General features: G+C 62.2%; 50 protein-coding genes and 2 pseudogenes (1 of these 52 running past the window's edge). 24 read left to right on the top strand and 28 right to left on the bottom strand.

Annotation, left to right across the window (positions count from 1 at the left end; translation table 11 throughout):
* Window positions 1-1784: molybdopterin-containing oxidoreductase family protein (locus MRBLMA1_RS05775; RefSeq protein WP_363735594.1), on the top strand; the 1784-nt coding region annotated here is incomplete at its 5' end.
* Between the two features lie 560 nt (window positions 1785-2344).
* Here MRBLMA1_RS05775 and MRBLMA1_RS05780 read toward each other — a convergent pair.
* The 4 genes from MRBLMA1_RS05780 to MRBLMA1_RS05795 all read right to left on the bottom strand — a co-directional run bounded on the left by MRBLMA1_RS05780 (window position 2345) and on the right by MRBLMA1_RS05795 (window position 5427).
* On the bottom strand, window positions 2345-3097 hold the full coding sequence (locus MRBLMA1_RS05780; protein WP_363735595.1) for an LrgB family protein: 753 nt from the start codon (window positions 3095-3097) through the stop codon (window positions 2345-2347).
* Window positions 3054-3446, bottom strand: coding sequence for a CidA/LrgA family protein (locus tag MRBLMA1_RS05785; protein ID WP_363735596.1), 393 nt, complete (start codon window positions 3444-3446; stop codon window positions 3054-3056). Before MRBLMA1_RS05785 ends, MRBLMA1_RS05780 begins: the two co-directional genes overlap by 44 nt.
* A 125-nt stretch (window positions 3447-3571) precedes the next feature.
* Window positions 3572-4120, bottom strand: coding sequence for an ester cyclase (locus tag MRBLMA1_RS05790; protein ID WP_363735597.1), 549 nt, complete (start codon window positions 4118-4120; stop codon window positions 3572-3574).
* A gap of 128 nt (window positions 4121-4248) precedes the next feature.
* Entirely contained in the window at window positions 4249-5427 is a 1179-nt protein-coding gene (locus MRBLMA1_RS05795; RefSeq protein WP_363735694.1) for an IclR family transcriptional regulator domain-containing protein, read from the bottom strand.
* Between the two features lie 369 nt (window positions 5428-5796).
* Between MRBLMA1_RS05795 and MRBLMA1_RS05800 the strand changes: the two genes are divergently transcribed.
* On the top strand, window positions 5797-6594 hold the full coding sequence (locus MRBLMA1_RS05800) for a cyclase family protein (protein ID WP_363735598.1): 798 nt from the start codon (window positions 5797-5799) through the stop codon (window positions 6592-6594).
* Window positions 6595-6748: 154 nt separating this feature from the next.
* Here the strand turns inward: MRBLMA1_RS05800 and MRBLMA1_RS05805 are convergent, their stop codons facing one another.
* From MRBLMA1_RS05805 to MRBLMA1_RS05815, 3 genes are all read right to left on the bottom strand, one after another.
* A complete protein-coding gene (locus MRBLMA1_RS05805) occupies window positions 6749-6943 on the bottom strand; it encodes a tautomerase family protein (RefSeq protein WP_133651602.1) in 195 nt (64 codons plus the stop codon).
* Between the two features lie 120 nt (window positions 6944-7063).
* Window positions 7064-7486: a GlcG/HbpS family heme-binding protein gene (locus tag MRBLMA1_RS05810; RefSeq protein ID WP_133651603.1), complete on the bottom strand. Its 423-nt coding sequence runs from the start codon at window positions 7484-7486 to the stop codon at window positions 7064-7066.
* Window positions 7487-7528: 42 nt separating this feature from the next.
* Complete coding sequence (locus tag MRBLMA1_RS05815; protein ID WP_363735599.1) at window positions 7529-8953, bottom strand: purine-cytosine permease family protein; 1425 nt, start codon at window positions 8951-8953, stop codon at window positions 7529-7531.
* Between the two features lie 510 nt (window positions 8954-9463).
* On the opposite strand from MRBLMA1_RS05815, the gene MRBLMA1_RS05820 reads away from it, so the two are divergent.
* From MRBLMA1_RS05820 to MRBLMA1_RS05860, 9 genes and pseudogenes are all read left to right on the top strand, one after another.
* Complete coding sequence (locus MRBLMA1_RS05820) at window positions 9464-10351, top strand: tRNA U-34 5-methylaminomethyl-2-thiouridine biosynthesis protein (RefSeq protein WP_133651605.1); 888 nt, start codon at window positions 9464-9466, stop codon at window positions 10349-10351.
* Between the two features lie 26 nt (window positions 10352-10377).
* On the top strand, window positions 10378-11187 hold the full coding sequence (locus tag MRBLMA1_RS05825; RefSeq protein ID WP_363735600.1) for a tRNA U-34 5-methylaminomethyl-2-thiouridine biosynthesis protein: 810 nt from the start codon (window positions 10378-10380) through the stop codon (window positions 11185-11187).
* 38 nt (window positions 11188-11225) lie between these two features.
* On the top strand, window positions 11226-12683 hold the full coding sequence (locus MRBLMA1_RS05830; protein ID WP_363735601.1) for a 2-hydroxymuconic semialdehyde dehydrogenase: 1458 nt from the start codon (window positions 11226-11228) through the stop codon (window positions 12681-12683).
* A complete protein-coding gene (mhpD, locus tag MRBLMA1_RS05835; RefSeq protein ID WP_363735602.1) occupies window positions 12680-13471 on the top strand; it encodes a 2-keto-4-pentenoate hydratase in 792 nt (263 codons plus the stop codon). The genes MRBLMA1_RS05830 and mhpD overlap by 4 nt, the downstream gene beginning before the upstream one ends.
* An 87-nt stretch (window positions 13472-13558) precedes the next feature.
* Window positions 13559-14320 carry a 2-keto-4-pentenoate hydratase gene (locus MRBLMA1_RS05840; protein WP_363735603.1) on the top strand — a complete coding sequence of 254 codons (762 nt, stop codon included), beginning with the start codon at window positions 13559-13561 and terminating at the stop codon, window positions 14318-14320.
* Entirely contained in the window at window positions 14317-14781 is a 465-nt protein-coding gene (locus MRBLMA1_RS05845; protein ID WP_133651608.1) for a RidA family protein, read from the top strand. The genes MRBLMA1_RS05840 and MRBLMA1_RS05845 overlap by 4 nt, the downstream gene beginning before the upstream one ends.
* A gap of 93 nt (window positions 14782-14874) precedes the next feature.
* Complete coding sequence (locus MRBLMA1_RS05850) at window positions 14875-15234, top strand: nuclear transport factor 2 family protein (protein ID WP_133651609.1); 360 nt, start codon at window positions 14875-14877, stop codon at window positions 15232-15234.
* A gap of 245 nt (window positions 15235-15479) precedes the next feature.
* Window positions 15480-16271 (top strand): IclR family transcriptional regulator, encoded by a 792-nt coding sequence (locus tag MRBLMA1_RS05855; protein ID WP_363735604.1) that lies wholly within the window; start codon window positions 15480-15482, stop codon window positions 16269-16271.
* 24 nt (window positions 16272-16295) lie between these two features.
* A pseudogene (locus MRBLMA1_RS05860) lies at window positions 16296-16421 on the top strand (IS5/IS1182 family transposase); the annotation flags it as partial.
* Here the strand turns inward: MRBLMA1_RS05860 and bla are convergent.
* Window positions 16421-17326, bottom strand: a complete 906-nt coding sequence (gene bla, locus MRBLMA1_RS05865) for a subclass B3 metallo-beta-lactamase (RefSeq protein ID WP_414714755.1) — start codon at window positions 17324-17326, stop codon at window positions 16421-16423. The pseudogene MRBLMA1_RS05860 and the gene bla overlap by 1 nt on opposite strands.
* A 97-nt stretch (window positions 17327-17423) precedes the next feature.
* Here bla and MRBLMA1_RS05870 point away from each other — a divergent pair, with 97 nt between their 5' ends.
* The gene (locus tag MRBLMA1_RS05870; protein ID WP_363735605.1) at window positions 17424-18335 is read left to right on the top strand and encodes a LysR family transcriptional regulator; all 912 of its coding nucleotides are present in this window, start codon (window positions 17424-17426) and stop codon (window positions 18333-18335) included.
* 143 nt (window positions 18336-18478) lie between these two features.
* On the top strand, window positions 18479-19408 hold the full coding sequence (locus tag MRBLMA1_RS05875) for a LysR family transcriptional regulator (protein WP_133651613.1): 930 nt from the start codon (window positions 18479-18481) through the stop codon (window positions 19406-19408).
* 47 nt (window positions 19409-19455) lie between these two features.
* Here the strand turns inward: MRBLMA1_RS05875 and MRBLMA1_RS05880 are convergent, their stop codons facing one another.
* From MRBLMA1_RS05880 to MRBLMA1_RS05915, 8 genes are all read right to left on the bottom strand, one after another.
* Complete coding sequence (locus MRBLMA1_RS05880; RefSeq protein WP_363735606.1) at window positions 19456-20151, bottom strand: YoaK family protein; 696 nt, start codon at window positions 20149-20151, stop codon at window positions 19456-19458.
* Window positions 20152-20250: 99 nt separating this feature from the next.
* Entirely contained in the window at window positions 20251-21612 is a 1362-nt protein-coding gene (locus tag MRBLMA1_RS05885) for an alginate export family protein (protein WP_363735607.1), read from the bottom strand.
* Window positions 21605-22033: a DoxX family protein gene (locus MRBLMA1_RS05890; RefSeq protein WP_363735608.1), complete on the bottom strand. Its 429-nt coding sequence runs from the start codon at window positions 22031-22033 to the stop codon at window positions 21605-21607. The genes MRBLMA1_RS05885 and MRBLMA1_RS05890 overlap by 8 nt, the downstream gene beginning before the upstream one ends.
* Window positions 22030-22938, bottom strand: a complete 909-nt coding sequence (locus MRBLMA1_RS05895; RefSeq protein ID WP_363735609.1) for a VOC family protein — start codon at window positions 22936-22938, stop codon at window positions 22030-22032. Before MRBLMA1_RS05895 ends, MRBLMA1_RS05890 begins: the two co-directional genes overlap by 4 nt.
* 161 nt (window positions 22939-23099) lie before the next feature.
* Window positions 23100-25028, bottom strand: coding sequence for an amidohydrolase (locus tag MRBLMA1_RS05900; protein WP_363735610.1), 1929 nt, complete (start codon window positions 25026-25028; stop codon window positions 23100-23102).
* Window positions 25025-25273, bottom strand: a complete 249-nt coding sequence (locus tag MRBLMA1_RS05905; protein ID WP_363735611.1) for a DUF1427 family protein — start codon at window positions 25271-25273, stop codon at window positions 25025-25027. Before MRBLMA1_RS05905 ends, MRBLMA1_RS05900 begins: the two co-directional genes overlap by 4 nt.
* A 24-nt stretch (window positions 25274-25297) precedes the next feature.
* Window positions 25298-26137 carry an alpha/beta fold hydrolase gene (locus MRBLMA1_RS05910; RefSeq protein WP_133651620.1) on the bottom strand — a complete coding sequence of 280 codons (840 nt, stop codon included), beginning with the start codon at window positions 26135-26137 and terminating at the stop codon, window positions 25298-25300.
* 88 nt (window positions 26138-26225) lie between these two features.
* On the bottom strand, window positions 26226-26885 hold the full coding sequence (locus tag MRBLMA1_RS05915; protein ID WP_363735612.1) for an isochorismatase family protein: 660 nt from the start codon (window positions 26883-26885) through the stop codon (window positions 26226-26228).
* Between the two features lie 265 nt (window positions 26886-27150).
* Here MRBLMA1_RS05915 and MRBLMA1_RS05920 point away from each other — a divergent pair, with 265 nt between their 5' ends.
* The 4 genes from MRBLMA1_RS05920 (at window position 27151) to MRBLMA1_RS05935 (ending at window position 33488) form a co-directional block, all read left to right on the top strand.
* Window positions 27151-28920, top strand: coding sequence for a tetratricopeptide repeat-containing sulfotransferase family protein (locus MRBLMA1_RS05920; RefSeq protein WP_363735696.1), 1770 nt, complete (start codon window positions 27151-27153; stop codon window positions 28918-28920).
* Window positions 28921-29051: 131 nt separating this feature from the next.
* Window positions 29052-31460 carry a TonB-dependent receptor gene (locus tag MRBLMA1_RS05925; protein ID WP_363735613.1) on the top strand — a complete coding sequence of 803 codons (2409 nt, stop codon included), beginning with the start codon at window positions 29052-29054 and terminating at the stop codon, window positions 31458-31460.
* A gap of 97 nt (window positions 31461-31557) precedes the next feature.
* Window positions 31558-32121, top strand: coding sequence for a MarR family winged helix-turn-helix transcriptional regulator (locus MRBLMA1_RS05930; protein WP_363735614.1), 564 nt, complete (start codon window positions 31558-31560; stop codon window positions 32119-32121).
* Between the two features lie 329 nt (window positions 32122-32450).
* Complete coding sequence (locus MRBLMA1_RS05935; RefSeq protein ID WP_363735615.1) at window positions 32451-33488, top strand: cytochrome P450; 1038 nt, start codon at window positions 32451-32453, stop codon at window positions 33486-33488.
* 92 nt (window positions 33489-33580) lie between these two features.
* On the opposite strand, the gene MRBLMA1_RS05940 is transcribed toward MRBLMA1_RS05935, so the two are convergent.
* From MRBLMA1_RS05940 to putA, 3 genes are all read right to left on the bottom strand, one after another.
* Window positions 33581-34381, bottom strand: a complete 801-nt coding sequence (locus MRBLMA1_RS05940) for an AraC family transcriptional regulator (RefSeq protein WP_166666287.1) — start codon at window positions 34379-34381, stop codon at window positions 33581-33583.
* A 121-nt stretch (window positions 34382-34502) separates the two neighbouring features.
* Window positions 34503-37736, bottom strand: coding sequence for a molybdopterin-dependent oxidoreductase (locus MRBLMA1_RS05945; RefSeq protein ID WP_363735616.1), 3234 nt, complete (start codon window positions 37734-37736; stop codon window positions 34503-34505).
* Window positions 37737-38226: 490 nt separating this feature from the next.
* Window positions 38227-41832, bottom strand: coding sequence for a trifunctional transcriptional regulator/proline dehydrogenase/L-glutamate gamma-semialdehyde dehydrogenase (putA, locus tag MRBLMA1_RS05950; protein WP_363735617.1), 3606 nt, complete (start codon window positions 41830-41832; stop codon window positions 38227-38229).
* Between the two features lie 125 nt (window positions 41833-41957).
* On the opposite strand from putA, the gene MRBLMA1_RS05955 reads away from it, so the two are divergent.
* The 5 genes from MRBLMA1_RS05955 to MRBLMA1_RS05975 all read left to right on the top strand — a co-directional run bounded on the left by MRBLMA1_RS05955 (window position 41958) and on the right by MRBLMA1_RS05975 (window position 46109).
* Window positions 41958-42395 (top strand): Lrp/AsnC family transcriptional regulator, encoded by a 438-nt coding sequence (locus MRBLMA1_RS05955; RefSeq protein ID WP_363735697.1) that lies wholly within the window; start codon window positions 41958-41960, stop codon window positions 42393-42395.
* Between the two features lie 460 nt (window positions 42396-42855).
* Entirely contained in the window at window positions 42856-44109 is a 1254-nt protein-coding gene (locus tag MRBLMA1_RS05960; protein WP_363735618.1) for a pilus assembly protein TadG-related protein, read from the top strand.
* Window positions 44106-44579, top strand: coding sequence for a TadE/TadG family type IV pilus assembly protein (locus MRBLMA1_RS05965; protein ID WP_133651629.1), 474 nt, complete (start codon window positions 44106-44108; stop codon window positions 44577-44579). The genes MRBLMA1_RS05960 and MRBLMA1_RS05965 overlap by 4 nt, the downstream gene beginning before the upstream one ends.
* Window positions 44576-44956, top strand: coding sequence for a TadE/TadG family type IV pilus assembly protein (locus MRBLMA1_RS05970; RefSeq protein WP_133651630.1), 381 nt, complete (start codon window positions 44576-44578; stop codon window positions 44954-44956). Before MRBLMA1_RS05965 ends, MRBLMA1_RS05970 begins: the two co-directional genes overlap by 4 nt.
* 112 nt (window positions 44957-45068) lie before the next feature.
* A complete protein-coding gene (locus MRBLMA1_RS05975; protein WP_363735619.1) occupies window positions 45069-46109 on the top strand; it encodes a rod shape-determining protein in 1041 nt (346 codons plus the stop codon).
* A 205-nt stretch (window positions 46110-46314) separates the two neighbouring features.
* On the opposite strand, the gene MRBLMA1_RS05980 is transcribed toward MRBLMA1_RS05975, so the two are convergent.
* The 5 genes from MRBLMA1_RS05980 to alr form a co-directional block, all read right to left on the bottom strand.
* Entirely contained in the window at window positions 46315-46908 is a 594-nt protein-coding gene (locus tag MRBLMA1_RS05980) for a hypothetical protein (RefSeq protein ID WP_363735620.1), read from the bottom strand.
* A 706-nt stretch (window positions 46909-47614) separates the two neighbouring features.
* Window positions 47615-48622, bottom strand: a complete 1008-nt coding sequence (locus tag MRBLMA1_RS05985; RefSeq protein ID WP_363735698.1) for a class 1 fructose-bisphosphatase — start codon at window positions 48620-48622, stop codon at window positions 47615-47617.
* Between the two features lie 563 nt (window positions 48623-49185).
* Window positions 49186-49536 carry a RidA family protein gene (locus MRBLMA1_RS05990; protein WP_363735621.1) on the bottom strand — a complete coding sequence of 117 codons (351 nt, stop codon included), beginning with the start codon at window positions 49534-49536 and terminating at the stop codon, window positions 49186-49188.
* Between the two features lie 22 nt (window positions 49537-49558).
* Window positions 49559-50812: a D-amino acid dehydrogenase gene (locus MRBLMA1_RS05995; protein ID WP_363735622.1), complete on the bottom strand. Its 1254-nt coding sequence runs from the start codon at window positions 50810-50812 to the stop codon at window positions 49559-49561.
* Window positions 50809-51939, bottom strand: a complete 1131-nt coding sequence (gene alr / locus MRBLMA1_RS06000) for an alanine racemase (RefSeq protein WP_363735623.1) — start codon at window positions 51937-51939, stop codon at window positions 50809-50811. The genes MRBLMA1_RS05995 and alr overlap by 4 nt, the downstream gene beginning before the upstream one ends.
* Before the next feature lie 118 nt (window positions 51940-52057).
* Between alr and MRBLMA1_RS06005 the strand changes: the two genes are divergently transcribed.
* Window positions 52058-52528 (top strand): Lrp/AsnC family transcriptional regulator, encoded by a 471-nt coding sequence (locus MRBLMA1_RS06005; RefSeq protein ID WP_363735624.1) that lies wholly within the window; start codon window positions 52058-52060, stop codon window positions 52526-52528.
* Between the two features lie 67 nt (window positions 52529-52595).
* Here MRBLMA1_RS06005 and MRBLMA1_RS06010 read toward each other — a convergent pair whose 3' ends face one another.
* The 4 genes and pseudogenes from MRBLMA1_RS06010 to MRBLMA1_RS06025 form a co-directional block, all read right to left on the bottom strand.
* Window positions 52596-53357, bottom strand: a complete 762-nt coding sequence (locus MRBLMA1_RS06010; protein ID WP_363735625.1) for a TIGR02186 family protein — start codon at window positions 53355-53357, stop codon at window positions 52596-52598.
* Entirely contained in the window at window positions 53354-54268 is a 915-nt protein-coding gene (locus tag MRBLMA1_RS06015; protein WP_363735626.1) for a sulfite exporter TauE/SafE family protein, read from the bottom strand. Before MRBLMA1_RS06015 ends, MRBLMA1_RS06010 begins: the two co-directional genes overlap by 4 nt.
* Before the next feature lie 49 nt (window positions 54269-54317).
* Window positions 54318-55388 (bottom strand): hypothetical protein, encoded by a 1071-nt coding sequence (locus MRBLMA1_RS06020; protein ID WP_363735627.1) that lies wholly within the window; start codon window positions 55386-55388, stop codon window positions 54318-54320.
* A pseudogene (locus MRBLMA1_RS06025) lies at window positions 55385-56194 on the bottom strand (glycosyltransferase family 2 protein); the annotation flags it as partial. The pseudogene MRBLMA1_RS06025 and the gene MRBLMA1_RS06020, both read right to left, overlap by 4 nt.
* Before the next feature lie 441 nt (window positions 56195-56635).
* Between MRBLMA1_RS06025 and MRBLMA1_RS06030 the strand changes: the two are divergent.
* Window positions 56636-56717, top strand: the 5' portion of a protein-coding gene (locus tag MRBLMA1_RS06030; RefSeq protein WP_363735629.1) for a helix-turn-helix domain-containing protein. The gene runs 380 nt beyond the window's last position; 82 of the gene's 462 nt are visible here — the first part of the coding sequence; it begins with the start codon at window positions 56636-56638; its stop codon lies off the right edge, out of view.

The raw sequence follows: 56717 nt of genomic DNA on the forward strand, positions 1-56717 counted from the left end.
ATACGCTCGACCAGTCCGCCAAGATGATTACCTATGAGCGCATGGGTTTCTGGGCAGCCGGCCCGCAGCGCTTCGATACCGCCGATGTGATGATGGTCTTCGGCAGCAACCCGCTGATCTCGCACGCATCGCTCAACTTCCTGATGTCAGACCCGGTCCGCACGATGAAGGCGGCGCGGGCGCGGGGCATGAAGCTCATCGTCATCGATCCCCGGCTGACCGAAACCGCGCGCTATGCCGACATCCATCTTCAGCCAATCCCGGGCCACGACGCGACGATCGCCGCGGGCATGATCCGCATGATCCTGGCCGAAGGCTGGGAAGACAAGGAATTCTGCGAGCGCTATGTCGGCCCCGAGGGCATGGCCGCGCTGCGCGAGGCGGTCGAGCCATTTAACGAGGAGATGGTGACGCACCGCGCAGGGTTGCCCGAGGGCCAGCTGCGCGCCGCCACCGAGATGTTCGCGCGCGATTCAAAGCGCGGGCCGGTTTCGACGGGGACGGGCAACAATTTCGGGCCGAACTCGAACGTGGCCCAGCATCTGGCAGACGCCATGAACGTCGTGTGCGGACGCTTCCTGCGCGAAGGGGACACCACGCTCGTCGAGATGCTCAGCCCCGAGGCGCCGATCTATCCCGAGGTGATCCCGCCCTCGCGCACCTGGGAGCATGTCCCGCCGAGCCGCATCCGCGGCGTTGGAACGCTGCTCAACCGCGAGGAAATGAGCGGAACGCTTCCCGACGAGATCCTCACCCCAGGCAAGGGACAGATCCGCGGCCTGCTGATCCAGGGCGGCAACCCCGTCGTTGCCATTCCGGGCCAGAAGAAAGTCGTTGAGGCGATGAAGTCGCTGGAACTCTCGGTGATGATCGACCCGTTCATGCACCAGACCTCGCAATATTGCGATTACATATTGCCGCCGAAAATGCCCTACGAGCGCGCGGACCTGCCGCTGACCATTCCCACCATCGTCTTCACCACCATCAACTGGATCCAGTATACGCCGGCCGCCGTGCCGCCGCCCGCGGGGTCCGAGCTGGTCGAGGACTGGCAGGTCTATACCGGCATCGCCAAGCGGCTCGGGCTGGAGATCGAATACAATCACACGACCAAGATCGACCTCGACACGGTGACCACCGACGACCTGCTTGCCATTCGCGCCGCCGACGGCCGGGTGAAGCTCGACGAGATGAAGCAATATCCGAGCGGCAATTCCTTCCCGTTCGCGTCCGAGCGGGTGGCGGCGCCTCGCCCGGAAGGCACGGCCAAATTCGACGTGATGCCCGCCGACGTGAGAGGCGAGCTCGAAGAGGCGCTGGCCTATGCCATCACGCCCGACAATATTGTCAGCAAGGGCAGGAAGTTCACCCACCTCGTCAGCTCCCGCCGGATGCGCCACATGTTCAACAGCGTCGGCACGATCGGCATGCCGAGCGTCCGGGCGAGGGCGAAGTTCAATCCGGCCTATATCCATCCGGCCGACATGGCTGAGCTGGGCATAGAGAATGGCGATCACATCGAACTGGAATCCGATGTCGGCAAGATCACCGCGATCGCCGAGGCGGACGGGACGATGCGTCCGGGCGTGATCTCGATCCCGCACGGCTTTGGTCCGGCCACCGGTGAGATGGACGAGGATGGCGGGGTCTCCATCGGTGCCCTCATCGTCGCCGATGAATTCTATCAGCGCGTCAACGCCATCCCACGGATGACCGCCATCCCCGTGAATGTCCGGCGCCTGAGCAGCAGGATTGTCGGGCACCAAACCGCAGAAGTGGAGTGAGCCATATGCATGAAATGCCCCCGCAACGGGGATCGGTGAAGATCAGATTTTGAATGCGGGCCGGGTTCGCCAGGTGGCCGGGATAGCAGTGCGATGACCATGGTGCCCCCAGCGCGTCGGCACAGCGCACGTCTGGTCGCCTGACGGAAGGGCAGGGCTCGCCCTTGAGGTGCGGTATAATTTAGGCCGCTATCCGCTGACGCGGTCGAGGACCACGCTTTTGTGTTGCGATGCGACGTCGTGGGAAACGATCCGGAGTTTTGCGCCAAATGGCTTCACAAGCATCGTCGTGGATTAGAGCGGTTTCGATCTGATTGAATCAGATCGCCGCTCTGGTTTCCTTGTTTTCCGCGATTTCTTAACCAGCGATCGGTTCCGATCGCTTGGAAATCGCTTTAACACGCGTCGTGCTGGAAGCTGGCACTCTTTCCACGTTTATTTGACACGTGTTGAAGGAACGAGGTGTCGGATCAAATACATCTGCCCATGCCATGCAAAGGGAGCGCTGTCGGCACGGGTCGACAAGGGCGATGTGCACCGGTCCCGCTCTATACCGTCCCTCAAACGATCAACGACCAGGCGATGGGCAGGAATACAGATGTCAGGATCGCATTGAGCGCCATGGCGAGTGCAGCAAATGCTCCGGCGGTCTTGTTGACCTGCAGCGCTCGAGCGGTGCCAATGCCATGACTGGCGATGCCCAGTGCAAAGCCGCGGGCTTCCCAATCGTCGATCTTCATGCGGTTCATCAAGACCGGTCCGGCAATTGCGCCAAAGATACCGGTGAGGATTACCAACACAGCTGTTAGTGCTTCAATTCCCCCGAGTTGCTCCACGATCGCCATTGCGACAGGTGCTGTTACCGACTTAGGGGAAATCGTGACAAGCGTTGCCCTGTCGGCACCGAGAGCCCAGGCAATGATGACTGCGCTTGCCGAAGCTGTCACTGATCCGACGAACAGGTTGACGAGGATCGCGCGCGCCGAACGTTTAAGCGTGTCGATCTGGCGATAAAGCGGAATGGCAAGCGCCACGGTAGCCGGCCCCAGCAGGAAATGGATGAATTTGGCGCCATCGAAATAAACGGGGTAGGTGGTGTTGGTCAGTGTCAGAACAGCAATCACGATCGCAATTGCCAGAAGGACAGGATTACAAGCAGAGTTCCGGCCGGACTTCTCATAGACCAAGCTACCGATTTGATATGCGATCAGCGTCAGGACGATATGTGGCAGCGGGCCTTTTACCAGATGGTCCCAGATGGTTTGCACGTCAGTCATTGGCGCCAGCGTCGTTGGCGGTTTGCGGAGACGCATGGCAATTCTTTCGACGGCCGCGGTTCAGCCTTGCCATCGTCGCAGCGGTTACGGCGATTGTCAGCAGGCTCGAACAGACGATGGCTGCGCCCAGAGGAAGCAGGTTTGCCTTCAGGATGGCGACGCTGCCCATGATGCCGACGCCTGCGGGCACGAACAGTAGTGAGAGATTGGACAGCAACGCATCTCCAGCCTTTTCGAGGTCTTCTGGCAGGTCGCCCCAGACAACGAGAAGTCCGAGCAGCAGGACCATGCCGAGCACGGGGCCGGGAAAGGAAATGCGGACGACTTGCACGACGACCTCACCGGCAAATTGGCAGGCGAGGATCAGCAGAAACCACTTCAACATGGGGCTTGAATCCATTGTTCAGACTTGACCGCGGCGGGTTGAGTCCAGGCTCTGCCGACTTGCAGGCCCCCGGAGTCCCCTCAACGACTTGTTTGCGAGCAGGAGGTGTCGCAAAGAATCTGGAACTAGATAGGCTTGTGCTTGCTGCTGGTCCAGGCCGCGCCCAAAAGTTCGTTGCTGGGCAGGCTGTTATCCAGAACCTTGCGGGCAGTTTCTACACCCGCGATCGGCAGGCTTGCCGGGTCAAGCAAGCCGATCTGCACGAGTACGGATGCTTGATCCCAGTAGATGTGCTCATGCGCGACTTTGCCATCCCTGAAGTTCACGATAGCGACCATGGCAATTTCGACGGGCTTGCCGGTCGGTGCAATGCCCGGCAACATCCAGTCGATCTGTGAACTGTGCGTGAAGCTGAAAATCATCTCGTCGACGATCTGGCTTGCGCCCACCGTCCTGCTGACGAGGGTCAATTTCGTGTCGTCAGGATTGCCGCCAATGAAATGATATCGATAAAAGCGCTTCAGTGCATCGTGCCCCACGCCCCCTGCGAGAGTGGGTATGTGGTTGACATAGGGTTCGGCAACCATCGTCGCCATCGTTGCGTCGACATCACGCGTATCGAACTCGTAGCTGCAATGTTCCTCCCAGAGCGCAATCATTTCTTCAGTGGTCATAAACCTGCATCCTGCAAAAGATCGGCATCAAGAGTTCGAAAGAGCGACGACCTCGTCAACGGCCAAATGGCGCGCCGTCTCATTGGATGAGAAGCCCCCGTCACACAGTGTAGCCGCGCCCGGATCACTCAGGATTGCGGGCTGTAAGCCACTGCCCTGATCATGATCCCCTGATGCGGGTGCATGAATTCGTTGACGCCGACCGTGGTGCGGGTCGGGCCGTCGGGTGGAAAGAAGGTGGCGTAAACTTCGTTGTAGACGCCATAGGCGGACATGTCGGTCAGATAGGCGTGAAGATCGACGATATCCGAGATGCTGGAGCCCACATCGTTCAGCATCTCGGCGAGCGAATTGAGGATGTAGCGGGTCTGTTCACGGAAATCGATGTCGAAGGTGCCATCTTCGTTGAAGCGGACGCCTTCGAAGCTGTTGTCCTCGCGGCGGGCGCTGGTGCCGGAAATGAAGATGAAATTGTCCACGCGCTTGAGGTGCGGATAGTTGCCGAGCGGCCTTGCACGGCCTCCGAAGATCTTGCTTTGCGAGAACAGGTGGCGCTCCACGCTTTTGGAGGTTTCACGCAGGCGATTCTTCACTTCGATCACGCGGTCGTCATCGAGCCGTGAGGCGGGCGCCGAAAGCGCGATCGCGGCAATTACCCTGCCGCTCGAATTGTGTAACGGGACCGCGACGGACCGAAGACCGTCTTCCCATTCACCATCGTCGACCGCGTAGCCGCGATCTGCAATCCGGTTCAGTTCGGCGGTCATGGCCTCGGGCGAGGTGATCGTGTTTTCGGTGAACTTCACGAGTTCGAGGTTGGCGGCAAAGGCCTTGCGCTGTGTTTCACCCATTGCCGCAAGGAACACTTTGCCCCCGGCAGTACAGTGCAGGGGGAAGGGGCGGCCGACGTCCTGATTGATCAGCAGCGATCTGTCGGGCAGCGCAATCGTGGAATTCATCGCCTCGTTGCCGACGCGGACTACGCAATGCAGCGCTTCGCGGAATTCGAGAGCCAGCTCCTCAAGGTGCGGCTGGATCGCGTCGAGTAGAATGGTGTCGCCGTCGACCTTGCCACCCAGATCCGAAAGCGTCGGACCAAGCTGAAACCGTCCGTTGCGCGTCCGCACGATCGCGCCTTCGCTCTCCAGCGTCAGCAGGAAGCGATGCACGGTTGCAAGATTGGAGCCCGTGGCCTGCGCGATCTCCGTGGCTGACACGTCCCGGCCCATCGATGCGATGGTCCTGAGGAGGGCGAATGCCTTTCCTACGGAGCTGTTTTTGGGGGTTAGAAGGGGGCCGCGAATGATGTGCTTCCTTTGAAAGAACGGACGTAAAACTGCCGCTGCGGCATATCAGCGGGCTAGGTGACGCGCAAGTTGCTGAGGCACCTGGCGGGAACGCCGGAATCGCCGCGAAAAGCTGCCAACAGTTGCGTTGACATAACTGAAGCATGATGGCACGATCTCAATGCATAATCTAATTATCTCATTTAGTAAGATATGCTTTTGGAGTCGGAGGGAGCTGGGGTTTCTGAGGTTCGGGTCAGCACATCAATAGTCGTTTGTTGGGAGTGTCTCCGAGCAAGAGGCATGAGCCGGACGTGACCGTCCGCGGCGCAAGCGGCCAATCGGGCGCAACGCTGAAATGTGCTGCAGGATCGCCAGGGAATTCCCCCGATGCCGGACTTGGAATCAAAGGAGTTCACCATGAGTTCAATTCTTCAGGAATTTGTCCAGGCGTTGAAGTCGAGGAAGGTCGAGATCATCGACATGAGCCATACGCTGCAACCCGCTACCCCGGTCATCCAACTGCCGGAACCGTTCAACCAGACGCTGCCGTTCCGCATCGAGGAAATCTCCAACTTCGATGAACGCGGCCCCAACTGGTACTGGAACAACATCCATCTGGGCGAACATACCGGTACGCACTTTGACGCGCCGATCCACTGGATCACCGGCCGCGACTATCCCGACGGCTCGGTGGACAAGATCCCCGCCGAGAAGCTGATCGCGCCGGCCATCGTCATCGACGTCACCGCCAAGGTCGATGCCGACGACGAATATCTGATGACGCTGGACGACGTGAAGGAATGGGAAGACGAACACGGCATGATCCCGGAAGGTGCCTGGGTTCTCGTGCGCACCGGCTGGCAGTCTCGCTATCCGACCGAGAAGTTCCTGGACAACAGCCGCTGGCCCGGCCAGCACCCTGACGTTCCGGGCTTCCTCGCGCATGAGCGCAAGGTGATCGGTGTCGGCACCGAACCGGTGGGCACCGATGCCGGTGCGGCCCATTCGTTTGAAACCCGCTGGCCTTGCCACCACCACATGCACGGCACCAACCGTTACGGTCTTTCGAGCCTTGCCAACATGGACAAGCTCCCGGCGACCGGCGCCGTGTTGATCACGCCGCCGCTGAAGATCATCAAGGGTTCGGGCAGCCCCTGCCGCGTGCTGGCACTGGTCGAGCGTTAAGATCTGTCTCCTCCTCGCGGGTTTGCCGCGGGGAGGAGAATTGGCGGTTCACGGCGGCTTCAAGCCGCTGCCGGATCAAAGCCGAAAAAGAGCCCAGGCGCTATGGCGTGCCTGGGCTCTTTTTACTTCCTGCAACAACTGCCGGAGGAGGGCTTCAGGCCAAAGGAGGCTCGGCCTTCGTGACTCCGGCGACGCCCCAATTTTCGGGTTCGACCTCGGAGAGGATGACCCGAACCTGCACGGGTTGGACCTCAAGCGTGGCCACGATCGCGTCCGTCACGCGCGAGATCAGCAGTTTGCGATCTTCGGACGATCTGCCCTTGAGGATCTGGATGCTGGCGATCGGCATGGCTTGTCCTGGCGCTTTGGGGGCTCTGTCGGAATGCAGCCTTGCCGGCCTGCATTTCCCTGTTGCCCTGCCTGACAGCAAAAGGCCCGGAAAGCGTTTCTGCTTTCCGGGCCTTGATGGTCAGAAACCGATGGCGGCTATGCCAGCCATGGCGGCCAACTCATCATTGTCGCTGAGGTCGCCGGTAACCCCGACCGCGCCGACGACTTCCTTGTCGGCGTTGCGGATCAGCAGGCCACCCGCAGCAGGGACGATGCCGCCCGGGCTGATCATGCCCAGCGAATTGACGAAAGTGGGCCGCTCGGCTGCCATTTCGTTCAGGGCACGCGAGGACAGGCCAAGGGCGAGCGCCCCATTGGCCTTGCCGATCGCGATCTGCGGACGCAGGTTGGAGGAATTGTCTTCGCGCGCCAGGGCAAGCAGATGGCCACCGGGATCGAGCACGGCGACCGTCAGCGGCTGAAGGTTGCGCGCGCGGCCATCCTTCAGCGTTGCGTCGACCAGGGCTTGTGCCTGAGCGAGAGTGATACTGCGTCCTGCCATTGATATACCTTTGCAAAATCGGGATTTGAACGAGGAGTGCCTTCAGGCGTGAGCCGGCACCAGCGAGTTCAGCTGTCGCAGGCGCAGCGGCGGATAGATGATCAGGCACATTGCCAGGGTCGTGAAACCCTCGATCGGCAGGATGCCCGACAGCACATAATGCGACATGAATACGGCTGCGATGAGGGTGGCGACACCCGACCAGTTGACGGCTTCCGCGTTCGCCACCTTCGTCGCCAGATCGTTGTCGAACATGCGGCGGACGATGTAGAAATCTGCGACGATGATCCCGGCAAAGGCCGTGGTCAGCACGCCCAGCATCGTCACCCATGAATTGATCAGTTCGAGCAGATTGCCATAGATCATGAGCAGGCCCATGATGTTGCCGAGGATCACGAAGGCGAGGCGGCCGGGGCGGAAGCTGAGGGCGTCGAACAGGTTCGAAAGCGAAAGCGAGGCGCTGTAGGTGTTGAGCACCTGCGTCTTGCCCTGGGCGAGAACGAGCAGGAGCGCGCCCATCGTCCCGCCGAGCACGACGAAGGCTGCTGTGATGCTATCCGGGCTCTGGAGAGCGGCATGCCGCGCAGCTTCGACCGTCAGTCCCTGAACCTGGGTGTAGAACTGGATCAGGGCAGGGCCGCCAGCATAAAGGATCACGCCGCCGGTCACCATCATCACAAGGTCCATCGCGATGTTGCCCATCAGGGCGGCAATGCCGATGTCGACCGAGCGACGCGCATAGCGGCCAAGGTCGGCATCGAACAGGGAGAGCGCTCCGGCCGAGCCGATCAGGACGTTGATGGCGAAGATGAACTTTGCCTTGTCCGTGGCCGCGCCCATCTTCTCAAGCGCCTCGGGCGGGAACTGCGAGCCGAAGGAAAGCAGTTCGCCGACGGTGTAATGGCTGCCCGCAACCGCCACATACATGACGTAGGCGAGGACCAGCAGCGAGAGGATCAGCGAGATCGAGGAGACCTTGGCCACGAGCTTGAAGCCATAGGCCGTAAGCAGGATCCACAGCAGCGTCATGCCGCCATAGATCAGGATCTTGGTCGTGACCGTGTCCTCGAGTTGGAAGTAGAACACGAAGCCGTGATAGAGCAGCGCATTTTCGAGGGCGAGAAAGCCGATGATCATGAACGCGTAAATGAGCGATGAGATCACCGAACCTTGCCGACCGAAGCCGTAGAAGCGCGAAAGGACCGTGCTGGACAGGCCCGAGCGATAGGCGATGTGACCGCAGGCCCAGCCAAGCAGCGCGCCGAGTATCGTCACGATCGCTCCGGCGATCAGGCCGATCTTGATGCCCGCCACAAAGGTCACCAGGGCGCCGAAGAAGATCTGGACCAGGGAGACCACCATGCCGGTCGTGTTCCATGTGAGCGACAACCATCCCTGGCGCAGTTCCACCGGGACCGGTTCCAGGGCGTGGTCCTCAATCTGTTCCGAAACACTTTCGTGGGTCATGTCTAATTCGCCTCTCGCGATGCGTCTCTGGGACGGGCGGACAGGGATCGCACGTTGCGGTGCATCGTGCGGGGCAAGCAATCGTTTCGAGCCGCTGCTGCAATCTCGCGGTAGACTGGCGTGACCAGACCCGGCCGAGGGTCGATGACTCCACTCCCGGAAGAATCGGCCTGAGAGCCTTGCAACCGGACTTTCCCGGCCTTGCTCGCGCCCTTGCAGCTTCGGTTTCAAATCTTCAATATTAAGATATAAATTTTCTTTGATGGGATATAATGATGTTGCAATCTGGCGTCAAGCGGACCTGAAAGTGTCAAAAATGCTGAGATTTCAGTAGGAAATGAAGGTGACGCTCTGTTGCCTGACCTCACTCTCCAAATGGCATCGTGACCCATCGGATCGCCAAAAGCGCGGGCCGGCCCTGTTGACTGCCGGCCAAAGCCGTGTAAGGTTGTTCTCACAGATTACGAGTTCATTCTCTCATTCTTTGAGATTTGTAAGGAGCCAGTGGTTATGTCGGGAGAAGGCAAGATTGTCGCGGGGTTTGTTGCACCTCATCCGCCCCATCTGGTCTATGCTGAAAATCCGCCGCAGAACGAGCCCCGCTCGGAAGGTGGCTGGGAAACGCTTCGTTGGGCATATGACCACGTTCGCCGCGCAATCGACGAACTGAAGCCCGATGTCCTGCTGGTCCATTCACCGCACTGGATTACGCAGGTCGGCCATCATTTCCTGGGCGTTAAGGATCTGAAGGGGAAATCGGTCGATCCGATCTTCCCGAACCTGTTCCGCTACAATTTCGACATGCAGATCGATGTGGATCTGGCCGAGGCTTGCTGTGCGGAAGCCGAAGCGGCCGGCCTGGTGTCTCAGATGATGCGCAATCCCAATTTTCGCGTCGACTATGGCACGATCACCACGCTGCACATGGTTCGCCCACAGTGGGATATTCCTGTCGTCGGCATCTCGGCGAACAATTCGCCTTATTATCTGCAGCTTGGCGAAGGCATGGAGCAGATGGAGCGCCTGGGCGTGGCAACGCGTGAGGCTATTCGGAAGAGCGGAAAGCGGGCCGTGTTGCTCGCCTCGAATACCTTCTCACACTATCACTTCAAGGAAGAGCCGGTTCCGCCGGAAGATATGAGCCGCGAACACCCGGAAAGATATGACGGGTACAAGTGGGACGTCCGCATGATCAACCTGATGCGCGAGGGCAAGATCCGCGAAGTCATGGACCTCTTCCCGCAGTGGGTCGATGAGGCCTTCGCCGAAGTGAAATCCGGCGCGTTCCCGTGGATGATGTCAGCGATGGATTACCCCACCATCCCGGCCGTGCTGCACGGATATGGTTCGGTCATCGGGACAGGCAACGCGGTCATGGAATGGCGTCTCGCCGCCTGACCCCTGGTTCCTTGGAGGTTTATGAAATGAGCATTGTTTCCGCGTTTCTCATCCCGGGTAACCCATTGCCGTTCCTTCGTCCCGACAATCCGCCGTGGGCGGCCCTGGCAGAGGGCGCGCGGGCAGCCGGCAAGGCACTGGCTGAATCCAGGCCTGATGTTCTGCTCATCTATTCAACCCAATGGATGGCGGTGCTGGATCAGCTTTGGCAGGCACGCGAACACAGCACTGATATCCATGTGGATGAGAACTGGTACGCCTTTGGCGATCTGCAGGCCAATCTCAGGGCCGATGTGGACCTGGTCCACGCCTGCGTCGAGGCCGCCGTTGCTGCAGGTATCAAGTCGAAGGCTGTAGATTATGACGGTTTCCCGATCGATACGGGAACTATCGTCGCCACCGGTTTCGTCAACCCGACCGGTGAGATCAAGGCAGTGGCCGCAGCGAACAATCTCTATCACGATTTTGCCATGACCGAAAAACTGGCAAAGCTGGCCGCCGAGCAAGCCGAATTGCAGGGCAAGCGGGTGGCGGTGCTTGCCGTCGGCGGGTTGTCAGGCAAATATATCGACGAAAAGATCGACATCGCTGCTGACCATTTCGGCGGCGAGAATGACGACGTGCACAACCGGAAACTTCTGTCGCTCATGGAAGCGGGGGACGTGGCAGCGTTGCGAGCCTGGCTGCCCGACTATGCCAAGGCGACGGGCGCCGACATGGGCATGAAGCATCTTGCGTGGATTCTCGGAGCCACAGGCGGCTTCCGCGGGGCCAAAACGCTGGCCTATGGGCCGACCTATGGTGCGGGCGCTGCGGTGGTTCAATTCGAACTATAAGCCTTTTTGCAACTTGATAAGCTGAATCGGTGCATCGGATGTCTAATACCCAATATCGAAACTTCGTTGGTGGCCAGTTCGTGGCAACCAACCGCAGCTTCGAAGATATCAATCCGGCGACAGGCAAGGTCTACGCTGAAGTTCACGAGGCCGGAGCCGACCTCGTGGACGAAGCCGCCGACCATGCCCGGAAGGCGCTCAAGGGGGATTGGGGCAAGACCACTCCCGAGCAGCGTGCCGCCTTGCTGGACAAGATCGCTGACGGGATCGAGCGCCGCTTCCAGGACTTCCTTGAAGCCGAGGTTCATGACACCGGCAAGCCGGCATCGCTGGCATCCACGCTGGACGTGCCACGGGGCGCTGCAAACTTCCGCGCGTTCTCCTCCATGATCCGCACCACCGGCGGTGAGGTTTTCGAGACCCCGACGCCGGACGGATCGATTGCGCTGAACTACACCCAGCGTCGTCCGCTCGGCACCGTCGGCGTCATTTCGCCATGGAACCTGCCGCTGCTGCTGTTTTCGTGGAAGGTCGCTCCGGCGCTCGCCTGCGGCAATGCGATCATTGCCAAGCCTTCCGAAGAAACGCCGGGCACGGCAACGTTGCTGGCTGAGGTCATTGCCGAAGCGGGTGTGCCGGACGGCGTGTTCAACCTCGTCCACGGCTTCGGTGCGAATTCCGCGGGCGAAGCAATCGTCCGGTCGTCGAAGGTCAATGGCATTACCTTTACCGGCGAATCCGGGACCGGTGCAACGATCATGCGGCAGGCTGCCGAGGGCGTGCGTCCCGTATCGTTCGAACTGGGCGGCAAGAATGCGGCCATCGTTTTCGCGGACTGCGATTTCGAAGAGACGGTCGCTGGCGTCGCGCGGTCGAGCTTCCTGAATACCGGGCAGGTCTGCATGTGCACCGAGCGCGTGTATGTCGAGCGGCCGATCTACGAGAAGTTTGTGGCTGCCCTGACCGCGCATGCCAAGGGGATGCGCATTGGCGATCCGTGGGCCAAGGATACCCAGCTTGGCCCGGTGATCTCGCAGAAGCACCGCGAGAAGATTCTCGGTTACATGGCTCTCGCCCGCGAGGAAGGGGCAGAAGTGATGACCGGGGGCGGTATCCACGCTGCGAGCGAAAGCCTTGGTGGGTGGTTCATCGAGCCGACCGTGTGGACCGGCCTCGCGCAGGATTCGCGCTGCATGCAGGAAGAAGTCTTTGGGCCGGTCTGCAACGTGCTGCCCTTCGACACCGAAGAAGAAGCCGTCATGCTCGCCAATGACAGCAAATATGGCCTCGTCTCGGCCGTGTGGACTTCGAACCTCAAGCGTGGGCATCGCGTTGCGGCGCAGATCGACGTCGGGATCGTCTGGCTGAACGCCTGGTTCCTGCGTGACCTGAGGACGCCTTTCGGCGGCACGAAGCTGTCCGGCCTCGGCCGCGAAGGCGGGCATCATTCGCTCGACTTCTACTCCGAACTCAAGAATATTTGCGTGAAGCTATGACCAACATGATTGAAAAAGCCGCAGAATTGCTGCGCAATGCCGAGGCGGCAAAGAGCCCGTGCGCGCCGGTGAGGACGTTCCTTCCTGCGGACGATCTTGCCGCTGCCTACGAAGTGCAGAAGATCAATGCCCAGCTTGCCGTGTCCGCCGGGCGCCGGATTTCGGGCAAGAAAATCGGTCTGACTTCGGCTGCGGTGCAGAGGCAGCTTGGCGTGAACCAGCCCGACTATGGCGTGCTCTTTGCCGACATGGAAGCGCCCAGCGGCGCGAGCATTGCTTTTGAGCAGGTTCTTCAGCCCAAGGTCGAGGCGGAAGTCGCTTTGGTGATCGGCAAGGAACTTCGTCATGCGGATACGACGCTGGCGGAACTGATCGGTGCGGTGGAATTCGTTCTTCCGGCTCTGGAAATCGTCGGCAGCCGCATCGCCAACTGGGATATCTCGATCGTCGACACCATTGCCGACAACGCTTCATGCGGCGCATATGTCCTTGGGCACCGGCCCGTGAAGCTGGCAGATGTGGACCTCGGAATGTGCGGGATGGCACTGTCCAATCGTGGCGAGCCGGTTTCCGTCGGAGCAGGGCTCGCATGCTTGGGTCATCCACTGAACGCCGCTCTGTGGTTGGCAAGGACCATGGCGAAGGTCGAGCAGCCGCTCCAGCCCGGAGACGTCGTGCTTACCGGTGCTCTGGGGCCGATGGTGCCGGTAAAGGCCGGCGAGACTTACGAAGCCGACATCAACGGCTTGGGCAGCGTTTCGGTGAATTTCCTGCCGGCCGCTGGATGAAAATGTTTGAGTGCTTCCCTCCAGCCAGCGCTCCTGAGAAGGTGTCGAGCGGGGAAATGAAGTTGCAGTGTTTTGAGGAGCAGAGTTTTGGTCGATATTGATGCAATGGCCGAGGCAGTGGACACTGCCGCGCTTCATGCTCGACCCATCGGTCAGCTTGGCGATGCGTTGAGCGTCGAAGATGCCTACCGCATCCAGGCCCGCTCGATCGAGCGTCGCATCGCTCGTGGCGAACGCCGGGTCGGCGTGAAGATGGGCTTCACCAGCCGCGCGAAGATGGTTCAGATGGGCGTGTCCGACCTCATCTGGGGCCGCCTGACCGATGCGATGCGCGTGGACGACGGCGGCACCATCGAAATGGAGCGCTACGTGCACCCACGCTGCGAGCCGGAAATCGCGTTCCTGATCGGCAAGGAAATTGCTGGCCCGATCACACTTCTGGAAGCCCAGAATGCGGTTGAAGCGATCGCGCCTGCAATCGAGATCATCGATTCCCGCTACGAAGGATTCAAGTTTACATGGACTGACGTCGTGGCCGACAACGCCTCTTCCTCAGGCTTTGTCGTGGGGTCGTGGCATCGCCGGATCGACGACATCACCAACCTGGGCATGGTGATGCGCTTCGATGGCAAGCCGGTGCAGGTCGGTTCGAGCGCTGCGATCCTTGGCCAGCCCTATCGCGCATTGGCTGATGCCTCGCGCCTCGTGGCCCTGGCCGGAGAGCGCCTGATGCCCGGTGACATCGTGCTGGCTGGCGCAGCGACCTCGGCCGAGGCCCTGCGGCCCGGTGTAAGCGTTTCCCTTGGCGTGCAGAACCTCGGTACTGCCGAATTCCAGGTAGCAAAATGACTGTAGAAACTATCAAGAGCAAGGCAGCCGCTGTTGCCGGTGTAAAAGCGCCTGAGGCAGCTGTCATCAGCGAACTCGCTGTACCTCGCGGTGCCTTTCCGCACTACCGGCGGGCCGGCGATCTGGTCTTCGTGTCCGGCACAAGCTCGCGCCGCCAGGACGGTACCTTCGAAGGAGCCGAAGTTGACGCAATGGGCGTCACGAAGCTGGATATCAAGGAGCAAAGCCGTGCCGTGATCCGGAACATCGGCGAGATCCTCAAGCATGCCGGCCTTGCGCTGAGCGACGTCGTCGAGGTCAGCGTGTTCCTTGTCAACATGAACGATTTTGGTGGTTTCAACGAAGTTTGGGCGGAATTTTTCAGCGAGAATGGGCCGACCCGGACGACCGTTGCCGTCCACCAGCTGCCGCACCCGCTGCTGCTGGTCGAGATGAAGGCGATCGCCTTCGACCCGAAGTGAACTGAGGTGGCAAAGACCGGAACATGATCGTCCGGTCTTTGCCAGATTGCATTTTCCGGTGAGCCATGCGGCAAAGCCGAGAGGAGGTTTCAGATGGGACGCGAAGAGGTCATCCGGTCTTATCTCCAGGCGATGGAGAATGGCGACATGGCAGCGACGCTTGCCTGTTTCGCCTTGGGCGCGACTGTCAAGTCACCGGTCTATGGCAGCATGCCGGTCGAGCCGTTTTACGAACGGCTCTACGGTGATACGACCAGTGCGAAAGTGGATATTATCAATATCTACGGTTCAGTGGCCAATGAGAATGCTTGGGCCGCACATTTTGACTATAAGTGGACGCGGAAGGACGGCCAGTCACTGGCATCCAGTCTTGTAGATCTTTTTACGTTCGATGAAACCTTGGGGAAAATCGAGCATCTGGAGATAATATTTGATCGCGGGGCGATGAAATAACTCCTTTTTTTCTGAAGGTTGCTTGATTTTTACGGCTCGACAGAGCCGAATGCTATCGCTCGACTAAAAAAGAGAAATGGCGCTTGCGGGTGTCGCAGCCAGAACCCGAAGTTTTGGACAGGCGAATGCGAAAGCTGTGCGCTCCGGCTCGTGGGGGGCGTCGTCAGTCACGCCCGTGAAGTTGACGACGACGTCTGCCTGACCCACTGTTCCGTATCCATCGGAGACATAAAGCTGGACGCCTGATGCGCACGCCCGGAACGCCTACGATCAACGCGCTCTCGCGCAGCCTCCAGATGCTGGAGGCGGTGCTTGTGGACAGGGAAGGGCGGAGCGTCGCCGCGATAGCCGCATCGCTTGATATGCCTATCGCAACGGCGCATCGGCAGGTGGCGACCCTCGTTGCCGATGGATTTCTCGCCCGTATTTCGGGGCGCCAGTTGGGTCCGGGTGCGCGGTTGCTGCGCCTTCTCGAACTGATCGATGAGAAGCAGATCATCGCCGCCGCGGCCGTAGGCAAGCTTTCGCGCCTGGCGAACAAGCTCGATTGCGTTGTACAGCTTGGCACGCTCGAGAACGAGATGGTGACGTACCGTCTCAAGACCGGCCCCCGCGCGGACGACCTGTTTACGCAAGTCGGCCTGCAGCTGGAGGCCTATTGCACGGGGATTGGCAAGGTGCTTCTTGCTTATCTGCCCGAAGCCCAGCGTGAAGCCTATCTTGCCACGGGCCCATTCCCGGCACTCACCGATCGCACGATCACCGACCCGGCCCAGCTGCGCGATGAACTGGTTTGCATCGCCAGCGAACGCGTAGCATTCGATCATGAGGAGACCGCCGAGGGGCTTTCATGCGTGGCGGTTCCCGTGGCCATGCCGGACGGCCGGGTGCTGGCGGCCATTTCCGCATCCAGAAACAGTTCGTCGCCCGGTCCCTTCAATCTCAAGGAGCTTTCGCAACTGATGGCAACCGCTCGCGAGATTGAGGTCGCAATCGCGCTGGCGAAGGCCAATGAGGGTGGTAGCAAAGGTCCCTGACAGAGGTTGGGCGCGGGCGGCATGGGCCGTGACGCCGACCGGTTCCGGGATGTCTTGCAGGCAAAGGGCGTCAAACCCTGCATCCCCGGTCGAAGATCGCACAACGCGCCCGTCAAATATGACAAGCGCCGCTACAGGCGCCGCAACCGTTATCTTCTGACTCTGATCGGTGAGTCCTGACCCTGGCGCTGCTCTGATTTCATGCGCTGCTCCAGCGCCTTGCGGGAGCGTTCCGCATAAGCGCGGCAGGCCCCTGGCCGGGCGTTGTACCGACCCGGGCCGGCATTGTCGGGGTGAGCCGAAATCAGGATGTCGCAGCGCGTTTCGCTCATCGTGGCGTAGCTTTTACGGAAGCCGGTGACGATCGGGCGTGCGGTCGGCGCGGTGTAGCGAAAGTCGTCGGTCGATACCGGGTTCAGGCTGGCGGCAAATATGATCGTCCGGCACAACTTCCGTTCGCACGACTGCCAGCGCCAGCTCATGCTGCCCATCGTATGACCTGGCGTCGCCAATGCGGTGACTGTCATATTGCCCAGCCGCAAGCTCTGGTTGCCGCGGATCGTCTGCACCTTTGCGACCGCTGGCCAGGAACCGCCATAGCCGTGTTGCGGATCGTCGGCTGCATGGCGACCGGCCAGCAGCCCTTCCGCGCCCCGCGGACTGGCGACGACAGTCGCGCCTGTGTCGCGCGCCAGCGCCGCAATGCCGCCGGCATGGTCGAAATGGGGTTCGGTGCTGAGAATATATTTGATGTCGCGCGGGCGAAAGCCCAGGCGCCTGACATTGTCGAGGATGGCGGGTGCAGCCTGTGGCAGCGCGCCATCAATCAGGATCAGGCCCGCACCCGTGTCGATCAGGGCGACACTCAGGCCCCCGAAGCCAACAAGATAGCTATTACCGAAGATCTTCTGTGGCGGCGCCGGAGAAAGCCATTCTGCGGTTCGAGAGCCAATGATGGGCTTTGTCAGCGGATCCTCCCCCGTTTGCGCCAAACCGTTGATCGAACTCAATAGCGCGGCCAGGGCGGCCGCCGTTGCAAGTCGCATCTTCAACATTCGCAAATCTCCTTCACGGGCAGGATTGCGACAGGAGTGACGCGGAAACAAAGCATCATTTCTCGACAGAGCCATGAGTTGAGTTCATGGATGATGGATGGATCGTGCCCAGATTCCTCTTAATGCCCTGCGCGCTTTCGACGCGGCGGCGCGCCATCTCAACTTCACGCGCGCGGCGATCGAACTGTGCGTCAGCCAAGGGGCGGTCAGCCATCAGGTTGCGCAGCTCGAACGGCGGCTCGGCACGCGCCTGTTCCATCGGCTGCCGCGTGGTCTGGCACTCACCGACGACGGACAGGCGCTGGCGCCCGTGCTGGCCGACATGTTCGATCGGCTGGGCGCGATGCTCGACCAATATGCCGATGGACGGTTTCGCGAGGTACTGAACATCGGTGTTGTCGGCACGTTCGCTACCGGCTGGCTGCTTCCTCGACTTGATGGGTTCGCGCGCGCCTGTCCTCACATCGACCTGCGCGTTTCGACCAACAACAATCGCGTCGACATGGCGGCGGAAGCGCTCGACTTCGCGATCCGGTTCGGGGACGGCGCCTGGCACGGGGTCCATGCAGAACCCTTGTTCGAAGCGAGGTTGACGCCGCTCTGCTCACCATCGGTTGCCAACCGCCTGAGCAGCCCTCGCGACCTGAGCCAGGAACCCTTGCTGCGTTCGTATCGGCCCGACGAATGGCGCCGCTGGTTCGAGGCAGCGGGTACCCCTCAACCGGTGCTGCGCGGCCCGGTATTCGACAGTTCCGCGTTGATGGTCGCGGCGGCAGCAAATGGACTGGGGGTGGCGCTGGCGCCGGTCGCGATGTTCACCAGCGAACTGATGGCGGAGCGCCTGGTCCAGCCATTCGACATTGCGGTCGATGCCGGCCGCTACTGGCTGACGCGCCTTTTATCGCGCAGGGAAAGCGACGCCATGCGGTCATTTCGGCGCTGGCTGCTGGATGAGGCCATGGCGGAAGCGCGATCATGGTCCGAAGGCGCTTTGCCGGCCATGGCGTGACAGCCGGTCAGGCGGATCGGTCCCTGTTCGCCGACATGTCTCCGTTGGACGGCCTCGAACCGTCGATGGAGGCCTGTTTTGCCTTGCGAACCCTTCGGCCTGCATGGATAAATGCCGGCCTATTCGTTCGAGAAAGTGGAGCAATGAATACGCCCGGCACGCCGACCTTCGACCAACTCCGCATCTTCCTGAGTATCGTCGACACGGGAAGCTTTGCGGCCGCCGCACGGAAGCTCAATCGTGCCGTGTCGGTGATCAGCTATGGCATCGCCAATCTGGAAGCGCAGCTCGGGCTGACATTGTTCGACCGGGAGGGCACGCGCAAGCCGCAACTGACGGTGGAGGGCCGTGCCCTGCTGGCCGAGGCTCGCAGCATATCGCATGGTTTCGATGGACTGCGCGCGAAGGTAAAAGGCCTGCTCGACGGGTTGGAGGCGGAGGTTGACCTGGCCGTGGATGTCATGGTGCCGTCAGAACGCCTTGGCAAAATCCTCCGCAATTTCGCGGTCGAGTTTCCGACGGTGCAACTGCGCCTGCATGTCGAGGCTCTGGGCGCGATCACGGCCATGGTGCTGGATCGCGGCGCCGCAATCGGGATCTCCGGGCCGTTGGCGGCGGGCGTGGAAGGCGTCGAGTGCATCGCGGCCGGATCGGTTCCGATGGTACCGGTTGCGGCGCCCGACCATCCGCTTGGCCGCATGGAGCGGATACCCCCAGGCGCTGGGCGGGAGCATACCCAATTGGTGCTGACGGACCGTTCCCGCTTCACGGAGGGGCAGGATTATTCAGTCACGAGTCCCAAGACATGGCGCCTCGCGGATCTGGGCGCCAAACATGCGCTGCTGCGTGAAGGGATCGGGTGGGGCAACATGCCACTGTCGATGATCGAACCGGACCTTCTCGCCGGCACGCTGGTGCGGCTTGCCATGCCCGATCATGTCGGCGGAACATATCGCTTTGCGGGCGTGTGGCGTCGAGATGCTCCGCCGGGACCGGCGGCCTCCTGGCTGCTCGACCAGTTCGTCGCTCTGGGCGCGGACGACATGGAACTAGAGGGGATGGGCGATATCTGATCACACCGAAGCGCGGCCTGACGCTGGGCCGAGCGCGTGTTAGCGGATCAGAGTGGCCTGGCGGCGGCGGGGTGAAGCATGGAGGCGATCGTGCCTGCGAAGATCAGCGTGCCGGCAAGAATGAGCGGGGCAACCAGTCCGCCATGGGTGACGAGATAGGCACCGATGGCGGCGCCAAGGAAGATCGCCGCCACACTGCCGATGCGCCGTGCCCAGTTCGGATTGGTTCCGCCAGCAAGGCCGGAATCAGCCGCCAGGCCGGTGATAGTGAGCGTGAGGACGGTCGTGGTGAGGTCCGGCACCTTGAGCTGACGGATGGTCGCATTGCGAAAGCCCATGGCGAGCCCGGTCAGCGCGATGATGATGTTGACGCTGGAGCCGGGGGACTGTGTCGCCACGTCGAAGCCGATGGCGACGGCGGCTGCAATCCAGAGCAGCGCGGCCTCGATGGAGGCGGCGATGAACAGCCACCGGCGAAGGGGTGAGCCCATATGGTGTTTGCCCACGCGTCCGGCGATCAGCGCGCCGACCATGAACGCTGCAATGGCGAAGACATAGGGGGCAACCCTGAACCCTGGCGTCCCGCTCGCGGCGAAGCCGAGGAAGACGATGTTGCCTGTCATGTTCGCCGTGAAGACCTTGCCAAGGCCGAGCACCGATATGGCGTCGACGAGCCCCGTCGTCACGGAGAGGAGCAGCAGCAGCCAGGGCAATGGCGATGTGGCGGGTTTGTCGGCGGTCATGACTGTCTCCCTTGGATGTCCATGCCTGCGTCTACCGGCAACCGCGCTGTTGATGCAGTCGAATAAGATAGATGCCGTCGTTCGATAAAATGGAAAAGATCAGAACCGGAAATTGCTTTCCAGGCCAAGCATCCTGATCGTCCTGGCGGGACCGGTTTCGCGGATGAAATCCCCCGGCGCAAAGGCCGACAGGGATGCCGACAATTCCCACTCAGCCGTCGCCTGCCATGCGATCGTCGCTTCGGCTTCCTTGCCGATAAATCGCGCTGCGCTCCCGTTTGCGGGGCGGATCAGCTTGCCGGGAATGTCGTAGACGCCATCCGCAATGCTGTACCGCCAATAGGCCGTCGCGGCGAGGCTGAACGAAACGCCGCTGCCCAATGTGCCGCTGACGCGGGGATTGACGTTGATGATATTGGTCGGTCCGACTGGCGAAAGCTCGCCGAAATATTTGCCCTTGGGAAACAGCGCGTTGAAGGTGCCGATCTTGCCGTCATGGGCTTTGCCATCGCCGCTGACGACATTGACGCGCAGGGTGGCGTCCGGCGCGGTGGGGAGCGTTGGAAAACTGTGCCCGATCTCCGTGCCGAGCGTCCAGGCGGCGATCCGCTGCCCCTCGAAATGGCCGAATTGCGCCACACCCTCGATATTCCAGTGCCAGTCGCCCCGCACCCCATGGGAGCGCAGACCGATGCTGTGGCGAACTTCGCTCCCCTCCAGCCCACCAAAGCGTGCAAGCCGGTTTCGATAGCCGAGATAGTAGATGTCCAGTTCAGGCAGGGTCGCATAGGCGCCCCACAACGCCTTGTTCCGAGAGGTCGCGTCGTCGAGGCTGCCGGGACCGGGCTGGACGGGCCGCATGGTCAGAAGGCTGATCTTGGCGCGCCCGATCGTCACGTCTGCGCGTGCACCATCGAAGGAGAGCGGCACGTTGGGGCCATATCGCGTCCCGACCAACCGCTCCGTGCCGAGCGACAGCATCTGGCGCCCGGCGCGCAGCCTGACCGGGCCGAGATCGAGTTCGCCAAATCCCTGAAGCAGATCAGTCCGCGTCTGATCGATCGGGCTGGCGGATGGCGAGACGCCGACGGCGTAGGCGAGGATCGGCTGAACGAAGGCGCGCGCCTTGCCCAGATGCAGATCGGCATAGGGCAATGCGCGCAGCCATAGATACTGGTCGTCAGGGGAGTTCGCCCCGCCCCAGAGATTGTCGTGATAATCCTCGCTGCGGGCGCGCAATTCTATGCCGGTCGTGACCCAGCTGTCCTGGCCCAACGGGATATATTTGAACGGACCGGTCCAGTGATGCGCGCGCTTCTCCGCATCGGCGAGGTCGGACCAGTCCTCATCATAGCGCGTGATGCTGAGCGTGGGTGCCTGCCATGCTTCGCGTTGCTGGGCGCTGGCGGGCGCCACGGTGGCTCCCGCCAGCAGCCCCGCCGCGATGATCAACCTAAGCACGGCGTCGGTCCCGCTCGGCGACAAGTGCAACGAGGACGAAGCCGCCGATCAGGCCGATATGTTCGAAGAACGCATTGGTCGCCATGAAGCGTTCCTGACCCGGGGGCATCGCCCAGAAGGCGTTGGCGGTGAAGGCGGCCAGCAGCGTGAAGACGCCCAGCATGCCTGCGCCCAGCCAGATGAAGCGCCCGGTCAGGATCAGGATCGGCCCCGCAATCTCTACGCCAATGGTCAGCGCTGCCCAGAAAGCGGGCGGGCTCATGCCGAAATGCGCCTGTTCGGCGACGGCGGACGGCCAATCGGTCGCTTTGACGATGCCGCCCAGAAGATAGGCCCCGACCAGCGCCAGACGGGCCAGGAACCATGTGGGGCGCCAATCGAGGATGGCATCGACGAAGCGGGGTTCCTTCACGCCGATCATGGCTTCACCGGCGCGTGGATCTCGGCAATATAGCCGCCGGGGAAGCGGACGATCGCGGCCTGGCGGTCACCCTCGTCATGCGCGGGAACGAGCGTTTCGACACCAGCCGCCGTCGCCCTGGCAAGGGTCGCGGGCAGATCGCCGACCTCATAACCTGTCATGTCGCGGCCATAGGGCCAGGGAAGCTGCCCGTCCGATACGATCACGCTCATCTTGCCATAGCCCGACGTCATGCGGATGCGGCGATAGCTCTTGCCCGGCTGGCCGATCTCCGCGCCCGGCGCCGCCTTGTCGTCGGAGGTAACCGTCGCATGGGCAAAGCCGCGCCACTGCTTCACGAACTGGTCTGCGGCATCGGCGGTCAGGTAGATGCGGTTTTCCGGCACGGTGGCGAGGGCGGGATAGCTTGGCCTGGTCGTGTGCCAGTAGAGCTGCATGTTCACGCCGCCCGCCCACTGCACCACGACGTCGCGGCCGATGGGGTCGGGAAAGCTGGTGATGAGGCGCGTTGCGCCATGCCGCATCGCGGAGGCGACCGCGGCATCCAGGTCGGTCACGAGATAGCCGGTACGCTCGGCGCCGAACGGCGCGGGGATCGGGGTGAGGAAGCCGAAGGCCGAGACGGTGCCGGCCGGCGTCAGCGCGAGCTGCGACTTCGTCTTGCTGTCGGTCGGCGTGACCTGAAAGACGCCCTGTTTGCTCGTCGTGCCGCCGAATGTCGCGGTGAAGCTGGTGACGAAGCGGTCGAAATCCTCCGGCGCGACATAAACATGGGTGGTGTCATATTGCGGACCGACGGCGAAGTCGGTGGTGGATTGCGGTGAGGGTGCCGTGGTTTGTCCAGGCGCGGCGACAGGGCTGATGGCGACCAGGGCGGTTGCCACCATGAGGGCGATGCGGGTCATATCAGTATCTCCGTAGAGTGTTGTTCGGCGTGCGATGAGGTCGCGAAGACTGTCTACGCACTCGTTGATATCCGAACTATCCGAATAAAATCGGACATCGTGTTCCAGAATATCGAAAGAAAAAATGGCGCCCCTCCGGTTGGGGAGGGGCGCTGTTGCAATCAGACGGCCCAGCAGCCGCAGCCCATGACGCCCCAAAAGCTCTGGACGTCCGAGGCCGGTACGTTCGCGCCCAGTGCCGCGGCATGATCATGGCCATGAACGTTGCAGGACGAGGCGCAGCCGCAGGCCGACGCCATCGTCCTGGCGCTTTCATCCCGCCGCCAATGGCCGCCGAATGTCGCGACCGGCGACCAGTCAGGCATGGCCTTTGGCGCTTGCGGCGCGAGCGGGCCGAAGGTGCCTTCGCCATAGACGATCCTGCCGCCCAGCACGGTCAGCACCGAACGGAGATGCGCAATCTCGCTTTCCGGCACGCTGAAATAATCGTCGGAAAGCAGGGCAAGGTCCGCCAGTTGCCCGGCCTTGATCTGCCCCTTCTTGCCGACCTCGTTCGAGAACCATGTGTTCTTCTCGGTCCAGAGGCGCAGCGCGGTTTCGCGGTCGAGCCGGTTGCGGGTCGGATAGAGCGCCAGGCCGCCCACGGTTTTCGAGGTCACCAGCCAGCTGAGCGACACCCAGGGATTGTAGCTGGCGACGCGGGTGGCATCGGTGCCCGCACCCACGGGCAGGCCGGCATCCATCATCCGTTTGATCGGCGGCGTCGCCTCGGCGGCCTTGGCGCCGTAGCGCTCGACGAAATATTCGCCCTGGAACGCCATGCGGTGCTGCACCGCGATGCCGCCGCCCAGCGCGGCGATCCGGTCGATGTTGCGATCGCTGATCGTTTCGGCATGGTCGAAGAACCAGTTGAGGCCCTTCAGGGGAATGTCGCGGTTCACCTTCTCGAACACGTCGAGCGCGCGGGAGATGGTCTGGTCATAGGTGGCGTGGAGACGCCAGGGCCAGCGGCGCTCGGCAAGCAGGCGGATGACGGGTTCGAGATCGCCTTCCATCTCCGGCGGCATGTCGGGACGGGCGACGCGGAAGTCCTCGAAGTCGGCGGCCGAATAGACCAGCATCTCGCCCGCGCCATTGTGGCGGTAGCTGTCGTCGCCATCGCCTGGCTTGATCTGCGTCGACCAGGTCGCGAAATCCTTGAGCTCCTCCTTCGGCTTTTGCGTGAAGAGGTTGTAGGCGATGCGCAGGGTCAGATCGCCATCCTTGTGCAGCTTTTCGATCACTTCATAATCGTCGGGATAATTTTGCGATCCGCCGCCCGCATCGATCACGCTGGTGACGCCCAGCGAGTTCAGCTCGCGCATGAAATGCTTCGTCGAATTGAGCTGATAGTCCTGCGGCAGCTTCGGCCCCTTCGCCAGCGTCGAATAGAGGATGGTGGCATTGGGCTGGGCGAGCAGCAGCCCCGTGGGGTTGCCCAGCGCATCGCGGACGATCTCGCCGCCCGGTGGATTGGGCGTGTCCTTCGTATAGCCGACCGCCCGCAGCGCAGCCGCGTTGAGCAGGGCGCGGTCGTAGAGGTGGAGGATGAAGACGGGCGTGTCCGGCGCGGCGGCGTTGATCTCCGCTATGGTGGGCAGGCGCTTTTCCGCGAACTGATGTTCGGTAAAGCCCCCCACCACGCGCACCCACTGCGGCGGCGGCGTATTTTCTGCCTGCTTCTTCAGCATGGCCATGGCGTCGGCGAGCGTGGGCACGCCTTCCCAGCGCAATTCCATATTATAGTTCAGCCCGCCGCGGATGACGTGGATGTGGCTGTCGATGAGGCCGGGGATCAGGCGCCGGCCGCCGGCGTCGATGACGCGGGCATTGGGTGCGGCGGCGGCGCGGACTTCCTGTTCCGTACCGACAGCGAGAAATTTCCCGCCCCGGATCGCCACTGCCTCCGCCTGAGGGTTCTCGCGGTCAAGGGTCGTGACCTTGGCGTTGGTAAGGATGAGGTCGGTCTGGGTCATGGCGAAGCTTTCCGTGACAAGGGGAAGGGCGGTCGCGGCTGCGGCGCCGGCGAGCAACTGGCGGCGGTTCATCATGCGTCGCGCTTTCCGTGCGTGGGAAGTTCGCCCAGCACATGATGGACGCAGTCCTGTCGCACGAAGCGGGTCAGTTCGGGAAGGCTGGCCATGCGCCTGGCGACCGGGAGCAGCTGTTCACCCAGCAGGATTCCCCCCAGCCCCACGAGCGCAATGACCGGCGGCGCCGGAGAACGGACGCCCATGAGGCTGTAGACGATCCCGACGATCAGGCCGGCGCCCAGGGAGAGGATATAGGCTTTCATGTCGGTTCTCCGGCGTTGGCTGGATCAGGCCTGGATGAAGGCGAGGATGTCGGCGTTCAGCACGTCGGCGTTCACCGTCAGCATGCCGTGCGAAAAGCCTTCATAGATTTTGAGCGTGGCGTCTGGCAGGATTTCAGCCTGGAGCAGGCCGGCGTTCCTGTAGGGCACGACCTGGTCGTCGTCTCCATGCAGCACCAGCGTGGGCACGCTGATCGCCTTCAGGTCATCGGTCTGGTCGGTTTCGGAAAAGGCCTTGATGCCCTGATAATGGGCGAGCGCGCTGCCCATCATGCCCTGGCGCCACCAATTGTCGATGACGGCGGGCTTCACGTCCGCGCCCTCACGGTTGAAGCCGTAAAAGGGCCCCGAGGCGACGTCGCGGAAGAATTGCGAGCGGTTGGCGGCAAGGCCGGCGCGCAGGCCATCGAAAACATCCATGGGAAGGCCACCGGGATAGCGATCGGTCTTCAGCATGATCGGGGGGACAGCGCTCACCAGCACCGCCTTGGCGACGCGGCCCTGCGGAATGCCGAAGCGGGCGACATAGGCCGCGACTTCGCCGCCGCCGGTCGAGTGACCGATGTGGATGGCGTTGCGCAGGTCGAGATGCTCGGCAACCGCAGCAGCGTCTGCGGCATAATGGTCCATGTCATGTCCGAAATCGACCTGAGCCGAACGGCCATGGCCGCGGCGGTCATGGGCAACGACGCGATAGCCCTTCGACAGGAAGAACAGCATCTGCGCGTCCCAGTCATCGGATGAGAGTGGCCAACCGTGATGGAACATGATGGGCTGAGCGTCCTTGCTGCCCCAGTCCTTGTAGAAGATTTGCGTGCCGTCGGCCGTGGTGATGAAGCTGGTCATGGCGGGTTCCTTTATACGGTAAGGGTAGCGGGATGGCGGCCGAACGCGGGGAAGGGGGGATGTGCCCGGCCGCCGGGAGGCCGGGGCCTTAGTGGGCGCCCTCGGAAGCGTTGAACATGGTCTTGGCGTAGGTGATGCCCAGGCCATAGGCGCCGCCCCACTTCTTCGCGAAGCCGGTCGTCATGTCGTAGGTTTCCGTCCGGGCCCAGTCGCGCTGCAGCTCGAGAAGATATTGGAGGGAGGTCATCGGCTTGGCGCCCAGCTGGATCATCCGCTCGACGGCGCGCTCATGCGCCTCTTCGGAGATGTCACCGCAGGCGTCGGAGATGAAGTAGACGTCGAAGCCCTGATCGATCGCCGAGGCGACGGGGCCGACAATGCAGACCGAGGTCCACAGCCCTGCAAAGATGATGCGCTCCTTGCCGATCCGGTTGACCTCGTCGATGACGGCGGCATCTTCCCAACTGTTCATCGAAGTGCGGTCGAGCAGCGGCTGGTTCGGGAAAGCGTCGGTGATCTCGCTGAACATCGGGCCGGAGAAGCTGTCGACGGCAACCGTGGTCAGGATTGTCGAGACGTTGAAGCCGGCGGCTGCATTCGCGACCAGGGCGGCGTTGTTGCGCAGCAGTTCGGTCGGGATCGACTTGGTGGCAAAAGCCATCTGCGACTGAAAATCAATCATGACAAGGGTGTGGTCGCTGGGGTTGATCAGGGATTTTCCGGGGGTCGGGGTCGCTTTGATGGTCATGTCGGTCTCCAATCGAAATTTCCTACACTCGGGTCGTTCCAGTGTGATTGGAGGTTTAGCGGGAGAGATTTCTGCTGCGTATCCTGATAAAATATGCCCCAGCGTTCGATTTATTCGAATGATGGAATTCCGGACGCGGCCGATTCTGTTGATTTTCCGGTTCTTGTGGATCGGCAACGAGGGTGGCCCTGCTTGCCAGAACAGCTTGTCGGCCAATTCACTAGCTGCTTGCTAAGTCGCGGCCGGCTTGACATTTCTATATGCGATGCGGGGCGAAACCTATCATGCTGTGCGGCGATTGCTGGCGCAGGACGCTGTACAGGCGTTGGCGCGCTGCGGGGAATTGCTGAAGGACGATCCCCAGGATGCCGAGGCGCACCGCCTGGCCGCTCGCGCCCTGCGTGCGCTGAAGCGGGACGGCGAGGCTGAACGGCACGAACTTGCGGCGATCGACGCCGCTGCGGCTGACGATGCGTTGCAGCAGGCGGCGATCGCCCTGCTGGACAACCGGCTGCATCTGGCCGAACCGATCCTGCGCGGGCGGCTCAAGGACAATCCGTTCGATGTTGCGGCGATCCGCATGCTGGCGGAACTGGCCGGCCGGATCGGGCGCAACGCCGATGCGGAAAATCTGCTGCGCCGCGCGCTGGAACTGGCTCCCGGCTTCACCGCCGCCCGCGTCAATCTGGCGACGGCCCTGCACCGCCAGAACAAGACGGCGGAGGCGCTGGCGGAACTGGACCGGCTGCAGGATGCGCTGCAGGGCCGGGTCAATCCCGCTTATGCCAATCTGCGCGCGGCGGTGCTGGGACGGCTGGGTGATTTCGATGAAGCCATCGCGCTCTACGAGGATATGGTGCGCCGGGTTCCAGGCCAGCCGAAAATCTGGATGAGCTATGGCCATGCGCTCAAGACGGTGGGGCGCACGGCGGACAGCGTTGCCGCCTATCGCCGCGCCACGGCACTGCGACCGGCCTTTGGCGAAGCCTGGTGGAGCATAGCCAATCTGAAAACGGAGCCATTTGATGCGGCCGACCTGGCCGCCATGGAAGGCGCGCTGCATGATGCGCAGGCCAGCGTCGAGGATCGCTTCCACCTGCATTTCGCGTTGGGCAAGGCGTTGAGCGACCGAAGCGAAGCCGAAAATGCCTTCACCCATTATGCGGAGGCAAACAGGCTGCGCCGTACCGCCCAGCCTTATGAGGCGGCGCGCACCAGCCGGATGGTCGATGCGGTGATCGGCCTGTCGACGCCGGATTTCTTTGCCGAGCGGCGGGACATGGGCTGTCCGGCGCCCGATCCGATCTTCATCATCGGGCTGCCCCGCGCCGGCTCCACGCTGATCGAACAGATCCTCTCCAGTCACAGTCAGGTGGAAGGGACGATGGAGCTGCCCGATTTGCCGGCCCTTGTCGCGGAGCTGCGGCAGGAGGGCGACTGGCCGACCATGATGGGCGACCTCAACCCCGCACGCCTGCGCGCGCTGGGGGAGGCCTATATGGAGCGCACCCGCATCCAGCGACGCGAAGGGCTTCCCTATTTCATCGACAAGCTGCCCAATAACTGGCTGCATGTCGGCCTGATCCAGTTGATCCTGCCCCATGCGCGGATCATCGATGCGCGTCGCCATCCGCTCGACTGCGGTTATTCCAATTTCCGCCAACATTTCGCGCGGGGACAGGCATTCAGCTATGATCTTGGCGATATCGGCCAATATTATGCCGATTATGTCCGGCTGATGGCGCATTTCGACATGGTGCTGCCCGGACGCATCCATCGTGTCGTCCATGAGCAGCTGCTGGACGATCCGGAAGGGGAAGTCCGCGCGCTGCTCGCCGCGCTGGGCCTGCCGTTCGAGGAGGCGTGCCTGCGCTTCCATGAGAACCGCCGCGCCGTGCGGACCGCGAGCAGCGAGCAGGTGCGCCGGCCGATCAATCGCGATGGAGAGGGCCAGTGGCGCGCCGTCGAAGCGCGGCTCCAACCGCTGGTCGCGGCGCTTGGTCCGGTGCTGGACAGCTATCCCGATGCGCCCTGATCGTGGCTTTCGGGTAACAATCGACTGAAAAAGCGCATGATTGCCGGAGCGCAATGATTTTTCGTTGCGCCCGCCCGACAGATGATGACAGTTTCGCTCCAGAAACTCGTGCACCTGTGGGGAGGTAGCCGATGTCAAAATATGTTCGGTTGATCGAATTTTCGTCTGCGCTTCTGGCCACGACGGCCATCGCATTTCCAGCATGGGCACAGGAAAGCGCGCAGGGGGCGGGTGCGGACAGCGATGTGATCGTCGTCACCGCCCAGCGCCGCGAAGAGCGATTGCAGGACGTGCCGATCAGCATCAACGCGCTGGGGCAGGCCAAGCTGGAACAGGCCAATGCCAAGGCGCTGGACGATTATGCCAAGCTGTTGCCCAGCGTGTCCATCCAGTCCTTCGGCCCCAGCCAGGCGCAGGTCTTCTTCCGCGGCGTGGCGACGGGCTCTGGCGGGCCGCCGCTGCATATCGGGCCGCTGCCGACCAGCAGCACCTATGTCGATGAAATCCCCGTCACGACGATCGGTGGCATGGTCGACGTCCATCTCTACGACATTTCGCGGATCGAGGCGCTGGCCGGGCCGCAGGGCACGCTGTTCGGCGCAAGCTCGCTGTCGGGGACGCTGCGCATCATCACCAACCGCCCCGAACTGGGCAAGACGACCGGCAGCATCGACCTGCAGGTCAACAAGTTCGGCAAGGGCGATTTCGGCGGATCGGCGGAAGGCTATATCAACCTGCCGGTCAGCGACAATGCCGCGTTGCGCGTCGTCGGCTTCTATGACCGGACCGGCGGCTATATCGACAATATTCCCGGCACGCGCACCTTCACGCTGGACGATAACGACCCGGCGACGAATCTCACCGTCAACAACAGCAAACTCGTCAAAAACGATTATAACGACGTCGAAACCTATGGTGGCCGCGCCGCGCTACGCGTCGACCTTGACGACAACTGGACGGTCACGCCGCAATTTCTCTATCAGAGCCAGATCGCCCATGGCGGCTTCTTCTATGATCCCAGAAAGGGCTATCTGAAGGTCACCGATTATCTGCCCAGCCGCAACAAGGATCGCTGGTGGCAGGCGGCGCTGACCATCCAGGGCAAGCTCAGCGATTGGGATGTCACCTATTCGGGCGGCTATTTCGAGCGCAAGGTCGATAATATCGCCGACTATTCCTATTATTCGGTGGCGTACGACAGTTACACCTATGTCGACGACAATGGCGTGACACAGCCGGGTTTTGCCACCTATTTCCCCGACGGCAATGGCGGTTTCCTCGACCCGACGCAAACCGCGCACCAGAATGACAAATATACCAAGTTCACCCAGGAATTGCGGGTCAACTCACCCACAGACATGCCCTTCCGCCTGGCCACGGGCATGTTCATGCAGGTCCAGACGGACAAGATCCGCGCCGACTATCAGACCGTGGGCATCAGCCAGATTCCGACGCCGATCTGGCTGACCCCCTTTCCCAATAGCGACACCGTGTTCCTGACCCGCGTCAAGCGCAAGGATCGCGACTATGCGATGTTCGCGCAGGGCGAATATGACATCCTGCCTCACGTCACGCTGATCGCAGGCGTGCGCGGCTATATCGCGGACAACACGATCTACGGTTTTTCCGGGACCAACAGCGCCGGCAACACCGATCCCGCCTTTTGCCTGCCCACGAACATCCCGGACGTGCCCTGCGCCAACGTTCACAAGAAACAGGTCGAGAACGGCGTCATCTGGCGCGGCGGCATCAAATGGCAGGTTAGCCCCGATGTCATGCTTTACGGCACCGTGTCGCGCGGCTACCGGCCCGGCGGCAACAACCGGCGACCGGGGGTCAATCCGTTCAAATCGGACAAGCTCGACAATTTCGAACTGGGCTGGAAAACCCATTTCGGGCGGATTTATTTCAACGGCGCCGCCTTCTACCAGAAATGGCGTGACCTTCAGTTCGGGCTGGTGCCGGTGGGGCAGAATGGCGTCACCAACACCTATAATGCGGGTAATGCGCGCATCTATGGCGTGGAGGGCGACCTGTCCGCGCGCTGGGGCGGCCTGACCCTGTCGACCAGCGCCACCTATGTCGATGCGCAACTGACCAGCGATTTTTGCCAGGTCGACCCCGTCACCAAGAATATCATTTGCGTCCCCGGCACGCCGCCGGCGGCCGCCAAGGGCACGCGTTTGCCGATCATGCCCCGTTTCAAGGGATCGGCAACCGCGCGTTATGAATGGCCGCTGGGGTCGATGACAGCCTTCGTGCAGGGATCTGTGTCCCATCAGGGCGGCACGCGCACCTTCCTGACCGATGCGGATTATGCGGCGGTGGGTCCGACCAGGCCCTTCACCACGGCGGATTTTTCGATCGGCACCCATTGGGACCATATGCGGATCGAGGCCTTCATCCAGAATGCCTTCTCCAGCCATGGCGCGCTTGGCAAGAACACCATCTGCGCGACTGAGATTTGCGGCTTCTCTGCACGGACCTATCCCACCAAGCCGCAATTTTTCGGGCTGAAATTCGGATATGATTTCGATTAGAGCGCCGGGGTTCAGAGGGGTGTGGTGATCTCGCCAGTTCCGTCTGGTGAATGAATGGGCGCGTGCGTTCCGCCCATCGGATTGATTATGATCCCGAATGGATCAGAACTATTCCGGACCAGCGATGATGAATGATACACCTGCCAAGGCCGTCGAAGCGGGCACGGAGTTCTACGGCAATCTGCTTCCTCACATCGATGCGCGCATGATCGCACCGATGTGGCACATCTTCACGCTTGGCCATATCGTGGCGACGGATCTGGACCGTATTGCGCGGCGGTTTGAACTGAGTATCGCAGATATTCACTTGCTTGGGACGGTCCGCATCGACCAGGCGCAGCCGTTGCGCGCGATCGATCTCGCGCGTGTCCTCAATGTGTCGCAGGCCACCTTGTCCGCCCGGATCGAACGGCTCGTCCGTGCAGGGCTCCTCACAAAGTCTCGACTGTCAGACGACAAGCGGGCCTTCGCGCTCCGCCTGACCGAGACGGGAGAGCGCATTGCGGACATGTCCGTCGACACCTTCTTGCGGGATGCCAAACTCGTACACGCGCTTTCGCGGCTTTCTGCGGATGATCTTGGCGCCTTCACCCGTATCATCGGCAGGCTGCACCATGAACTCGACCGGATAATTACACCCGGAATGCCTGAAACTACTTAACCCCTTTACATAATGCTACTCTTACAAGCCATCGCACGCTGGTAGAGGCCCATGTACCGCGCTTCGAACAGCCAGTCATTTGGCCGAAGGGTTGCTGCGGGAAGCGCGCCGCCGAGCCGGAGCCAGTTGCAAGCAGGAAGGCAAGTATGAACTCAACCGTAGCGCTCCCGCAGGAGCAGGTGCCAGCCGACCGGATCGTGGACGTGGACATGCTGGCTGTGCCGGGTGGCGCCCAGGACGCGCAAAAGGCCTGGCGGGCGCTTGGCAGCAAATATGGGCTGATCTGGACGCCACGGCAAAAGGGTCACTGGATCGCGACGAACGGAGCGGTGGTTGAGCAGATTTACCGTTCGCCCGATCTGTTTTCCAGCAGCGTGCCGAACCTGCCGCCGGAACCGCTTCCGTTCAAGTTCCGACCGTTGCAACTGGATGGTCACGAACACCGCGTTTTTCGCGCCATCATTGATCCGGCGCTCAGGCCGGCAGCGGTGCAAAGCTACGCCGTGCGCGCGCGGAAACTTGCCATCGACCTGATAGAGGGGTTTTGGCCGACCGGCGAATGCGAGTTCGTGGCCGATTTCGCGCTGGTCATGCCGCTGTCAGTCTTCCTGTGGATGGTGGATTTGCCCATGGAGGACCGGGCCATGCTCCAGCGCTGGGTGCATGCCGCCACGCGCGGCAAGACCCGACAGGCAATCGAAGAAGCCAATATCAGCATGTTCGGTTATGTGTCTCAGCGCCTGGCAGAACGCAGGGCGAAGCCGGGCGACGACATCTTATCTCAGGTGATACGGGCGGAGGTGGATGGCCGTCCACTTTCCGAGGAGGAGCAACTTGGCACCAGCGTGCTGCTTATGGCCGCGGGGTTGGATACAGTGGCGGCCATGATGTCCTTCGTGATGCACTATCTCGCGCGGCACCCCGCAGTTCGGCGCTGGATCATGGAAAACCCCAGCCAGGTGTCGGTTGCGACAGAAGAGTTGATGCGCAGGCACGGAGTGGCCAACAACACCCGTACCGCCACTCAGGATGTCGAGATCGATGGAGTCATGGTCCACAAGGGCGAGCATGTTCTGCTTCCCAATTGTGTTCACGGGCTGGATGAAAACCTCTTTCCCAATCCGGAGGAGATCGACTTTGCCCGCAAGCCTGGGCTGACGGGTACGTTCGGTTTTGGCCCCCATCGCTGCGCCGGGGCCAATCTGGCTCGGATGGAAATGCGTATTCTCCTTCAGGAATGGCTGTCGCGCATTCCTGACTTCGAGGTGGATCCCAAATATCCTGTCATTCATCAGACCGCGCAAGTGAACGGCATCGAAATGCTGCCACTAAGGTGGGAGACGGGATCGGGTCGTCGCTCGCGCTGATTTCGCGTACATTGGCCCTTCCTCTCGGGAGTCGGGTCTCCGCCCACGCCGGGGTGGGTTAACTGCTCACATGAAATCGCGACGAAATCCGTCTACGGACGCCGCACCCCACCAAGCCTTGCGCCGGCATAATTGCCTGGCGTGTGCCCCGTGTTCTTCTTGAACATGGCGATGAACGCGCTCGGACTGTCATATCCGAGCTGAAACGCGATGGTGGCGACTGGCGTGCCCGCCTCCAGCGCGCGAACCGCGAGATCCACGTGCAGTTCCTGTCGCCAGGCTGAGAAGGACTTGCCGACTTCCTTCTGGAACAGGCGGCTCAGCGTTCGGTGGCTCGCGCCCACTTGCTTGCCCCATTGCTCTATCGTCAGGCGGCGTTCCGGCTCGGCGAGCAATGCATTGACGAGGCGCAACAATCGGGGGTCTCGCGGAAGGGGCGAGGCGTTTGCGGGTGAACGAGAGGATGCAAGCTCATCGACAAGCACCCCGGCCATGCGGGCTTGCCTGCCTTCGTCTCCTTCATCTTGCGAAGGGCCACCGCTGAACCGCAGAAGCAGTTCCCGCACCAGGGGGTTGATCTGAAACAATTCGGTCCTGTCCGGCAGGTCCGATGACAGGTCAGGATCCAGATACACGCACCCGAATCGCGCGAGCACGCCGGCACGCACGCAGTGCGCGACTCCGCTGGGTATCCAGGTTACGGATCCGGGCGGGACGACCAGATTGCCGGCGTCGGACTCGATCTCCACAAAGCCTGACACCGTATAAAGCAGTTGCGCTTTCGCATGACTGTGCGAGCGGTCGGCGCGGGATTCGTCGGTCCTGACCTGAAATCCCAAAACCGGCCTGGCAATGGTGTCAGGGTAATGCAGATCAAAAGAGTTCGACGTCACGCCATTTCTCCGGGTGCCCGCTCCGTTGCTCCTTCCCTGCAACTTGTTGAGCGACTGCTCACCCAGATTAGGCTTGCACATCATTATTGTCGAGCGCGGTGAGACGCCAATGGCTTCGCGCTCAGGCGTCCAGCGTGATGTCTCCGATCGGAATGGCGCAGCAGGTCAGGCAGTTGCCCTCCTCGACCTCGCGCGCATGGCTGACCGTGCCGGCGATCAAACGAAGAGCGCAGCTTTCGCATTCGCCTGCGCGGCATCCCGCAGCCAGCCGGAAACCCGCCGATTCCGCGGCCGCCAGGATCGAAGGCTGGTCCGGTTGCCAGACGAAGCTCTCGCCGGACGTGGCCAGGGTCACGATGGCCGGCGCGAGGCCAGTCGTGACTGGGGTATGGGCTGTGAAGTGCTCCTGCTGGATCGACTGCGCGTCGACACCTCGTTCGAGCAGGATCTCCCGCGCCGCGCCCATGAAGGGTTCCGAGCCGCATAGGAACGCCCGCGTGCCTGGGGCAACCCCATCGAGCAATGCGGCGAGATTTCGTCCCGAATCCACTTGCCGATAGGCAAAGTTCGGGATGTCGAGAGATCGAAGTTCAGGATCGAAAGCCCTGTCGCGGGTGGCGTAGACCAGCGTGACGGAAGGGGGTGGGTGGCCCACTCCGCCAGCCAGGGCGCGCAAATAGCCGAGAAACGGCGTTATCCCGATTCCACCCGCCAGGAGCAGTACGGGCCGGGTGGCTTCCAGCGGCAGGCGGAACCGCCCCGACGGGACGGTCAGCTGCACTTTTTCGCCTTCGCGCATGTTCGCGAATATGTGGTCGGAAAGGCCGCCCGCCCCGGAACGCCGGATTGCCACGGCCAGCGACGTTGCACTTTGCCGCCCCGGCGAGACCAGAGAATAATGGCGTTCGAGTTCGACGCCCGGAATCGAGAAGGCGACATGCTGACCTGGGATGAAGGTCGGCACCCAGTCGCCATGCTCTGGCTCCATCACCAGTTCCACGATGTCGCCCGGATGGTCGCGCCGCGTGACGACGCGGAAATCGCGCTTGCCGTTCCAGTTGCCGCGCGAGCGTTCCTCGTCGCGTTCGACGCGGCACGCTATGCGCCGCAATTCGACCGCGCCGCTGACGGGATCATCGTCGCCGTTGCGCAAAATGCTGTTGAGGTTCGTTCCACTGGTCAGCCGGTCACCGGCATCGGCCTGCTGCCACCAGCCATGTTCGCCCACCAGCACGCCGTCAGCCAGGGTGTCGTCCACCCGCACCTTCATGCTGACGCTGCCGGTGGCGATCACTATCCTTGCCCAGTCGCCGGGCACCAGCGATGCTGCATTTGCCGTCGCTGGCGACATGGCGAGTTCGGGCGCGGGCGCGCGCCTGGCCAGCGAGGGAACATAGCGCAGCGAGGATTGGGTATAGACCCCCCGCTTGGCGGTGGTCAGCAGGAGCGGGAAGGCGGGATCGGCCGGCGGCTGCGTCCACAGCGGAATTGCTGGTTCACCGACATTTGCCAGAAGGCTGGAATGGAATTCGACACGGCGGGATGGCGTGTTGAAACCCTTGACCCGGCCGTCCGCGGCAACGGCGGCGTAGCTCCGGTCGACTTGAGCTACCGGAAGGGTCAGGCCACCCGGATTCTGTTTGAGCGTCGCGAGATCAAGCCCGCTCGGCGCCAGTCGCATCTCCCAGGCTTCATCTATCGAACCGTGCCAGAGCGGATCGGCGAACTGCATTCGCTGCGCGATCTCCCGCAATATGGCATAGTCGGGCCGCTGGTCGCCGGTCGGCTCCACCATGGCCGGGCGATACTGCACGTGCAGCGCGCTTTCGGCGTCCAGTTCGAACCCCGGCCGGAGCGAAGCATGTTCCCACGGCAAGGTCACCGGGAGCAGATAGTCCGCACTGTCCGCCATCGGGGTCATGCGCACGTCGCAATGGACCCGGAAGTTGAGGCTGGCGAGCGCGGCTGCGGCGCGCGCCCAATCGGGATAGGACGCCGCGGGATTGGTTCCCAGACTGAACAGCCCGCGCGGGCGATAGGGAATCCCCGTCTCGATCGCCTCGATCGCGTCGCGCGTCACGACATAGCCGAACCGTGGAGGCCCCAGCGGAATCCGCTCGGTGCCCAGCGGATCGGCGCGCGACGCCGCGGCGAAGGGGCGGAGCGGCGGCCCAGGGAACCAGCGGTTGCTGCCCGCGCGATCGACATCGCCGCGCAGGGCGAACAGGCAGGAGATCGCCCGGACCGTCTGGCTCGAAGCGGCGCTTTGCGACAGGCCCGACCAATGCGCCAGCGCTATGCGCGCATCGCTTGAGAGCAGATCATTGAAGCGGGAAATGGCTGCTTCAGACAATCCCGTGGCTTCGGCGGTGGCGGGCAAGGTCCACGGCTGGGCGCACTGCCGCAGCAACTCCAGCGCGCTGTCGCATTCCATGCCTGCAACCGTGCCGCTGAAGAAGAGTTCGGGCGCCAGGTCCGGCGCCGGCGGCTGGTTGGTGTCCACGACGATTGGCCCGGCCTTGGTCATCGCCAGAAATCCATCGGCATCGATGCCGATGTCCCGGGGAACGACTTTCCGGCCAGTGGCGCGATTCACGAGCAGCGCCGCGTCGGTCCAATCTCTCGCAAAGTCCTTGTCGAAAGTTCCGCTGGCCAGCAGGTGACGGATGCCCCCCAATGCCAGGGCGCCGTCGCTTCCGGGCCTTAGTCCGAGCCAGAGATCGGCGTCGGTGCCGCTGCCCTGCTTTTGCGGGTCGATGACGACCAGCGGCACGCCGGCGGGGCGCGCGCTGATCTGCGACGATGCCGCGAGCCAGGTCCGCGCGGGATTATGGCCCCACAGGACGATCGCGTCCGCATGGAGATAGTCCGGAGTTCCCAGCGAGCCGCCCGTCGTCAGCGTCGTACCGAAGTCCTTCTGGAAATTGCAGATCTCCATCGCCGCGACGAAATTCGCCGATCCGTAGGCGCGTACGAAGCCCTCTATCCATTCGAACGAATCGCCGATTGCCGTGCCGCTTGGCGTCGTGCTGGTGAACAGCATGGCGTTCGGCCCATGCGTATCGCGTATCTCCGACAATCGTCGCGCGATATCCGCCAGCGCCTCGTCCCAGGATACGGGCTCCCATCCGGGATCCGGGTCGCCCTTGGGCCGCGTGCGGCGCAGGGGTCGGGTCAGCCTGCCACGGTCGGCCAGGATTTCGGGCGCGGCGCGACCCTTGGCGCACAAGGCGCCGCCGGTCGGATGCTCCGGATCGGGCAGTACTTCCTTGAGCAGCCCATCCCGGGTGACGAAAATGGCGCCGCAGCGGGACCGGCAAAGCGTACAAAATCCACGATGGCGCATTTCGGCCATGGCTTGGCTCCGTTCAAATTCAAAACTGTCCCGAGTTTTCGATTGTAACGATCAACCGAAATTCAACTCACCGGCACCATAATCGCGATGGCCTTTTCAGCCGCGGCGATCGGAAAAGCCGAGTGGACGAGTTCAGCTCAGCCGGCGCGCAAACCTGCCGAGCCTGCAATGATGTTGGGCCGGACACTGCCGGATACGGGTCGTGCTGACATGTCAAAAATCGGCCATTCTATCGCGAAACCTGGCCAAGATTGGCCCCGGTTATTGGTCTCTTTCGGTTCCTTCGCGCATGCGTGCCGCAGGTAGGTGGGGAGGATCGGACGGATATGATGCCGCAGCGCGAGCCGATGGTCCTCAATCCGAACTAAGGTCGGGGGACACTCGTCTCGTCGTAGCGGATGCGGCGCCGGATTGCGGTGTCCCCGTTCCGTGGAGATTCCCGCATGGCAAGCTATCCCTCCATATTTGGAAACTGAACGTCTGACCCATATCAACTTATCATCATCAGGCTGGCATTGCCGCCCGCCGCCGTGGTGTTGATAGAGGTCGATACCTCTTCCAGCAACATATCGAGCGGGTAGGCGAGCAGCTCGCCCGTCTGCGCGGCGTGAACGGAGACGATTGGACCAGCCAAGGCCGCCACCTTCGCCACCAGCCGCCCGATTTCCTTTGCGTCGCCCTCAACCAGTGCCGCGGCGAACGGTTCGTTCGTCCTTGCCGGGAAGCAGGCCGCGACGCTGGCCGGCAGGCCCGTCGGGAGCGGCATGTCCTCCACCGCGCCGCGATTGCCTGTCGCGAGCACGGCGGCCATCTGCTCGAAAAGTCCGGTCCGGGTCGCCGGCGCCATCAGGATCAGGCCGCGCGGGTGCAGGGCATAGAGATTGCGCTCGCCGACCGGGCCGGGAAGGGTGAGGGCAAGGCCGAGGGCCGAAGCCTCGCCATAGCGCCGCGCGATGGAGGCGCTCTCCATTTCGCCTTCCGCCTCCAGCCAGTCGGCGAATGCGTGGAGCGGCGTATCAATTTGGCCTGCTCGCGCGCTGAGCATGGGCGGCCGCGCGACCAGGCGGCCGAGATAGAGCGGTCCGCCCGCCTTCGGACCCGTTCCGGACAGGCCGCGGCCGCCGAATGGCTGCACGCCGACAATGGCGCCGATCACGTTGCGGTTCACATAGACATTGCCTGCCTTCACGCGCCCGGTCACATGCGCGATCGTCTCGTCGAGCCGGGTGTGGAGGCCGAAGGTCAGGCCGTAGCCCGTTGCGTTGATGGCGTCGATCAACGTGTCGAGATGTTCCCGCCTGTAGCGGATGACATGCAGGACCGGTCCGAACACCTCCCGCTTCAGTTCGGAAATATCCCTGATCTCGATGATCGTCGGCGCGACGAAGGTACCGTGGACCGCTTCGGCCGGGAGCGCCTGCTGCTCAACGGGTGCGCCCGCCTTCCGCATCGCGGCGATATGCTTCTCTATCGTTTCCCTGGCCCCGGCCGTGATGACGGGGCCGGTATCGACCCTGAGTGCATCGGTGCGGCCGATCCGCAGCTCCTTGAGCGCGCCCTTCAACATGGTCAGGGTGCGATCGGCGACATCCTCCTGCAGGCAGAGGATGCGTAACGCCGAACAGCGCTGGCCGGCGCTGTCGAAGGCGGAGGCGATGACGTCGGCGACGACCTGCTCCGCCAGCGCGGAGGAATCCACGATCATCGCATTCTGGCCGCCTGTCTCGGCGATCAGCGGAACAGGTCGGCCCTGGGCGAGGCGCGTGGAAAGCTGGCGCTGGATCAGGCGGGCGACTTCGGTGGATCCGGTGAACATCACCCCGGCCGTCTCCGGCGCCGCCACCAGCGCCGCGCCGATGGCGCCGTCACCCGGCAGCAGCTGGAGCGCATCGGCGGGAATGCCGGCCTCGTGCAGCAGGCGCACCCCCTCGGCGGCGATCAGCGGCGTTTCCTCGGCCGGCTTGGCCAGGACCGGATTGCCGGCGACGAGCGCGGCGGCGATCTGGCCCGTGAAGATCGCGAGCGGGAAATTCCAGGGGCTGATGCAGACGATCGGGCCGAGAGGCTGCTGGTCGCTCCCGAAGGTCGAGCGGGCCTGAGCGGCATAATAGCGCAGGAAGTCGATCGCCTCGCGCACCTCGGCAATGGCATTGGGCAGCGACTTCCCGGCTTCCCGCACGATCAGCCCAAGCAGGGTCGGCATGCGCGCCTGCATCGCGTCGGCCGCGCGATCGAGGATCTCGGCGCGTTGGCCAACCGGCGTCCAGCCCCAGGATGAGCGCGCGGCGGCAGCGACGGCGGCGGTCGCCTGGTCGGGGGATGCCTCGACAACGCGGCCGACCAGATCGCGATGATCCGCCGGATTGAGCACCGGCCGTTCTTGGCCGACCCCGTCGGCCGGCACCGCCTTCCAGGCGAGCGTGGCGCTCTCGCGAAGCGCCCTGCTGAGCGCTGCGAGTGCGGTTTCATCGCTGAGATCGATACCGTCCGAATTGCGGCGATCCGGATAGAGATTTGCGGGAAGCGCGATTTGATCGTGCCGAGCGCCCGGGTGCGGCATTGCGCGCACCTGGTCGGCCGGGTCGATCACCATCTCGTCGATCGGCACCGCCGGGTTCGCGATGCGGTTGACGAAGGAGGAATTGGCGCCGTTCTCCAGAAGCCGGCGCACGAGATAGGCGAGCAGGGTCTCATGCGTACCCACCGGCGCATAGATGCGGCAGGGCCGATCGAGCTTCGACCGGCCGACCACCTGCTCATAGAGGGGCTCCCCCATGCCGTGCAGACACTGGAATTCATATCGCCCCACCGCGAAATCCGGCCCGGCGAGATGATAGATGGTGGCCAGCGTCTGCGCATTGTGGGTCGCGAACTGCGGGAACACCGCGTCGGGGGCGGCAAGAAGCTTGCGCGCGCACGCGATATAGGCGACGTCGGTGTGGACCTTCCGCGTGTAGACAGGGAAGTCGGCCAGTCCGTCCACCTGCGCGCGCTTGATCTCGGCGTCCCAATAGGCGCCCTTCACCAGCCGCACCATTATCCGCCGCTTCGCCCGGCGCGCGAGATCGACGATCCAGTCGATCACAAAGGGGCAGCGCTTGCCATAGCCTTGAACCACGAAGCCTAGTCCGTCCCAGTCGGCAAGCTTGGCGTCGAGCGCCAGGTCCTCCAGCAGGTCGAGCGACAGTTCGAGCCGGTCGGCCTCCTCAGCATCGATATTGAACCCGATATCATAGTCCCTGGCGAGTAGCGCGAGCGCGCGCACGCGCGGCAGCAGTTCGCCCATCACGCGATCGGCCTGGGCACGGACATAACGGGGGTGGAGGGCCGACAGCTTGATGGAGATGCCGGGCCCCGCATAGACGCCGCGCCCGTTCGACGCCCTGCCGATCGCATGGATCGCGCGTTCATAATCACCATGGTAACGCTCTGCGTCGGCCATTGTGGTGGCAGCCTCGCCGAGCATGTCGTAACTGTAGCGGAAGCCCTTCGCCTCCAGCTCGCGGGCGCGCTTCAACGCCTCGCCGATCGTCTCGCCGGTGACGAACTGCTCGCCCATCATGCGCATCGCGAGATCGACGCCGCGGCGGATCACGGGCTCACCGGCGCGCGCCACCAACCGGGCCAACGCAGCACCCAGGCCGCGATCGTCCACGCTGCCGACCAGCTTGCCGGTGACGACCAGGCCCCAGGTCGCGGCATTGACGAACATTGATTTGCCACCACCCAGATGCGAACCCCAATCGCCCTCTGCGATCTTGTCGCGGATCAGCGCATCGCGGGTTGCCGCGTCGGGAATCCGCAACAGCGCCTCGGCAAGGCACATGAGCGCCACGCCTTCCTCGCTCGACAGGGAATATTCCTGGACCAAGCCCTCGACGCCGGTCCCCTTGTGGTTGGCGCGAAGCGTTGCGACCAGATTATGGGCGGTATCATGGATGGCGAGTTTCGTCGCGTCATCCAGGGTCGCTGCAGCGAGCAAGGGCGCCACGCATTCCGCCTCATCGCGCCGGTAAGCAGCGGTGATATGTTTGCGGAGCACGGTCTGCTCTCGAATGGCGGGGGCGAAAGCGGCGAATGGAGTCTGCTCTGTCATGCTGGCAATATAGCAACCAACGGTTTGTCGATCCGACCGAAATATTGTGAAACTTCTGGTGATTTGACTTATGATGGTCAGATCAGGAGGAAATAGTGACAAGAAACAGCGGATCGGAAGTCGAAATGGATGGGTTCGATCATAAGATCGTCGCCGTTCTGATGGAGGACGGCCGCATCAGCGTGACCGATCTCGCCCAGCGCGTCGGTCTCTCCAAGACACCTTGCCAGGTTCGGATGCGCAGATTGATCGACTCCGGCGTGATCAAGGGCTTTCATGCTGCCCTGGATCCGGCAAAGATGGGGCTGGACCATGTCGCCTTCACCGAAGTGAAACTGTCGGACACGCGGGAAGATGCTCTGAGCGAATTCAATGCTGCTGTGCGCCGCATTCCCGAGGTGGAGGAATGCCATATGATCGCGAGCAGTTTCGACTATCTGTTGAAAGTCCGCACCGCCGACATCCGCCGCTACCGCTTCGTGCTTGGCGAAAAGATATCGAGCCTTCCGCATGTCGCCAGCACCTCGACTTTCGTCGCGATGGAAACGGTGAAGGACCGTTAGGCGCTGTTTCGCGCAGTGACATATTGCGCTGGCAGGTCGATGGCATTGCCGGGCCGTATCCCTGGCTGAAAGCCTGTCGGATGCATCGCAGCCCGTCGCCTTTTCCGACAACATGAGCGATCGGTAAATCCATGGCGCGTCAGTCGCTTTGAAATTTGCCTTGAAACGATCCGTGTGATCGGAAGGATGATTTCCCCAATATTGTGATCAACTATAATGTTTGCGTGCAACAAAATCTATAAATGTGGATCTAATTGATGCATTATAATTGAATTTATAATAGAAAAATCGAGATATATACTCACCATATATTGTATAATTAAGAAGAATATACATTTATATCCAAAGATATATATTTAATATCATAGTCAATTTTTGTGACAAGATCATATTTTATTAACCCACATTATTTAAATTCCTGCCTCGGTCCGGAGCAATGCTTCTCGAAAGGGATATGGGAATGTTGGGCGGAGCAGTGGGGCGTTTGCTGCGTGACAGGACGGGCAATGTCCTGATGATGGCTGCGGCCTCCATGCCTATATTCATCGGGGCGGCGGGACTGGCCACCGATACGGTGCAATGGACCCTGTGGAAGCGGCAGATCCAGCGTCAGGCGGACAGCGCCGCGCTCGCTGGCGCTTATGCGGTGGCGCAGGGCTTCAGCGCCTCCGACAGCGCGACATCGGATATCAACCGCATGTCGCTCGTCACGCTGACGCAGACGCCCACGATCGAAAATGCTCCCACGACAGGTGCCTATGCCGGCAACAACAAGGCTGTGCGGGTGGTGCTGCAAACATGGGCCGAACTGCCCTTTTCGAAGATATTGGGGGTGAAGGCGCCGGTCATCTATGGCGAAGCGACCGCGGCCGTGGTGGGCAGCGGCGACTATTGCGTCGTTGCGCTGGAAAAGACGAGCACGGTCGGCATCACGCTTCAGGGCAGTGCCACGGTCAATCTGGGCTGCGGCATCGCCACCAACTCGCGGGCATCCAACGCGGTCTATGCAGGCGGCAGCAGCGTTGTGACGGCAACGCCCGTGGCGGCGGTGGGCGGGCTCTCATCCAGTTCCAACTATGTCTCCCCGACCACCCTGCTGCCCTACAGCCTGCCCGTACAGGATCCCTATGCTGGATTACCCACACCCACTGCGGTGGAGCTGACGGGTTGCAAGAATTATAATGACAAACCCGGCGACACGACTTCCATCACGGCTGGCTGCTACAAGAATTTCGATGTCAAGGGCACGCTCAACCTGGCGCCCGGCGTATATTATATCGACGGCGGCACCTTCAACGCCGGTTCGCAGGCGGTCATCAACGGTACGGACGTCACCATCATCCTGACCAGCAGCAACGCGGTGACCAACCCCAGCTCCATCGCGACGGTCAATATCAACGGCGGCGCGACGCTCAACCTGAAGGCGCCGACGGACACCACCAACCCCTATCATGGCGTCCTCTTCTACCAGGATCGGCGCGCCGTGGATTCGGGAACCAACACCATCAACGGCAATGCGAGTTCGGTACTGCAAGGCGCCTTCTATTTCCCCGGCCAGGCCCTGTCCTTCAGCGGCACGTCGGGAATGACCACTGACTGCGTGAAGATGGTGAGCAAGCGGGTGACCTTCATCGGCAACAGCAATATCGTCAATCAATGCACCAACAAGGGCGTCGACAAGATCACCGCCACGCTGGTGAGGCTGGTGGGATGATGATGCGCCTGATTTCGGACCGAGCCGGGAACAGCACCATCGAACTGGCGATCATCATGCCGGTCCTGGTGCTGCTGACCTGCCTGGCGGGGGATGTCGCCATGGCGTTCAAGGCGAAGATCGGGCTTCAGCGCGCGGCGGAGCGCACGGCGCAACTGGCGGCGGCGGGCGGCTACACCAACGATACCACAAGGACGCAGGCGGCCTATAACAATCTGGCCGCCGACGCGGCGGCGGCGGCGGGCGTTTCGACCAGCAACGTCACCATCACGCCTACGCTGCTCTGCGACGCCACCGTCCAGACCGCCAGTCCCGAAGTGCCATGCCCCGATGGTCAGCAGACCAAGCGCTATGTCGCGATCAACATTTCGGGAAGCTACACGCCGATGTTCGCCCAACTCGCGCCCAACAGCCGATGGTCGTCGCAGGGAATCGCGCTCACCGGCTCCGCATCGGTGCGGTTGCAATGATCCGGCTGGTACGCGACGAGCGGGGGGCCGCGGCGATCGAATTCGTCCTTGCCGTGCCGCCTTTCATCATTCTGCTTATGGGTGCGCTGCAAATGGGCATCATCGCCTGCGCGCGCACTGGCCTGCAACATGCGGTGGATGAAGGTGCCCGCTATGCCAGCATCTATCCCACGCCCTCCGATGCCGCCATCATCGCCAAGGTCAATGCGCGCGAATTCGGTCTGGACCCGGCCTATACCAACGATCCGACGATTACCCACGGCACGCAATATGGCCTGCCCTATACCGAAATCACCATGACCTATTCCCGGCCGCTGAACTTCATTGTGTACCAGACGCCAGCCTTGTCGATCAGCTATACCCGCCGGTCCTATTAACCTCAACTGGACCCGGATACCGGACGTGTTGTCGCACCCTGCTTCTGCTTGACAAGGGGGCTGTGCAGGGGGAGCCATCCCGCTCCCCCTGCACAGAATGTCCATCATCCGCATGAAACTGCCGCGCTTCTTTTCCTCGTCCGCCTGCGACATGGCCATCGACCTGGGCACCGTCAATACGGTCATCTATGTGCGTGACCGGGGCATCGTGCTCAACGAGCCCTCGGTCATCGCGATCGAGACGCGCGACGGCATCCGCAAGGTGAAGGTCGTCGGCAACGAAGCCAAGCTGATGATGGGCAAGACCCCCAATGGCATCCAGGCGATCCGCCCGCTGCGCGATGGCGTGATCGCGGACATCGACGTGGCGGAGCAGATGATCAAGCATTTCATGGACAAGGCGCTGGACGGCCACAGCCGCTTCGGCCGCCGCCATGAAGTGGTGATCTGCGTGCCGACAGGCTCCACCATGGTGGAGCGGCGTGCGTTGCGCGACGCTGCCTCCAATGCAGGCGCCTATCGCGTTCAGCTGATCGAGGAACCCATGGCCGCTGCGATCGGCGCCGGACTGCCCGTCACCGAACCGCGCGGGGCGATGGTGGTCGATATTGGCGGGGGAACGACGGAGGTGGCGGTCCTCTCCCTCAACGGCATCGCCTATAGCAGTTCGGCACGGGTGGGCGGCGACAGGCTGGACGACGCAATCGCCTCCCACATCCGCCGCACCCACAATCTGATGATCGGCGAAGCCACGTCGGAACGGGTGAAATGCGCGCTCGGCGCCGCCACCCCGCCGGAGGGCGAAGGCCGCCGCATGGTGGTGAAGGGCCGCGACCTGGTGAACGGCCGCCCGTCCGAAATGTCCATCAGCGAGGCGGAGATCGCCGATGCCCTGTCGGAGCCGGTGGGCCAGATCAAGATGGCGGTGATGACCGCGCTGGAACAGACCGCGCCGGAACTGTCCGCCGACATCATCGAGGAAGGCATCACGCTCACCGGCGGCGGCGCGCTGCTCCAGCGTCTGGACGAGGCGCTTTCCGACGCGACCGGCCTGCCTGTCACGGTCGCCGAAAAGCCCCTGATCTGCGTCGCCATGGGAGCAGGCCGCGCTCTGGAAGACCGCGCCTATGACGGCGTGCTGACCGGCTCCTGACGACGCCGTCTGGACGATGGGGAAGGGAGTATCCCCCCACAACTGGCCGCGCCAGTGAAGGCTGGATCTCAGGGGAGGGTGCTTCTTTTGACACGCGATTCCGGCCGTCGCGGGAGCGGCTGATTTGGGTGGATGGCGGAATGTCGGCTTTCGGATCACCAGCCCGCATAAGCTGACGCCTACCAAATACGCAAATCTCCGATTTTTAACGGTCTTGACGATTTGTTTCGTTGCCTATGAAGCCCAACGGATAACCAGAAACCTCAGCGGCGTTGGTAAGGCACCAGAGTGTTTCTTCATCCAGCGCGCCAGAAGCCAGTATGCTGGCTTTGAATGTCGCCATACCATTTAACGGCTGAAGAACTCCCGCAGCCTTTGGCCCGCAAAGTTGCTCAAGAGAGTGAGCGAACGCTACTTCGTCAGTGCTATTGGCGTCATATGTTGGCAGGCCTGAAAGCAACCCTCTCTTATCCAGCCATGCCCGCGCATCAATCTTTGCCTGTTTGCGCGATAAGTCCCAGTATATTGACTGATACGCCTGCTCTACAGGCGGAACAAACGTGACGTAATAGCTTGTAGCAAGTGAGGCGCGGGCCGCACATTGTAGCTGGTTATCTGAGATTGGGGCTTCGTCCAGAACTTCGACCACTTCTTCTTGAAGTGTGTCGTCGAATTTCGAATGGACCTTTCTGAAGCCGCATTCTGCGACCTTTGCCGCAGCGACTTCCGGCTTTACCAAGACCGGCGGCGTGTCAAACGCACCGGCTAACAACATTATTCCAATCACTAACGTCTTCATTGGGGCGTTGTGCCTGAACGGAAATAGGTCCGCAACTGGTCGTTCTGAACTGGCAGCAGAGGCCAATAATCGGCTAAGGGATGGGCATGAAAGTTCGAGCTTCCATTGAGTTGATCCCGACGGAGAGGGGAGGCGCTGGCCACCCTCTACGTGGTTGCTTTCGTCCCAATCATCGGTTCGGCTCCGATGACTTCGTGGTTGGAGAAGTCGAGCAGGCTCCCGACGAAGTCATTGCGCCAGGTGAGTGTGCAAATCGTATCGTCGCCTTTCTTCCCGATGGTTTGCCCATGCTAATAGCAGGGACGCAGTGGGAGATATTCGAAGGCCCGCAAAAGCTGATTGGACACGGAACGGTCTTGGAACTGCTTGAAGGCTAATGTCAGCTTCCAGATGAGGTGGTGCTGCTGCCGCTGAATGACAAATAATGGTCGCTTCCAGACCGTCCCCTAACATCCCGGCCCGGACGGCATGGCTCCATCAGCATCATGTGACCCAGCAGCAACAGGTCCCTCAAAAAACATCCTATTTCCTGAACAGGCGTGAAATCGCTCTGTCCTATTCCGCGCTCGCGGCTCTATCCCGCGCTCCTCTTTGAAACGTCAGGCATATCGCGCTCACACGCATACGCGCGCCCCGGCACGCGCGCGCATATGGTGTGAACTTCGACGAAAAATGGCGGAATTCTACGGGTCGCGAGAGCGTTGCTCTACGCGGCCCTTCCATAGGCGGTGACAGTCTTCACCTCGGCCTTGTCGCCCAGCACGACGCCGACGCGCTGGTGCAGGCCGGTGGGCGTCACCTCCATGATCCGCTGATGGCCGTTGCTGGCGGCCCCGCCCGCCTGCTCGATCAGGAAGGACATCGGATTCGCCTCATACATCAGCCGCAGCCGGGCCTTGCCCGATTGGCGGTGATCGGCGGGATACAGGAAGATGCCGCCGCGCTTCAGGATACGATGGACGTCGGCTACCATCGAAGCGGTCCAGCGCATGTTGTAATCCTTGCCCAGCGGCCCCTCCGTGCCCTGGATCCGCTCCTCTACATAGCGCGCGATGCCGGGCGACCATTGCCGCCGCCGCGCGATGTTGATGGCGAATTCGGCATTGCCCTGCGGCATCTGCATCGGGCCGTCGGTCATCCGCCAGGACCCGATTTCCCGATCGAGCGTGAATTCAAAGACGCCCGTGCCGATGGTCAGCACCAGCAGCGTCTGCGGCCCGTAGATCGCATAGCCGGCCGCCACCTGCTGCGTGCCGGGCTGGAGGAAGTCCTGCTCGATCACCTCGCGACCGGAACATTCCTCCGGCGCCTTGAGCACGGAGAAGATGGTGCCCACGCTCAGGTCGACGTCGATATTGCTGGACCCGTCGATCGGATCGAACAGCAGCAGATATTCCCCCTTCGGATAGCGGTTGGGGATGCGATGGAGCGTCTCCATCTCCTCCGAAGCCATTGCGGCCAGATGTCCGCCCCATTCATTGGCGTCCAGCAGCAGTTCATTGGCGATGACGTCCAGCTTCTTCTGCACCTCGCCCTGCACATTCTCGCTGCCCAGGCTGCCCAGCACTTCGCCCAGCGCGCCCTTGGACACGCTATGGCTGATCGTCTTGCAGGTGCGCGCGACGGTTTCGATCAGCAGGCGCAATTGCGGCGGGATGGCGTTCGCCTGGCGCTGCTGCTCGATCAGGAAGCGGGTGAGGGTTACAGACTGCATAGGGCGGGTTACTCGCTCAAGAGAATATGGCGCGCGGACGCTCGCCATGCATGGGACCAGCGATGCCGTAGCGGTCCCGCGCGCATCGGCAAAGCGCCAATTCGTGGTACTCCCGGGACGCGGGACGATCCGTTCACGGTTCCAGACTGGCCGCCACGCCGGTCCATGTGCGAACAGCGCGGCCTCGCGCAGCTGTTCCGGTGTCGGGCGGATGCCGGTGTAGAGCATGAATTGCTCGATCGCGTGCAGCACGATGACTTCGCCGCCGGGAATGATCGCCTTTCCTGCCGCCCGGGCATTGCTCACCAGGCAGGAGGATTGCAAGGCTCCGGTCGCGGCCATGGCGTAGGCCCAGGCGGGCTAAAGGTCGTCGGAGGCGCAGGCGGTCGAAGGAGGGTATGGCGCAACAGTTGGCGAGACGGGGCCCGCAGCCTCCGGTGCTGCATCAGAGGCCGGGCAGATGGCGGCATCCGGCCACGTGCCGAATCTCCAAATTACCGTTTGCATCTTGCGGGGCCTTGTGGGGATTGCCTGGCCCTTAGGCACGGCAATCCCCATATGACTCACCTGGCCCTGGCAGCGGTGACGATGATCTCAACCTTGTAGTCGGGGCTGGCGAGCTTCGCCTCGCCCGTGGCGCGGGCGGGTGCCTCGGCATCGGCGATCCATGCGTCCCACACCGCGTTCATCTCGGCAAAATCATTCATGTCGGCAAGCCAGATCTGCGCCATCAGCATATGATTCTTGCTGCTGCCTGTCTGTTCGAGCAGCGCGTCGATCTCTGCCAGCACGGCGCGGGTCTGGGCGGTGACGTTCTCGCCGGGCGCGCCGATCTGCCCTGCCAGATAGATGGTGTCGCCATGAATGACGGCTTCGCTCATGCGCGGGCCGCGGCCGATGCGGGAGATGGTCATGCAGGAAGGTTCCTTATTCTGGTTATGAATAGCGGCTGATTGCAAGATCTGCGGTCTCGATCCGGGGCTCGCGCCCGCCGATGATGTCCGCGATCACATGCCCCGACCCGCATGCCATGGTCCAACCCAATGTGCCATGGCCGGTGTTGAGGAAGAGGTTGGGGATTTTGGTGGCGCCGATCACCGGCGTGCTGTCCGGCGTCATCGGACGGAGTCCGGACCAGAAGCTGGCGCGGCCCAGATCGCCTGCGCCCGGGAACAGCGAACCCACCGAATATTCCAGCGTATCCCGCCGCGCCCTGGGCAGTCCTTTGGAATAGCCCGACAGTTCCGCCATGCCGCCCACCCGGATACGGTCGCCCAGCCGCGTGATCGCGACCTTGTAGCTTTCATCCAGCAGCGTCGATACCGGCGCCCGCGCTTCATCGACGATCGGGACGGTGATCGAATATCCCTTCACCGGATAGACCGGTAGCCTGATCCCCAAGGGCGCCAGCAACAGCGGGGAATAGCTGCCCATGGCGACCAGATAGGCATCGGCCCGGACAGGGCCGCTATCGGTCTCGACATGGCTGACCTTCCCGTCCGTGACGGCGATCCGGCCGATGGTGCGTCCGTTGAGGAAGGTCACGCCCTTCGCCTTCGCCATCTCCGCCAGCGCATTGGTGAATTTGAAGCAGTCGCCGGTTTCATCATTGGGGAGCCTCAGGCCCCCGGCGAGAGGCACGCCGCTGCCCGCCAGGCCCGGTTCCGCCGCGATGCATCCTGCTGCGTCGAGCACTTCGAAGGGCACGCCGTCCGCCTGCAGAACAGCGATGTCCTTGGCGATGCCGTCGAGTTGTTTTTGCTCGCGGAAAAGCTGCAAGGTGCCCTGCGACCGTTCGTCATAGGAAATGCCGGTTTCGCGCCGCAGGTCGATCAGCCGGTCACGGCTATATTCGGCCAGCCGCACCATCCGGCTCTTGTTGATCGCATAGGCGCGTTCGTTGCAATTGCCCAACATCGCCGCCATCCAGCGCAGCATGGCCATGTCCATCTGGGGCCGCAGGATCAAAGGGGCGTGCTTCATGAACAGCCAGCGCAGTGCCTTCATCGGTATCCCCGGCGCCGCCCAGGGTGAGGCATAGCCGGGCGAAATCTCGCCGGCATTGGCGAAGCTGGTCTCCAACGCCGGGCCGTCCTGACGGTCGATCACCGTCACTTCATGCCCTGCCTGCGACAGATACCAGGCAGAGGTGACGCCGATGACGCCGCTCCCCAGAATGGCGATCTTCATGCCTTCATGCTCCGCTGGTGCCGGATCGTCGCCGCGCCCTGGATGGTGCGGTGATAGCGATGTCCGAGTTGTGTCAGGATTTCATAGGCGATGGTGCCGGCGTCGGCCGCCACCTGATCCACCGTTTGATGGGGGCCCAGCAGTTCAGCTGGCGCACCCGGATAAAGGAGGGCGTCGGGTATGTCGGTCACGTCCAGCGTGATGCTGTCCATCGACACCCGTCCCACGATCGACGCGCGATGGCCGCCAATATAGGCCGAGCCCCTGTTGCTGAGATGGCGCGGCCAGCCATCGGCATAGCCCACCGCAATCGTGGCGATGCGCGTCGCCCGCTCGCAAACATGGGTCAGGCCATAGCCCACGGCCGCGCCGGCCGGAACGGTCCGCAACTGGATGATCCCGGCATTCAGCGAGACGACCGGTTGCATTATCGGGCCATCGCCCTGGGGGGCCCCGCCATAAAGGGCGATGCCGGCACGCACCATGTCGAAATGCCTCGCATGCAGGAAGCTGCCGCCGCTATTGTCCAGCGAGCGGGGCACATCCGGGAAATCCTTGCTGAATGTCTCGAAACTTTGGCGCTGTTTGTTGTTGGAAGGGGCATCGGGATCGTCGGCGCAGGCCAAGTGGCTCATCAGCAGGCGGAGGTCGATGCCCGCCAGGCGTTCCGGCTCCGCGCGCAGGATGGCGACCTCCTCCGGGGGCAGGCCGAGCCGCGACATGCCGCTGTCTGCCTGCAACGCTGCGGGCAAGCGTCGATTCAGGGTCCGGGCCATTTCCGACCAGCGCGCGATCTGATCGAGCGAGTTCAGAACCGGAATGGCGCCGATGGCCGCGCAATCGCTTTCCATGCCGGGCTGCAGCCCGTTGAGGATGAACAGGGCGGTGCCGTTGTCGAGCATGGTCCGGAGCGCCATGGCTTCGCCGAGATGCGCGACGAAGAAGTGGCGGCATCCCGCCTCTTGCAGACTGCACGCGACGATGTCCGCACCCAGGCCGTAGCCATTCGCCTTGACCACGCCGGCAACGGCGGCGGGGGCTACCTGCCGTTGGATCATCCGGTAATTCTCGACCAGCGCGTCGAGATCGATGCGGAGCACGGCTGCGGCGGTATCGATGGACGGCATATCCTTCCCCCTTCAAGGGGAAAGTAGCGTGCCTCCTTGCGAAAATGCTCTCAAATGACAGAAGGATCGTCTAATAAGAGCAAATATTTCGAAGGTTATTCGTAGGAAATGCAATAAAATGTCAGAATCGCTGGACGCCATCGACCGATCGATCATCCGCCTGCTCCGGCTGAATGCACGGCGGCCCAATTCGGAAATCGCGGCGGAGGTCGGTCTTTCGCCTTCGGCCTGTCACCGGCGTATCCGGATGTTGGAGGATGCCGGCGTGATCCGCGGCTATACTATCGTGACGACGCCTATGGAAAAGGAAGGCCGCGCCGTCGATGTGCTGGTGCAGGTGACGCTCGATCGGCAGACGGAGGATTATCTTGCCCGTTTCGAGCATGCCGTGCGGCAATGCCCGGAAATCCGGGAATGTTTCCTGATGACCGGTGGCGTCGATTATTGGCTTCGAGTGGAAACGGAGAGCGTGGCGGCCTATGAGGCGATCCATAGCGAGATCCTCTCCCGCATGCCCGGCGTCACCCGGATCAACAGCAGCATCGCGATGCGCGATGCGCTGCGGCCCAGGAAAGCGGCACGGCGATGACGGGCACGACGCCGCGCCTGGCGTGCATAGGGGGAAGCGCGGCTGAACGACATTCGAACGGTGCGAGCTAGACCCGTCTGGCAATGGCGCCCGCCGCCCATCCCATGCCGACCGCCAGCATGATCGCCGCCAGCCCATAGGCGAAGGGCCATTGTTCGGCAGAGACGGCCATGAACCGCTCGAACCCCGACTTTCGGACGGTGATGTCGCGCACGGCGGCGGCCACCACGCGGCCGTCCTGCACGAGGAAGGTTTCCGCCGTGTAATCGCCGACGATTACCCGGGCCGAAAGCGGCAGTCGCGCCCGGTATAACACGCCGTCCGTGATCTCTACCGTTCCGGGGCGCTCGACATAGAGACCGGCCCTTTCCCTGAGGTCGATCAAACCCTTCTGGAACCGATCCAGCTCCGCGCTTTCATTGAGCGAAGAGGGCGAAAGCTGGAGCTTGTCCACGCCCATTTCATAGATCGCCGCCGTCCGTTCATCGACCATCCTGTCGATCGGGCGGGACGATGCGATGGCGTAGAAGCTGGGAGCGGAGCGGAAACGCGCGCTGTCGGCGTTGATCCATATGCCGGCGACCTTCTGCTTTTCGCGCATCGTGATCGATTGATCCGGCCCCTTCAGAACGACCATGATGTCCGGCGGCTTGCTGGGCCGACGCCCGTCGGGATAGACGATCGCGCCGAACAGCAGCAGGTCCGCACCCGTGAAGCTATATTGTATTTCCACCTCGCGCTGGGACACGTCGGGCACGAGCATGGGTTCGTCTGCCGCCGTCAGCAGCAGCAGGGCGGGGAGAAGGGCCAGAAGCGCCCGGCGCCTCACCGCAGCTCCACCGTATAGATTTCGTCCGGTCGGAACCCCAGGCCCAGCGCCATCCGCGCCGCCACCAGCAGCACGATGGCGGCAAGCAGGATGCGCAGATATTCCGGCCGGATCGTCATCGAGATGCGCGTTCCGACCTGCGCGCCGGTCACGCTGCCGATCAGCAGCAGCAGGGCCAGGACAAGGTCAACCGCATGCGTGGTCATGGCGTGCATCATCGTCGTCGCCATGGTCACGAACAATATCTGGAACAGCGACGTGCCAACCACGGACTGGGTCGTCATCCCCAGCAGGTAGAGCATCGCCGGAACCAGGATGAACCCGCCGCCGACGCCGAGCAACATGGTGAGTATGCCGGTCGCCATGCCCAGCAGTAGTGGTGCCAGCGGCGAAATATACAGCCCGGACCGATAGAAGCGCCACCGCATTGGCAAGGCCGCGACAAGCGGATGGTGCCGCCTTTTGCGCGCTTGGATCTTCCTGCCGGTCTTCAGCGCTATCAGCGCCTGTATCGATTCCTTTGCCATCAACGATCCGATGCCGCCCAGCATCAGCACGTAAAGAATGCCGATCACCGTATCGATCTGTCCTATGGCCTGCAGCAGACGGAAGATCAGCACGCCCAGGCCCGCGCCCACCACGCCGCCGGCGATCAGCACGCCGCCCATGCGGAAGTCGACCGTGCCGCGCGACATATGGGTGAAGACGCCGGATACGCTGGCGCCTGTCACCTGGCTGGCCGCCGAAGCCGCGGCGACGGTCGGAGGAATGCCGTAGAAGATCAACAAAGGCGTGGTCAGGAATCCGCCGCCCACCCCGAACATGCCGGAAAGCAGGCCCACCACGCCGCCCAGGGCAATGATGACCAGCGCATTCACCGACAGGTTGGCGATGGGCAGATAGAGATCCATGCAATCCCTGGGTTAAGCCCAATATGCGGAGAGATAAAGGCGCTCTGCCTTAAAAATCAGCCCCAAGCGTTACTGCCGGACCGGAAGCCGGCGCGGCACGCCCCGCGATCCGTTCCCGCCATTCGACGCTCAGCCTGGTGCCGACAGGCTTTATGGGCAGGCGGATCTGAAGTTCCGGGCCGATGTCCAGTCGCTCCACCTGCGGCTGCGCCCCGCCGGAAAGGCTTGCGCCAAGCCGCACGGGCGCGTTGCCGAGGGGCGACAGCAGCGAGATCTTGCCGTCCACGAACAGGTCGCGTGACCGGAAACCGACCATGCCGCTCTGCGCATAGGCTTCGACTTCCAGGGACGGCGCGACCCGCGTCGGGCCGAAACCGCCGACCGCCAGCACGGCATTGGCGTTGCGTCCGCCCTGGCCCAGGGCAAACCGTCGTTCAGCGGCGAAGCTGACGGGGACGGTGCGCGCTGGCTGCCATGCCAAGCCCAGCGCGCCTTCGGGAGAGACCGGCTTGTTCAATGCAGCACTGGCGCGAGCATAAGCGGTCGCTCGGCTGGAGGCGCGCGGGGTCAGGTCGAAATCGAGGCGGAAACCCGCCTGTGATCCGCCCAGCCGTCCGCCGGTCGCGGCATCGGCGCGGGGGGCACTGTCGTCGCGCCACAGCAGCCAGGCACTGCCATGCCAACGGCTGGTGCCAGCGGCTGGCGGGTAGGCCATGGGCAAGGCAGGTGAAGGGTTGATCGATGGAGCGGCTCCCATGACCTTGCCCGAAACCTCCTCGGTCGACGCCGCTTCCCTTGTAGCGGGTGCGGCGGGTGCCAAGGCTGCTTTGATCCTTGTTGCTCTGGCCCATGGTGACGATGCCATGAGCGCCAGTCCCGGCGCTGCGGCGGCAGATGTCAGCCTTTGCGGCGGCCCGCTCTGCCGAACTGGCGGACCATGCCCTTCGGCTGTGATTCCTACGTTGGTCGCATAAGTCGTAGGACGGAATGGACCCTCACCGGGACCGCCCATTGCGCCGCCGAGAAGGTCGAAGCCGGTCCCCGCCAGACGGATGGCGACCCAACCGGCTATAACAAGCGTGAAGAAGCGGACCGGGCGTCCGCTGGCCGCCTTGTTCATGCCTGGGATTCCAGATCCGGAAAACGATGCTGTGTCTTGTCCCAGGTCAGCGGCCTGCCGATGAGCGACCGAAGATAGAGGAGCATGGCCCGTCTGGCGGCCATCATGGCAATGATATTGGCGATCAGCGTGCGCGGTATGGCGCCCAGTCCGAAAACCCATCCATAAGCCATGCCGGAAAAAATCGCCCGCATCGCCATTCGCCAGCTCATGAACCCGAAATTGATCCACAGCAGGACTTCGATGACGGGGGAGATCCTGGCGAAAGTGACATCGCTGAACAGGCCTGCGACGAGCAGCACGCCCCAGAGCAGAAGCGCGAGATAGGCGGTAAACAGGACGAAGGCGGAAAGGGCGGCGGCGCGGTCCCGCATGCGCATCCACCATTCGGCAGGGCCGCCCTGCCAGCCCATGCGGTCCCAGCCAGCAAGTGAGATGCCGACCATCCAGCGCGCCTTCTGCTTGACGGCTGCCTTCAGATTGTCGGGAAAATATTCCCTGGTGGCGACGAGATCGCCATTTCCGTCGCGCATACGTACGAAGATGCCCCGTCCGCCCATGTTGCTGATGCGCAGGCCGACCTCATAATCCTCCGTTAGCGATTCCGGATCAAATGGTCCGCCGGGGCCGGCATTCGCCAGCCGCTCCAGCATCTGCCGTTCAAATGCGCACGCTACGCCAGCCGAGGGCATGGAGGCGCCCATGGCTTCACGCACGGTCAGGAACTTGCCGTGGCTCTCGGCAAATTGGGCGTTAGCGTAATTCCAGCGCTCATCGTCGCAGCACCTCCCCCTTCCGTCGCATGGTCGATCGTGCTTATTACACCGCATGAGCACTTTCGCATGGGAATTAACTCGCTATATACCGGATTCGGTGTATGGATGACCTTAGTGTTTTTCAGTTCCTGCTGTCGCCTAAGGCGGTGGAGGATTTTCGTGCGTGTCGTGGAGAGGATGTATATGCGGCGGGTCACATTCGGGCATTTCTTGAAGATATAAGATCAGGTTCGAGAAATGCCGAAGATTTGATGCTCACAGAATACGAAGACGAGGTTGTGTATAATGTCTCGCCGTTGATCGAGCTTCAAAACAAAAGAATAAATGTTAATAGGGTTCGCCTGATAACAGTTAATAACTGGCGTCTTATATTTGGGATTTGCAGACCGTCGCGGCGGATTTGCTTATTCGCAATTATGCACCGAGACGCTGACTATAATAAATTTCTGCTGGAAGAGATTGAGACCGAGTATGATGCCCTTGGCTTCCACAGGTACTGAATTTGAGTACCATCTAGAGCGTCCGGGAAATGGTCGGGTGATTTGCGTTTCTG

The organism is Sphingobium sp. LMA1-1-1.1 (assembly GCF_040676365.1).
GTDB lineage: Bacteria > Pseudomonadota > Alphaproteobacteria > Sphingomonadales > Sphingomonadaceae > Sphingobium.

What these genes read in the sequence shown, in the direction of transcription:
- MRBLMA1_RS05870 (WP_363735605.1), top strand. Translation starts at nt 17,424, where the DNA reads ATGGATCGTGCCCAGATTCCTCTTAATGCCCTGCGCGCTTTCGACGCG.
- MRBLMA1_RS05900 (WP_363735610.1), bottom strand. Translation starts at nt 25,028, where the DNA reads ATGATGAACCGCCGCCAGTTGCTCGCCGGCGCCGCAGCCGCGACCGCC.
- MRBLMA1_RS05915 (WP_363735612.1), bottom strand. Translation starts at nt 26,885, where the DNA reads ATGACCATCAAAGCGACCCCGACCCCCGGAAAATCCCTGATCAACCCC.
- MRBLMA1_RS05960 (WP_363735618.1), top strand. Translation starts at nt 42,856, where the DNA reads ATGTTGGGCGGAGCAGTGGGGCGTTTGCTGCGTGACAGGACGGGCAAT.
- MRBLMA1_RS06020 (WP_363735627.1), bottom strand. Translation starts at nt 55,388, where the DNA reads ATGAACAAGGCGGCCAGCGGACGCCCGGTCCGCTTCTTCACGCTTGTT.
- MRBLMA1_RS05925 (WP_363735613.1), top strand. Translation starts at nt 29,052, where the DNA reads ATGTCAAAATATGTTCGGTTGATCGAATTTTCGTCTGCGCTTCTGGCC.
- MRBLMA1_RS05985 (WP_363735698.1), bottom strand. Translation starts at nt 48,622, where the DNA reads ATGCAGTCTGTAACCCTCACCCGCTTCCTGATCGAGCAGCAGCGCCAG.
- MRBLMA1_RS05830 (WP_363735601.1), top strand. Translation starts at nt 11,226, where the DNA reads ATGTCTAATACCCAATATCGAAACTTCGTTGGTGGCCAGTTCGTGGCA.
- MRBLMA1_RS05965 (WP_133651629.1), top strand. Translation starts at nt 44,106, where the DNA reads ATGATGATGCGCCTGATTTCGGACCGAGCCGGGAACAGCACCATCGAA.
- MRBLMA1_RS05990 (WP_363735621.1), bottom strand. Translation starts at nt 49,536, where the DNA reads ATGACCATCTCCCGCATCGGCCGCGGCCCGCGCATGAGCGAAGCCGTC.
- MRBLMA1_RS05875 (WP_133651613.1), top strand. Translation starts at nt 18,479, where the DNA reads ATGAATACGCCCGGCACGCCGACCTTCGACCAACTCCGCATCTTCCTG.
- MRBLMA1_RS05810 (WP_133651603.1), bottom strand. Translation starts at nt 7,486, where the DNA reads ATGGCAGGACGCAGTATCACTCTCGCTCAGGCACAAGCCCTGGTCGAC.
- bla (WP_414714755.1), bottom strand. Translation starts at nt 17,326, where the DNA reads ATGTTGAAGATGCGACTTGCAACGGCGGCCGCCCTGGCCGCGCTATTG.
- MRBLMA1_RS06015 (WP_363735626.1), bottom strand. Translation starts at nt 54,268, where the DNA reads ATGGATCTCTATCTGCCCATCGCCAACCTGTCGGTGAATGCGCTGGTC.
- MRBLMA1_RS05980 (WP_363735620.1), bottom strand. Translation starts at nt 46,908, where the DNA reads ATGAAGACGTTAGTGATTGGAATAATGTTGTTAGCCGGTGCGTTTGAC.
- MRBLMA1_RS05780 (WP_363735595.1), bottom strand. Translation starts at nt 3,097, where the DNA reads ATGCGTCTCCGCAAACCGCCAACGACGCTGGCGCCAATGACTGACGTG.
- MRBLMA1_RS05945 (WP_363735616.1), bottom strand. Translation starts at nt 37,736, where the DNA reads ATGGCCGAAATGCGCCATCGTGGATTTTGTACGCTTTGCCGGTCCCGC.
- MRBLMA1_RS05955 (WP_363735697.1), top strand. Translation starts at nt 41,958, where the DNA reads ATGGATGGGTTCGATCATAAGATCGTCGCCGTTCTGATGGAGGACGGC.
- MRBLMA1_RS05995 (WP_363735622.1), bottom strand. Translation starts at nt 50,812, where the DNA reads ATGAAGATCGCCATTCTGGGGAGCGGCGTCATCGGCGTCACCTCTGCC.
- MRBLMA1_RS05905 (WP_363735611.1), bottom strand. Translation starts at nt 25,273, where the DNA reads ATGAAAGCCTATATCCTCTCCCTGGGCGCCGGCCTGATCGTCGGGATC.
- MRBLMA1_RS05880 (WP_363735606.1), bottom strand. Translation starts at nt 20,151, where the DNA reads ATGACCGCCGACAAACCCGCCACATCGCCATTGCCCTGGCTGCTGCTG.
- MRBLMA1_RS05805 (WP_133651602.1), bottom strand. Translation starts at nt 6,943, where the DNA reads ATGCCGATCGCCAGCATCCAGATCCTCAAGGGCAGATCGTCCGAAGAT.
- MRBLMA1_RS05970 (WP_133651630.1), top strand. Translation starts at nt 44,576, where the DNA reads ATGATCCGGCTGGTACGCGACGAGCGGGGGGCCGCGGCGATCGAATTC.
- MRBLMA1_RS05820 (WP_133651605.1), top strand. Translation starts at nt 9,464, where the DNA reads ATGTCGGGAGAAGGCAAGATTGTCGCGGGGTTTGTTGCACCTCATCCG.
- MRBLMA1_RS05890 (WP_363735608.1), bottom strand. Translation starts at nt 22,033, where the DNA reads ATGATCGGCGTGAAGGAACCCCGCTTCGTCGATGCCATCCTCGATTGG.
- MRBLMA1_RS05825 (WP_363735600.1), top strand. Translation starts at nt 10,378, where the DNA reads ATGAGCATTGTTTCCGCGTTTCTCATCCCGGGTAACCCATTGCCGTTC.
- MRBLMA1_RS05975 (WP_363735619.1), top strand. Translation starts at nt 45,069, where the DNA reads ATGAAACTGCCGCGCTTCTTTTCCTCGTCCGCCTGCGACATGGCCATC.
- MRBLMA1_RS05910 (WP_133651620.1), bottom strand. Translation starts at nt 26,137, where the DNA reads ATGACCAGCTTCATCACCACGGCCGACGGCACGCAAATCTTCTACAAG.
- MRBLMA1_RS05845 (WP_133651608.1), top strand. Translation starts at nt 14,317, where the DNA reads ATGACTGTAGAAACTATCAAGAGCAAGGCAGCCGCTGTTGCCGGTGTA.
- alr (WP_363735623.1), bottom strand. Translation starts at nt 51,939, where the DNA reads ATGCCGTCCATCGATACCGCCGCAGCCGTGCTCCGCATCGATCTCGAC.
- mhpD (WP_363735602.1), top strand. Translation starts at nt 12,680, where the DNA reads ATGACCAACATGATTGAAAAAGCCGCAGAATTGCTGCGCAATGCCGAG.
- MRBLMA1_RS06005 (WP_363735624.1), top strand. Translation starts at nt 52,058, where the DNA reads ATGTCAGAATCGCTGGACGCCATCGACCGATCGATCATCCGCCTGCTC.
- putA (WP_363735617.1), bottom strand. Translation starts at nt 41,832, where the DNA reads ATGACAGAGCAGACTCCATTCGCCGCTTTCGCCCCCGCCATTCGAGAG.
- MRBLMA1_RS05850 (WP_133651609.1), top strand. Translation starts at nt 14,875, where the DNA reads ATGGGACGCGAAGAGGTCATCCGGTCTTATCTCCAGGCGATGGAGAAT.
- MRBLMA1_RS05930 (WP_363735614.1), top strand. Translation starts at nt 31,558, where the DNA reads ATGGATCAGAACTATTCCGGACCAGCGATGATGAATGATACACCTGCC.
- MRBLMA1_RS05815 (WP_363735599.1), bottom strand. Translation starts at nt 8,953, where the DNA reads ATGACCCACGAAAGTGTTTCGGAACAGATTGAGGACCACGCCCTGGAA.
- MRBLMA1_RS05855 (WP_363735604.1), top strand. Translation starts at nt 15,480, where the DNA reads ATGCGCACGCCCGGAACGCCTACGATCAACGCGCTCTCGCGCAGCCTC.
- MRBLMA1_RS05920 (WP_363735696.1), top strand. Translation starts at nt 27,151, where the DNA reads ATGCGGGGCGAAACCTATCATGCTGTGCGGCGATTGCTGGCGCAGGAC.
- MRBLMA1_RS05785 (WP_363735596.1), bottom strand. Translation starts at nt 3,446, where the DNA reads ATGTTGAAGTGGTTTCTGCTGATCCTCGCCTGCCAATTTGCCGGTGAG.
- MRBLMA1_RS05800 (WP_363735598.1), top strand. Translation starts at nt 5,797, where the DNA reads ATGCCGGACTTGGAATCAAAGGAGTTCACCATGAGTTCAATTCTTCAG.
- MRBLMA1_RS05790 (WP_363735597.1), bottom strand. Translation starts at nt 4,120, where the DNA reads ATGACCACTGAAGAAATGATTGCGCTCTGGGAGGAACATTGCAGCTAC.
- MRBLMA1_RS05895 (WP_363735609.1), bottom strand. Translation starts at nt 22,938, where the DNA reads ATGACCCGCATCGCCCTCATGGTGGCAACCGCCCTGGTCGCCATCAGC.